Source organism: Enterobacter nematophilus (assembly GCF_026344075.1).
GTDB classification, from domain to species: domain Bacteria; phylum Pseudomonadota; class Gammaproteobacteria; order Enterobacterales; family Enterobacteriaceae; genus Enterobacter; species Enterobacter nematophilus.
Genome location: NZ_JAPKNE010000002.1, coordinates 518,696 through 575,838 on the forward strand (window position 1 = coordinate 518,696; position 57,143 = coordinate 575,838).

General features: G+C 55.8%; 58 protein-coding genes and 1 pseudogene (2 of these 59 running past the window's edge). 32 read left to right on the forward strand and 27 right to left on the reverse strand.

Features of this window, described 5'->3' with window-relative positions; translation table 11 throughout:
• Nucleotides 1-233, reverse strand: the beginning of a protein-coding gene (gene pyk, locus OSH03_RS09120) for a pyruvate kinase (RefSeq protein ID WP_028013616.1). It extends 1,210 nt beyond the left edge of the window; 233 of the gene's 1,443 nt are visible here — the first part of the coding sequence; its start codon is at nt 231-233; its stop codon lies beyond the left edge, outside the window.
• Between the two features lie 139 nt (nt 234-372).
• Complete coding sequence (locus OSH03_RS09125; RefSeq protein WP_028013615.1) at nt 373-1,242, reverse strand: MurR/RpiR family transcriptional regulator; 870 nt, start codon at nt 1,240-1,242, stop codon at nt 373-375.
• Between the two features lie 358 nt (nt 1,243-1,600).
• Between OSH03_RS09125 and zwf the strand changes: the two genes are divergently transcribed.
• From zwf to kdgA, 3 genes are all read left to right on the forward strand, one after another.
• Complete coding sequence (gene zwf, locus OSH03_RS09130) at nt 1,601-3,076, forward strand: glucose-6-phosphate dehydrogenase (RefSeq protein WP_193540542.1); 1,476 nt, start codon at nt 1,601-1,603, stop codon at nt 3,074-3,076.
• A 234-nt stretch (nt 3,077-3,310) separates the two neighbouring features.
• Entirely contained in the window at nt 3,311-5,122 is a 1,812-nt protein-coding gene (edd, locus tag OSH03_RS09135) for a phosphogluconate dehydratase (protein ID WP_041909456.1), read from the forward strand.
• Nucleotides 5,123-5,161: 39 nt separating this feature from the next.
• Nucleotides 5,162-5,803: a bifunctional 4-hydroxy-2-oxoglutarate aldolase/2-dehydro-3-deoxy-phosphogluconate aldolase gene (kdgA, locus tag OSH03_RS09140; RefSeq protein WP_014884307.1), complete on the forward strand. Its 642-nt coding sequence runs from the start codon at nt 5,162-5,164 to the stop codon at nt 5,801-5,803.
• A gap of 41 nt (nt 5,804-5,844) precedes the next feature.
• On the opposite strand, the gene purT is transcribed toward kdgA, so the two are convergent.
• Nucleotides 5,845-7,023, reverse strand: a complete 1,179-nt coding sequence (gene purT / locus OSH03_RS09145; RefSeq protein WP_266178859.1) for a formate-dependent phosphoribosylglycinamide formyltransferase — start codon at nt 7,021-7,023, stop codon at nt 5,845-5,847.
• A 170-nt stretch (nt 7,024-7,193) separates the two neighbouring features.
• On the opposite strand from purT, the gene OSH03_RS09150 reads away from it, so the two are divergent.
• Both OSH03_RS09150 and ptrB read left to right on the forward strand, forming a co-directional pair.
• On the forward strand, nt 7,194-7,844 hold the full coding sequence (locus OSH03_RS09150; protein WP_061097880.1) for a tellurite resistance TerB family protein: 651 nt from the start codon (nt 7,194-7,196) through the stop codon (nt 7,842-7,844).
• Nucleotides 7,845-7,927: 83 nt separating this feature from the next.
• Nucleotides 7,928-9,988, forward strand: coding sequence for an oligopeptidase B (ptrB, locus tag OSH03_RS09155; RefSeq protein ID WP_151412598.1), 2,061 nt, complete (start codon nt 7,928-7,930; stop codon nt 9,986-9,988).
• Here ptrB and exoX read toward each other — a convergent pair.
• From exoX to OSH03_RS09170, 3 genes are all read right to left on the reverse strand, one after another.
• Nucleotides 9,985-10,647 carry an exodeoxyribonuclease X gene (exoX, locus tag OSH03_RS09160; protein ID WP_025756911.1) on the reverse strand — a complete coding sequence of 221 codons (663 nt, stop codon included), beginning with the start codon at nt 10,645-10,647 and terminating at the stop codon, nt 9,985-9,987. The genes ptrB and exoX overlap by 4 nt on opposite strands.
• A gap of 24 nt (nt 10,648-10,671) precedes the next feature.
• Entirely contained in the window at nt 10,672-11,322 is a 651-nt protein-coding gene (locus OSH03_RS09165) for a nitrilase-related carbon-nitrogen hydrolase (RefSeq protein ID WP_266178860.1), read from the reverse strand.
• Between the two features lie 110 nt (nt 11,323-11,432).
• Entirely contained in the window at nt 11,433-11,663 is a 231-nt protein-coding gene (locus OSH03_RS09170; protein ID WP_013096102.1) for a DNA polymerase III subunit theta, read from the reverse strand.
• A 136-nt stretch (nt 11,664-11,799) separates the two neighbouring features.
• On the opposite strand from OSH03_RS09170, the gene yobA reads away from it, so the two are divergent.
• The 3 genes from yobA to OSH03_RS09185 are packed head-to-tail and all read left to right on the forward strand — an operon-like array spanning nt 11,800 to nt 13,397.
• Nucleotides 11,800-12,171: a CopC domain-containing protein YobA gene (gene yobA / locus OSH03_RS09175; RefSeq protein ID WP_266178933.1), complete on the forward strand. Its 372-nt coding sequence runs from the start codon at nt 11,800-11,802 to the stop codon at nt 12,169-12,171.
• A 1-nt stretch (nt 12,172) separates the two neighbouring features.
• On the forward strand, nt 12,173-13,042 hold the full coding sequence (gene copD / locus OSH03_RS09180; protein ID WP_151412600.1) for a copper homeostasis membrane protein CopD: 870 nt from the start codon (nt 12,173-12,175) through the stop codon (nt 13,040-13,042).
• A 16-nt stretch (nt 13,043-13,058) separates the two neighbouring features.
• Complete coding sequence (locus OSH03_RS09185) at nt 13,059-13,397, forward strand: YebY family protein (protein WP_266178861.1); 339 nt, start codon at nt 13,059-13,061, stop codon at nt 13,395-13,397.
• A 405-nt stretch (nt 13,398-13,802) separates the two neighbouring features.
• Here OSH03_RS09185 and OSH03_RS09190 read toward each other — a convergent pair whose 3' ends face one another.
• Nucleotides 13,803-14,744 (reverse strand): VirK/YbjX family protein, encoded by a 942-nt coding sequence (locus tag OSH03_RS09190; protein WP_266178862.1) that lies wholly within the window; start codon nt 14,742-14,744, stop codon nt 13,803-13,805.
• A 168-nt stretch (nt 14,745-14,912) separates the two neighbouring features.
• Here OSH03_RS09190 and pphA point away from each other — a divergent pair, with 168 nt between their 5' ends.
• Nucleotides 14,913-15,557, forward strand: a complete 645-nt coding sequence (gene pphA / locus OSH03_RS09195; protein WP_266178863.1) for a protein-serine/threonine phosphatase — start codon at nt 14,913-14,915, stop codon at nt 15,555-15,557.
• Between the two features lie 34 nt (nt 15,558-15,591).
• Here pphA and OSH03_RS09200 read toward each other — a convergent pair whose 3' ends face one another.
• The 4 genes from OSH03_RS09200 to yebS form a co-directional block, all read right to left on the reverse strand.
• Complete coding sequence (locus OSH03_RS09200) at nt 15,592-15,831, reverse strand: YebV family protein (protein WP_006176013.1); 240 nt, start codon at nt 15,829-15,831, stop codon at nt 15,592-15,594.
• Between the two features lie 105 nt (nt 15,832-15,936).
• Nucleotides 15,937-17,379, reverse strand: a complete 1,443-nt coding sequence (gene rsmF / locus OSH03_RS09205; RefSeq protein WP_151412604.1) for a 16S rRNA (cytosine(1407)-C(5))-methyltransferase RsmF — start codon at nt 17,377-17,379, stop codon at nt 15,937-15,939.
• A 77-nt stretch (nt 17,380-17,456) separates the two neighbouring features.
• Entirely contained in the window at nt 17,457-20,090 is a 2,634-nt protein-coding gene (locus OSH03_RS09210) for a PqiB family protein (RefSeq protein WP_266178866.1), read from the reverse strand.
• Complete coding sequence (gene yebS / locus OSH03_RS09215; protein WP_061097893.1) at nt 20,059-21,342, reverse strand: membrane integrity lipid transport subunit YebS; 1,284 nt, start codon at nt 21,340-21,342, stop codon at nt 20,059-20,061. The genes OSH03_RS09210 and yebS overlap by 32 nt, the downstream gene beginning before the upstream one ends.
• A 132-nt stretch (nt 21,343-21,474) precedes the next feature.
• Here yebS and OSH03_RS09220 point away from each other — a divergent pair, with 132 nt between their 5' ends.
• The 4 genes from OSH03_RS09220 to htpX all read left to right on the forward strand — a co-directional run bounded on the left by OSH03_RS09220 (nt 21,475) and on the right by htpX (nt 25,904).
• Nucleotides 21,475-21,972 (forward strand): GAF domain-containing protein, encoded by a 498-nt coding sequence (locus OSH03_RS09220; RefSeq protein ID WP_008500476.1) that lies wholly within the window; start codon nt 21,475-21,477, stop codon nt 21,970-21,972.
• A gap of 96 nt (nt 21,973-22,068) precedes the next feature.
• Entirely contained in the window at nt 22,069-22,755 is a 687-nt protein-coding gene (proQ, locus tag OSH03_RS09225; protein WP_014884292.1) for an RNA chaperone ProQ, read from the forward strand.
• A 19-nt stretch (nt 22,756-22,774) separates the two neighbouring features.
• Nucleotides 22,775-24,823 (forward strand): carboxy terminal-processing peptidase, encoded by a 2,049-nt coding sequence (prc, locus tag OSH03_RS09230; protein WP_266178867.1) that lies wholly within the window; start codon nt 22,775-22,777, stop codon nt 24,821-24,823.
• Between the two features lie 193 nt (nt 24,824-25,016).
• Nucleotides 25,017-25,904, forward strand: coding sequence for a protease HtpX (gene htpX, locus OSH03_RS09235; protein WP_266178868.1), 888 nt, complete (start codon nt 25,017-25,019; stop codon nt 25,902-25,904).
• 44 nt (nt 25,905-25,948) lie between these two features.
• On the opposite strand, the gene OSH03_RS09240 is transcribed toward htpX, so the two are convergent.
• Entirely contained in the window at nt 25,949-27,322 is a 1,374-nt protein-coding gene (locus OSH03_RS09240) for an MFS transporter (protein WP_266178869.1), read from the reverse strand.
• Between the two features lie 178 nt (nt 27,323-27,500).
• Between OSH03_RS09240 and kdgR the strand changes: the two genes are divergently transcribed.
• Entirely contained in the window at nt 27,501-28,292 is a 792-nt protein-coding gene (gene kdgR / locus OSH03_RS09245) for a DNA-binding transcriptional regulator KdgR (RefSeq protein ID WP_014884288.1), read from the forward strand.
• A 64-nt stretch (nt 28,293-28,356) separates the two neighbouring features.
• Here kdgR and OSH03_RS09250 read toward each other — a convergent pair whose 3' ends face one another.
• Complete coding sequence (locus OSH03_RS09250; protein WP_041909477.1) at nt 28,357-28,596, reverse strand: YobH family protein; 240 nt, start codon at nt 28,594-28,596, stop codon at nt 28,357-28,359.
• A 159-nt stretch (nt 28,597-28,755) separates the two neighbouring features.
• Here OSH03_RS09250 and mgrB point away from each other — a divergent pair, with 159 nt between their 5' ends.
• From mgrB to rlmA, 7 genes and pseudogenes are all read left to right on the forward strand, one after another.
• Complete coding sequence (gene mgrB, locus OSH03_RS09255; protein ID WP_006175995.1) at nt 28,756-28,899, forward strand: PhoP/PhoQ regulatory lipoprotein MgrB; 144 nt, start codon at nt 28,756-28,758, stop codon at nt 28,897-28,899.
• Nucleotides 28,900-28,973: 74 nt separating this feature from the next.
• On the forward strand, nt 28,974-29,264 hold the full coding sequence (locus tag OSH03_RS09260) for a YebO family protein (RefSeq protein ID WP_061097897.1): 291 nt from the start codon (nt 28,974-28,976) through the stop codon (nt 29,262-29,264).
• A 23-nt stretch (nt 29,265-29,287) separates the two neighbouring features.
• The gene (locus OSH03_RS09265) at nt 29,288-30,277 is read left to right on the forward strand and encodes an MBL fold metallo-hydrolase (RefSeq protein WP_266178870.1); all 990 of its coding nucleotides are present in this window, start codon (nt 29,288-29,290) and stop codon (nt 30,275-30,277) included.
• A gap of 524 nt (nt 30,278-30,801) precedes the next feature.
• Nucleotides 30,802-30,946: pseudogene (locus tag OSH03_RS09270) on the forward strand (DUF2627 domain-containing protein).
• Between the two features lie 13 nt (nt 30,947-30,959).
• A complete protein-coding gene (gene cspE / locus OSH03_RS09275) occupies nt 30,960-31,169 on the forward strand; it encodes a transcription antiterminator/RNA stability regulator CspE (protein ID WP_001062678.1) in 210 nt (69 codons plus the stop codon).
• A 217-nt stretch (nt 31,170-31,386) separates the two neighbouring features.
• Nucleotides 31,387-33,105 (forward strand): peptidoglycan glycosyltransferase FtsI, encoded by a 1,719-nt coding sequence (gene ftsI / locus OSH03_RS09280; RefSeq protein ID WP_266178871.1) that lies wholly within the window; start codon nt 31,387-31,389, stop codon nt 33,103-33,105.
• A 67-nt stretch (nt 33,106-33,172) separates the two neighbouring features.
• Nucleotides 33,173-33,988 (forward strand): 23S rRNA (guanine(745)-N(1))-methyltransferase, encoded by an 816-nt coding sequence (gene rlmA / locus OSH03_RS09285; RefSeq protein ID WP_266178872.1) that lies wholly within the window; start codon nt 33,173-33,175, stop codon nt 33,986-33,988.
• Here rlmA and mntP read toward each other — a convergent pair.
• From mntP to manX, 5 genes are all read right to left on the reverse strand, one after another.
• Nucleotides 33,985-34,551, reverse strand: a complete 567-nt coding sequence (mntP, locus tag OSH03_RS09290; protein ID WP_266178873.1) for a manganese efflux pump MntP — start codon at nt 34,549-34,551, stop codon at nt 33,985-33,987. The two genes, rlmA and mntP, sit on opposite strands and share 4 nt — an antisense overlap.
• 399 nt (nt 34,552-34,950) lie before the next feature.
• A complete protein-coding gene (locus OSH03_RS09295; protein WP_266178874.1) occupies nt 34,951-35,409 on the reverse strand; it encodes a DUF986 family protein in 459 nt (152 codons plus the stop codon).
• Between the two features lie 54 nt (nt 35,410-35,463).
• Complete coding sequence (locus tag OSH03_RS09300) at nt 35,464-36,315, reverse strand: PTS mannose transporter subunit IID (protein ID WP_006810994.1); 852 nt, start codon at nt 36,313-36,315, stop codon at nt 35,464-35,466.
• 12 nt (nt 36,316-36,327) lie between these two features.
• On the reverse strand, nt 36,328-37,128 hold the full coding sequence (manY, locus tag OSH03_RS09305; protein WP_003859914.1) for a PTS mannose transporter subunit IIC: 801 nt from the start codon (nt 37,126-37,128) through the stop codon (nt 36,328-36,330).
• A gap of 47 nt (nt 37,129-37,175) precedes the next feature.
• Complete coding sequence (gene manX / locus OSH03_RS09310) at nt 37,176-38,144, reverse strand: PTS mannose transporter subunit IIAB (RefSeq protein WP_061097902.1); 969 nt, start codon at nt 38,142-38,144, stop codon at nt 37,176-37,178.
• A 460-nt stretch (nt 38,145-38,604) separates the two neighbouring features.
• On the opposite strand from manX, the gene yoaE reads away from it, so the two are divergent.
• A complete protein-coding gene (gene yoaE / locus OSH03_RS09315) occupies nt 38,605-40,164 on the forward strand; it encodes a CNNM family cation transport protein YoaE (RefSeq protein WP_151412484.1) in 1,560 nt (519 codons plus the stop codon).
• Between the two features lie 239 nt (nt 40,165-40,403).
• Here the strand turns inward: yoaE and sdaA are convergent, their stop codons facing one another.
• From sdaA to pabB, 3 genes are all read right to left on the reverse strand, one after another.
• On the reverse strand, nt 40,404-41,768 hold the full coding sequence (sdaA, locus tag OSH03_RS09320; RefSeq protein WP_028013531.1) for an L-serine ammonia-lyase: 1,365 nt from the start codon (nt 41,766-41,768) through the stop codon (nt 40,404-40,406).
• Nucleotides 41,769-41,952: 184 nt separating this feature from the next.
• On the reverse strand, nt 41,953-42,531 hold the full coding sequence (locus OSH03_RS09325; protein ID WP_061097904.1) for a CoA pyrophosphatase: 579 nt from the start codon (nt 42,529-42,531) through the stop codon (nt 41,953-41,955).
• Between the two features lie 2 nt (nt 42,532-42,533).
• Nucleotides 42,534-43,862, reverse strand: a complete 1,329-nt coding sequence (gene pabB, locus OSH03_RS09330) for an aminodeoxychorismate synthase component 1 (protein WP_266178934.1) — start codon at nt 43,860-43,862, stop codon at nt 42,534-42,536.
• 61 nt (nt 43,863-43,923) lie between these two features.
• Here pabB and OSH03_RS09335 point away from each other — a divergent pair, with 61 nt between their 5' ends.
• Nucleotides 43,924-44,106 carry a YoaH family protein gene (locus OSH03_RS09335; protein WP_008500497.1) on the forward strand — a complete coding sequence of 61 codons (183 nt, stop codon included), beginning with the start codon at nt 43,924-43,926 and terminating at the stop codon, nt 44,104-44,106.
• A 6-nt stretch (nt 44,107-44,112) separates the two neighbouring features.
• On the opposite strand, the gene OSH03_RS09340 is transcribed toward OSH03_RS09335, so the two are convergent.
• Nucleotides 44,113-44,457 carry a RidA family protein gene (locus OSH03_RS09340; protein WP_151412486.1) on the reverse strand — a complete coding sequence of 115 codons (345 nt, stop codon included), beginning with the start codon at nt 44,455-44,457 and terminating at the stop codon, nt 44,113-44,115.
• 133 nt (nt 44,458-44,590) lie between these two features.
• Between OSH03_RS09340 and OSH03_RS09345 the strand changes: the two genes are divergently transcribed.
• From OSH03_RS09345 to rnd, 5 genes are all read left to right on the forward strand, one after another.
• Complete coding sequence (locus OSH03_RS09345) at nt 44,591-46,501, forward strand: DNA repair helicase YoaA (protein WP_266178875.1); 1,911 nt, start codon at nt 44,591-44,593, stop codon at nt 46,499-46,501.
• A gap of 66 nt (nt 46,502-46,567) precedes the next feature.
• Nucleotides 46,568-47,263, forward strand: a complete 696-nt coding sequence (tsaB, locus tag OSH03_RS09350; RefSeq protein ID WP_061097906.1) for a tRNA (adenosine(37)-N6)-threonylcarbamoyltransferase complex dimerization subunit type 1 TsaB — start codon at nt 46,568-46,570, stop codon at nt 47,261-47,263.
• Nucleotides 47,264-47,300: 37 nt separating this feature from the next.
• Nucleotides 47,301-47,882 (forward strand): Slp family lipoprotein, encoded by a 582-nt coding sequence (locus OSH03_RS09355; RefSeq protein ID WP_266178876.1) that lies wholly within the window; start codon nt 47,301-47,303, stop codon nt 47,880-47,882.
• A gap of 203 nt (nt 47,883-48,085) precedes the next feature.
• The gene (gene fadD, locus OSH03_RS09360) at nt 48,086-49,771 is read left to right on the forward strand and encodes a long-chain-fatty-acid--CoA ligase FadD (RefSeq protein ID WP_151412488.1); all 1,686 of its coding nucleotides are present in this window, start codon (nt 48,086-48,088) and stop codon (nt 49,769-49,771) included.
• 83 nt (nt 49,772-49,854) lie between these two features.
• On the forward strand, nt 49,855-50,970 hold the full coding sequence (rnd, locus tag OSH03_RS09365) for a ribonuclease D (RefSeq protein WP_151412515.1): 1,116 nt from the start codon (nt 49,855-49,857) through the stop codon (nt 50,968-50,970).
• A 75-nt stretch (nt 50,971-51,045) separates the two neighbouring features.
• Here the strand turns inward: rnd and minE are convergent, their stop codons facing one another.
• From minE to minC, 3 genes are read right to left on the reverse strand one after another with little or no spacing between them, the layout of a single operon-like run.
• Nucleotides 51,046-51,312 carry a cell division topological specificity factor MinE gene (minE, locus tag OSH03_RS09370; protein ID WP_024909868.1) on the reverse strand — a complete coding sequence of 89 codons (267 nt, stop codon included), beginning with the start codon at nt 51,310-51,312 and terminating at the stop codon, nt 51,046-51,048.
• Nucleotides 51,313-51,315: 3 nt separating this feature from the next.
• Nucleotides 51,316-52,128, reverse strand: a complete 813-nt coding sequence (minD, locus tag OSH03_RS09375) for a septum site-determining protein MinD (protein WP_008500505.1) — start codon at nt 52,126-52,128, stop codon at nt 51,316-51,318.
• Nucleotides 52,129-52,151: 23 nt separating this feature from the next.
• Complete coding sequence (minC, locus tag OSH03_RS09380; RefSeq protein WP_151412516.1) at nt 52,152-52,859, reverse strand: septum site-determining protein MinC; 708 nt, start codon at nt 52,857-52,859, stop codon at nt 52,152-52,154.
• 123 nt (nt 52,860-52,982) lie between these two features.
• Here minC and OSH03_RS09385 point away from each other — a divergent pair, with 123 nt between their 5' ends.
• From OSH03_RS09385 to OSH03_RS09395, 3 genes are all read left to right on the forward strand, one after another.
• On the forward strand, nt 52,983-53,258 hold the full coding sequence (locus tag OSH03_RS09385; RefSeq protein WP_023336061.1) for a YcgL domain-containing protein: 276 nt from the start codon (nt 52,983-52,985) through the stop codon (nt 53,256-53,258).
• A 47-nt stretch (nt 53,259-53,305) separates the two neighbouring features.
• The gene (locus OSH03_RS09390) at nt 53,306-53,965 is read left to right on the forward strand and encodes a fumarylacetoacetate hydrolase family protein (RefSeq protein WP_061097911.1); all 660 of its coding nucleotides are present in this window, start codon (nt 53,306-53,308) and stop codon (nt 53,963-53,965) included.
• Between the two features lie 93 nt (nt 53,966-54,058).
• A complete protein-coding gene (locus OSH03_RS09395) occupies nt 54,059-54,499 on the forward strand; it encodes a YcgN family cysteine cluster protein (protein WP_151412489.1) in 441 nt (146 codons plus the stop codon).
• A 122-nt stretch (nt 54,500-54,621) separates the two neighbouring features.
• On the opposite strand, the gene dsbB is transcribed toward OSH03_RS09395, so the two are convergent.
• A complete protein-coding gene (gene dsbB / locus OSH03_RS09400) occupies nt 54,622-55,152 on the reverse strand; it encodes a disulfide bond formation protein DsbB (protein WP_028013517.1) in 531 nt (176 codons plus the stop codon).
• Between the two features lie 46 nt (nt 55,153-55,198).
• Entirely contained in the window at nt 55,199-56,737 is a 1,539-nt protein-coding gene (gene nhaB / locus OSH03_RS09405) for a Na(+)/H(+) antiporter NhaB (protein WP_061097914.1), read from the reverse strand.
• 201 nt (nt 56,738-56,938) lie between these two features.
• Here nhaB and fadR point away from each other — a divergent pair, with 201 nt between their 5' ends.
• Nucleotides 56,939-57,143, forward strand: partial view of a fatty acid metabolism transcriptional regulator FadR gene (gene fadR / locus OSH03_RS09410; RefSeq protein WP_028013515.1) — the beginning only. 515 nt of this gene lie beyond the right edge of the window; only the first 205 of its 720 coding nucleotides appear in the window; it begins with the start codon at nt 56,939-56,941; its stop codon lies beyond the right edge, outside the window.

The following is a 57,143-nucleotide window of genomic DNA, read 5'->3' on the forward strand; positions in this document are numbered from 1 at the left end:
ACACGAATTTTTGGACCCTGCAGGTCGCCGAGGATAGCGACGTGGCGGCCCAGCTTAGCGGCGATCTCACGCACTTTATCGGCACGCAATTTATGGTCTTCTGGCGTACCGTGAGAGAAGTTCATACGCACCACGTTGGCGCCAGCGGCGATAATTTTTTCAAGGTTATTATCGCGATCGGTGGCCGGGCCTAAGGTGGTTACGATCTTGGTTCTGCGAAGCCTTCTGGACATGTAATACTCCGTTGACTGAAACAACTTTGGTGTTGCGTGAACATTGAATCGGCCTTCATCTGCCGCAAGGCAGCAAAGAGGGGACCGAATGCCGAAAATCATTACATCGTAATTATTGGTTACGTCTTCGTTATCTACTTCAGGGAACATCGCTCTTTATAAGCAATTCTTTATCAAAACGCGATTCCTTCAGCGCTTCCTTGACTCGCTTCAAGTTATCCCGGAATTTTGCGCCGCGGCGTAAGGTAAATCCGGTCGCCAGCACGTCGATTACCGTCAGCTGCGCCAGACGGGACACCATTGGCATATACATGTCGGTATCCTCAGGGACATCCAGCGTGATGGCGAGGGTCGCCTCCCGCGCCAGCGGCGTGCCGGCGGTGGTGAGGGCGATCACCATGGCATCGTTTTCACGAGCCAGCTGCGCCAGCTCAACCTGGCTTTTGGTGCGGCCAGTGTGCGAAATCAGTACCACGACGTCATCCTCACTGCAATTCATACAGCTCATGCGTTGCAGCACAATGTCATCGGAATAAATTACCGGCACGTTAAAGCGGAAGAATTTATTCATCGCGTCGTGCGCCACGGCGGCTGACGAGCCAAGACCGAAGAAGGCAATGCGTTTGGCCTGGGTAAGTAAATCTACCGCGCGGTTTACTGAACTCATATCCAGACTTTGACGAACGTGATCGAGCGTGGCCATGGCCGACTCAAATATTTTTGCCGTATAGGCATCTACGCTGTCGTCTTCATCCACATTACGATTAACATAGGGGGTACCGTTTGCCAGACTTTGTGCCAGATGCAGTTTAAAATCAGGAAAGCCGCGCGTTTCCAGGCTGCGGCAGAAGCGGTTGACCGTCGGTTCACTGACGCCCGCTTCCTGAGCCAGAGCGGCGATGCTTGAATGAATCGCCTGAGCGGGCGCGGCCAGAATGACTTCAGCCACTTTTCGCTCGGATTTGCTAAGGTGTTCCAGCTGATACTGGATTTTTTCAAGCATGTTCATTGTTAACAAGGCGCTCATGGGGGTGGAAACGATTTCACGCATTGATGAAATCTTGATTCGATTAGCCGATATTACCCCTGTGGCTTCCCTAAAGGGTAACAGTCGACAAGATAATGTTGTTGTTTTTTTTCATTACTTGATCGATGTCGGGTTTTGCTATGACCCTGTTGCGCAAATTATCGACGGCTGTTGCGTCATTACGTCGCCATAATCGGCTGAATGGCGAAAAATCGCCGTATCGCACGAGACGATAAGCGCTAATGGTTTCGGGAATGACGTAAAAGCAGTACAGTGCATTGTAATAAAATTACAACGATACCTGGCAGAAGCACCAGGTGATCCAACTGAGGAGAATGACATGGCGGTAACGCAAACAGCCCAGGCATGTGACCTGGTCATTTTCGGCGCGAAAGGCGATCTTGCACGCCGAAAATTGCTGCCTTCCCTGTATCAACTGGAGAAAGCGGGCCAAATTCATCCGGATACGCGTATCCTGGGTGTAGGGCGCGCCGACTGGGACAAGGACGCTTATACCAAAGTCGTCCGCGAGGCGCTCGAAACTTTCATGAAGGAAAAAATTGATGAAAGTTTGTGGGATACCCTCAGCGGTCGTCTCGATTTCTGCAACCTGGACGTCAATGACGTCAGCGCGTTTTCCCGTCTGGGTGCCATGCTGGATCAGAAAAACCGTGTCACCATTAACTATTTCGCCATGCCGCCAAGCACCTTTGGCGCCATCTGCAAAGGTTTGGGCGAAGCCAAACTGAACGCCAAGCCGGCGCGCGTGGTGATGGAGAAGCCGCTGGGTACGTCGCTGGCAACCTCGCGTGAAATCAACGACCAGGTGGGCGAGTTCTTTGAAGAGTGCCAGGTCTACCGTATCGACCACTATCTCGGTAAAGAGACGGTACTGAACCTGCTGGCGCTGCGTTTCGCTAACTCCCTGTTTGTGAATAACTGGGACAACCGTACCATCGACCACGTGGAGATTACCGTGGCGGAAGAGGTGGGGATTGAAGGTCGCTGGGGTTACTTTGACCAGGCCGGCCAGATGCGCGACATGATCCAGAACCACCTGCTGCAAATACTGTGCATGATTGCCATGTCTCCACCGTCTGACCTGACGGCTGACAGCATCCGCGACGCTAAAGTTAAAGTGCTGAAGTCGCTGCGCCGCATCGACCGCTCCAACGTGCGCGAGAAGACCGTGCGCGGCCAGTACACCGCCGGGTTTGCGCAAGGCAAAAAAGTGCCGGGCTATCTGGAAGAAGAGGGCGCGAACAAGACCAGCAACACCGAGACCTTTGTGGCGATCCGCGTGGATATCGACGACTGGCGCTGGGCGGGCGTACCGTTCTACCTGCGTACCGGTAAACGTCTGCCGGCGAAGTGTTCCGAAGTTGTCGTCTACTTCAAAAATCCGGAACTGAACCTGTTCAAAGAATCCTGGCAGGAACTGCCGCAGAACAAGCTGACCATCCGTCTGCAGCCGGACGAAGGGGTGGATATCCAGATCCTCAACAAAGTGCCGGGCCTGGATCATAAGCACAACCTGCAGACCACCAAGCTGGATCTGAGCTACTCCGAAACCTTTAACCAGACGCACCTTGCGGATGCTTACGAGCGTCTGCTGCTGGAAACCATGCGCGGTATCCAGGCGCTGTTCGTGCGTCGCGACGAAGTGGAAGAGGCGTGGAAATGGGTCGACTCCATCACCGAAGCCTGGGCTGCCGATCAGGATGCGCCAAAACCGTATCAGGCGGGTACCTGGGGGCCAGTTGCGTCGGTGGCGATGATCACCCGCGATGGCCGCTCCTGGAACGAGTTTGAGTAGGATAATCCGCTAGCCCGAAAGTGTTATTTTACCGGTAACATGATCTAACACAGCTAGTGGCACAATTTTTATACTTTTAAGCTCCGCGTGGATTCACCCGCGGAGCTTTTTTTATTACACTGCCGGAAGTGATTTTGCCCCTGAGCTCCGGACAGCAAGCGTTTCAGCGTTGTTAACAACCGCCAGCGACTTTGTAAACTCCCGAGCCCGGACAGATAAATTAAAGGAGCTTTTATGAATCCTGTATTGTTACGCGTAACACAACGCATTATCGAGCGCTCGAAAGAGACCCGTTCGGCCTACCTCGCCCGCATTGAACAGGCGAAAAGCAACACCGTTCACCGCTCCCAGCTGGCCTGCGGTAACCTGGCTCACGGCTTCGCCGCCTGCCAGCCCGATGACAAAGCCTCCCTGAAAAGCATGCTGCGTAACAATATCGCTATTATCACGTCCTATAACGATATGCTCTCCGCGCACCAGCCGTATGAGGTCTATCCCAACATCATTCGTAAAGCGCTGCACAGCGTGAACGCGGTGGGCCAGGTGGCGGGCGGCGTGCCGGCGATGTGCGACGGCGTGACGCAGGGGCAGGATGGTATGGAGCTGTCGCTGCTGAGCCGCGAAGTGATTGCGATGTCTGCCGCGGTGGGCCTGTCACACAACATGTTTGATGGCGCGCTGTATCTCGGCGTATGCGACAAAATCGTCCCGGGACTGGTGATGGCGGCGCTGTCGTTTGGTCATCTGCCTGCGATTTTCGTGCCGTCCGGCCCGATGGCCAGCGGTCTGCCGAATAAAGAAAAAGTGCGTATCCGCCAGCTGTATGCGGAAGGCAAAGCCGATCGTCAGGCGCTGCTCGAAGCCGAAGCCGCGTCCTACCATGCGCCGGGCACCTGTACGTTCTACGGTACGGCCAACACCAACCAGATGGTGGTGGAGTTTATGGGGATGCAGCTTCCGGGCTCGTCCTTCATCCAGCCGGACGCGCCGCTGCGCCAGGCGCTGACCGAGGCCGCGGCCCGTCAGGTGACGCGTCTGACCGGAAACGGCAATGAATGGATGCCGATGGGCAAAATGGTCGACGAAAAAGTGATCGTCAACGGTATCGTCGCCCTGCTGGCGACCGGCGGTTCAACCAACCACACCATGCACCTGGTGGCCATGGCGCGCGCGGCGGGCATTCTGATTAACTGGGATGACTTCTCTGACATCTCCTCCGTGGTACCGCTGATGGCGCGCCTGTACCCGAACGGTCCGGCTGACATCAACCACTTCCAGGCCGCGGGCGGCGTCCCGCTGCTGATGCGCGAGCTGCTGAAAGGCGGTCTGCTGCATGAAGATGTGAACACCGTAGCCGGATTTGGCCTGCAGCGCTACACCCAGGAGCCGTGGCTGAACAACGGCGAGCTGGACTGGCGCGACGGGGCAACCGCGTCTCTTGATCCGCAGGTGATTGCCACTATCGACAAACCGTTCTCCCACCACGGCGGTACCAAAGTGCTGAGCGGCAACCTTGGCCGCGCGGTAATGAAGACCTCTGCCGTGCCGGAAGAGAACCAGGTTATCGAAGCCCCGGCGGTCGTGTTTGAAAGCCAGCACGACGTGCTGCCTGCCTTCGACGCCGGTCTGCTTGATAAAGACTGCGTGGTGGTGGTGCGTCATCAGGGGCCAAAAGCGAATGGCATGCCAGAATTACATAAACTTATGCCACCACTTGGTGTATTATTGGACCGCCGTTTCAAAATTGCGTTAGTGACCGATGGTCGCCTCTCAGGCGCATCCGGCAAAGTGCCTTCCGCCATCCACGTCACGCCTGAAGCCTACGACGGCGGCTTGCTGGCGAAAGTGCGCGACGGCGACATGATCCGCGTGAACGGCCAGACAGGCGAGTTAACCCTGCTGGTGGATGACGCAGAGCTGGCGGCACGTCAGCCCCATATTCCTGACCTGAGCGCATCGCGCGTGGGGACCGGACGCGAAATGTTCAGCGCGCTGCGTGAAAAGCTCTCCGGTGCGGAGCAGGGCGCAACCTGTATTACGTTTTAAGACGACTTGATTTTAACGATCTGGCGAGAGAGAACTCTGATGAAAAACTGGAAAACAAGTGCAGAAGCAATCCTGACCACTGGCCCTGTCGTGCCGGTTATCGTGGTAAACAAGCTGGAGCACGCTGTGCCGATGGCGAAAGCGCTGGTTGCGGGCGGCGTTCGCGTTCTGGAAGTGACCCTGCGTACCGCCTGCGCGATGGATGCCATCCGCGCCATCGCTAAAGAAGTGCCGGACGCCATCATCGGTGCGGGTACCGTTCTCAACGCGCAGCAGCTGGCGGAAGTGACCGAAGCCGGCGCACAGTTTGCCATCAGCCCGGGCCTGACCGAGCCGCTGCTGAAGGCCGCGACCGAAGGCACCATTCCTTTGATCCCGGGCATCAGCACCGTTTCTGAACTGATGCTTGGCATGGACTACGGTCTGAAAGAGTTCAAATTCTTCCCGGCAGAAGCAAACGGCGGCACCAAAGCGCTGCAGGCAATTGCGGGTCCCTTCTCTCAGGTACGCTTCTGCCCGACGGGCGGTATCTCCCCGGCTAACTACCGCGACTACCTGGCGCTGAAAAGCGTGCTGTGCATCGGCGGCTCATGGCTGGTTCCGGCGGATGCGCTGGAAGCGGGCGACTGGGATCGCATCACGAAACTGGCTCGTGAAGCGGTTGAAGGCGCGAAGCAGTAAGCCATTCGCAGCATGAAAAACGGGCCTTTCGGCCCGTTTTTTTATCCTGCTACCTGAACGTTCGCTGCCGCTGCTTTTGCTCTTGCAACGGCCTCGTCAACGTTATCCCCGGTGGCTAACGCCACGCCCAGGCGACGCGTACCGTCGATCTCCGGCTTGCCGAACAGACGGACCTGCAGGCCCGCGCCAACCGCGCCTTCGACGTTATCAAACGTGACGTTCTGACTTGTCAACCGCGGCAGGATCACCGCCGACGCCGCCGGGCCGTACTGGCGGATGCCGCCAACCGGCAGGCCGAGGAAGGCGCGCACGTGCAGGGCGAACTCCGAGAGATCCTGCGAAATGAGCGTGACCATGCCGGTGTCGTGCGGGCGAGGGGAGACTTCGCTGAAGATCACTTCGTTACCGCAGACGAACAGCTCCACGCCGAACAGGCCGTAACCGCCCAGGGCCAGAACGGTCTTACGGGCAATCTCCCGGGCACGCTCCAGCGCCAGGGGGCTCATCTGCTGCGGCTGCCAGGATTCGCGGTAATCGCCATCTTCCTGTCGGTGACCGATCGGGTCGCAGAAATGGACGCCGTCCACGGCGCTGACGGTGAGCAGGGTGATTTCGAAATCAAACTTCACCACGCCTTCGACAATGACGCGACCGGCACCGGCACGGCCACCCTGTTGCGCATAATCCCACGCGCTGTCCAGCGTGCTGCTGTCGCGAATAAAGCTCTGACCTTTACCGGAAGAGCTCATCACCGGCTTAATGATGCACGGGTAGCCAATCTCTTCAACGGCCTGCAGGAATGCGGCTTTGTCACCCGCAAAACGGTAGCCTGAGGTAGGCAGCCCCAGCTCCTCCGCCGCCAGGCGGCGAATGCCTTCACGGTTCATGGTCAACTTTGCCGCTTTGGCGCAGGGCACCACGCGCTGGCCTTCCTGCTCAAGGGCGATCAGCGTATCGGTTGCGATAGCTTCAATTTCCGGCACAACAAAATCCGGTTTCTCTCGTGCAATGAGCGTACGCAGGGCATCACCGTCCAGCATGTTAATCACATAAGAACGATGGGCGACGTGCATGGCAGGCGCGTCGGCGTAGCGGTCTACGGCAATCACCTCCACCCCTAAACGCTGACATTCAATGGCGACTTCCTTACCCAGTTCGCCCGATCCCAACAGCATTACGCGCGTCGCCGCAGGTCGCAGCGCGGTTCCTAAACGAGTCATAACATTCCCCCTGAAAAAGATGCGCGCAGTATAAACGAAAACGTTTGCGTCTGTCTTGCGCAGGGCAAAAGGGCAGACGAGAAATTTGCGCTTCTTTAGCCTTAGCGGACATTTCCTGACGCCTGCTCGCTTACGCTGTGGAAAATGTTACCCGATAAGCGAGGGAATCCATGTCAGGCTGGTTAAATCAACTGCAATCCATGTTAGGGCAGAAAACGTCAGGTTCCGGCGAGCAGGGGCTGAGCAAGCTGCTGGTACCGGGGGCACTCGGTGGGCTGGCAGGGCTGCTGGTTGCCAATAAATCCTCACGTAAGCTGCTGGCAAAATACGGTACCGGCGCGCTGCTGGCCGGGGGCGGCGCAATCGCCGGCACCGTGCTGTGGAACAAATATAAGGACAGAGTGCGAGCGGCGCACCGCGATGAACCTCACTATGGGGAGCATACTTCTCCGCTGGATCTGCGCACGGAGCGGCTCATCCTTGCGCTGGTTTTCGCCGCCAAAAGCGACGGGCACATTGATGATAAAGAGAGAGCGGCTATCGAACAGCAGCTGCGCGAAGCCGGTGTTGAAGAGCAGGGCAGGACGCTGGTGGCGCAGGCCATTGAGCAGCCGCTCGATCCGCAGCGTCTGGCGCTAGGCGTAAAGAATGAAGAAGAGGCGCTGGAGCTCTATTTCCTCAGCTGTGCCGCCATTGATGTCGATCACTTTATGGAACGCAGCTATCTCAACGCCCTGGGCGATGCGCTGAAAATCCCTCAGGACGTACGCGAAGGAATAGAAAAAGATATCCGGGAGCAAAAACAGACGCTACAGGGCTAGCTATCGCCTGTGGTCATGTTTCGCTTGCATCATGCGCGGGTTTTGCCAACCTTATAGGGTGTAAAACTCAAAAGAATGATGACATGCCACCGAAAGCCCGACGTACTCCTTATGCGATCGTCACGCATGGCGATACGCGTATAGACAACTATTACTGGCTGCGGGACGATTCGCGTTCCCGGCCAGAGGTGCTCGACTACCTGCACGAAGAAAACGACTATGGCCGCAGGGTCATGGCCAGCCAGCAGGCGCTGCAGGACCAGCTGCTGAACGAAATGGTGCAGCGTATTCCTCAGCGCGATATCTCCGCGCCCTGGACCAAAAACGGCTATCGCTATCGCCATATCTACGAGCCGGGCAACGAGTATCCCATCTATCAGCGGCAGTCGGTATTAAGCGCCGAGTGGGATGAATGGGACATTCTGCTGGATGCGAACCAGCGCGCCGCCCACAGCGAGTTTTATACCCTGGGCGGTATGTCCATCTCCCCGGACAACACCATTATGGCGCTGGCGGAGGATTATCTCTCCCGGCGCCAGTACGGCCTGCGTTTTCGCAACCTGGAAACCGGCAACTGGTATCCGGAAATGCTGGAAAACGTCTCCCCGGATTTTGTCTGGGCGAACGATTCCGAGACGGTCTACTACGTTAAAAAGCACGCCTCCACGCTGCTGCCTTATCAGGTATGGCGCCATACCGTAGGCACGGACTCAGCCGATGACGAGCTGGTCTATGAAGAGAAAGACGAAACGTTTTATGTCAGCCTGCATAAAACCTCCTCGCGCCACTATGTGATTATCTTCCTCGCCAGCGCCACCACCTCGGAAGTGCTGCTCCTGGATGCCGAACTGCCTGACGCCCAGCCGCTCTGTTTCCTGCCGCGCCGCAAGGATCACGAGTACAGCCTGGATCACTTCCAGCACAGCTTTTATCTGCGTTCGAATCGTGAAGGCAAGAACTTTGGTCTGTACAAAACCAAGGTGCGCGACGAGCGCAAGTGGGAGGTGCTCATTCCCGCGCGGGATCAGGTGATGCTTGAAGGGTTCACGCTGTTTACCGACTGGCTGGTGGTGGAGGAGCGCCAGCGGGGGCTGACCAGCATCCGGCAGATCAACCGTAAAACGCGCGAGGTGATAGGGATCGCGTTCGACGATCCGGCCTACGTCACGTGGATCGGCTTTAACCCGGAACCTGAATCGTCCCGGCTGCGCTACGGCTATTCGTCCATGACCACGCCGGATACGCTCTTCGAGCTGGATATGGATACCGGACAGCGCCAGGTGCTTAAGCAAACCGAAGTAAAGGGCTTTGATTCCGACAATTACCGCAGCGAACACCTGTGGGTCACCGCGCGCGATGGCGTGGAGGTGCCGGTCTCGCTCGTTTATCACAAGGCGCATTTCCAGAAGGGTAAAAATCCGATCCTGGTCTACGGCTACGGCTCCTATGGCTCCAGCATGGATGCCGACTTCAGCAGCAGCAGATTAAGCCTGCTCGACCGCGGCTTTGTTTTCGCCATTGCCCATATTCGCGGCGGCGGCGAGCTGGGGCAGCACTGGTATGAAGACGGGAAATTCCTGAAAAAGAAAAACACCTTCAACGACTATCTCGACGTCTGCGATGCGCTGATTGAGCAAGGCTATGGCGATCCTCAGCTCTGCTTCGGCATGGGCGGCAGCGCGGGGGGAATGCTGATGGGGGCCGTCATCAATCAGCGGCCCGATCGCTTTAAGGGCATTGTTGCGCAGGTACCGTTTGTCGATGTGGTTACCACCATGCTCGATGAGTCCATCCCTTTGACGACCGGGGAGTTTGAGGAGTGGGGCAACCCGCAGGATGAAACCTACTATCGCTATATGAAAGAGTACAGCCCGTACGACAACGTGGAAGCGAAAGCGTACCCGCACATGCTGGTGACGACCGGCTTGCACGATTCACAGGTGCAATACTGGGAACCGGCAAAATGGGTAGCAAAGCTGCGGGAGCTGAAAACCGATGATAACCTGCTGCTGCTCTGTACCGATATGGACTCCGGGCACGGGGGGAAATCCGGGCGATTCAAATCCTACGAAGGGGTGGCCCTGGAGTATGCCTTTTTGATTGGCCTGGCGCAGGATACGTTGCCAGGCCGCGCGCAGCGTTAAGCTTCGCCCAGATAGTGCTTCAGGGTTAAGCGCAGTTCCGGGCTCATTTTGTCGAGGTTGTTATACAGCCAGCGCAGATAGCCCGGATCTTTATCCGCAATATCCGATACCGCTCTCCCGCGGTATTTGCCGAAGGTGAACGTCGTCAGCAGCGCAGGGCGCCCGGTGATCGTTGCCATATCATCCGGCGTCCAGCCCGATGTATTCATAATATCTATGAGCAGCGCGGCGGTGATATAGCAGTCATACAGGGCGCGGTGATGGTGCAGCCCTTCCGGGGTTCTGACGCTGAGCTTGCGGGATTTATACAGCGCCATATTGCTGTATTTGATCCCCGGCCAGAGGCGACGCGCCAGCTTCATGGTACAAATCCACTCCCCGGGCATTTCGGGGAGTACCCGACGGTCAAAGCTGGCGTTGTGGGCAACGTACCATGGGCTGCCGTAGTAGTGCGGGATAACGTCTTCTATCCAGGGTTTATCCGCCACCATTGATTCTGTAATGCGATGGATAGCCATTGCCTGTGGGCTAATAGGACGATCGGGACGCACCAGATGGCTCATCGGGTTGACGATTTTTCCGTCAACCACGTCGACCGAGGCCACTTCTACAATTCCGCCCTGAAGATCGCAAGTTTCGGTATCAATGACGCGCAGCATGAAAATCTCCTGAGCTTAAAACGCTTAGCCTAAAGGAATGATATCGCCTTGCCAACCCTGTCCGTTGCGCGTGCCGGTCAACAGGAGCTCACCCTTATCGGCCCGAACGATCAGCTGGCCTTTTTCATCCCATAACGCGCTGCCCGCGCTGGCATTCGCCATTAATACCGCGATGGCATACCTGTGCGCAAAGCGCTGCAGAGTATTGATGAACTGTCGCCAGCGGTAGTCCCTCACCGACTGGCAGCTGGTGAAGAGCGTTGCCTGCGGATCAAGATTCGGGGAATCACTTTGCCCATCGATAATCGTGAGCTGTTTATCACCCGGCACCAGGCTGGCGCCGCTCCCCTGAGGGTAGCGCAGAATACGATCGCGAGAGGGGGTGAACAGCGCAAGGCCTTTCTGGCGCTGGCCGTTTCGTTCAACGGGAAGCCCTGCAATGAGGGTAATGCGGTAAAAATGGGCGGCGTCAAGCAATGGCTGTAGCCGATCGTCTTCGGGCGGGAGCGGCAATGCCGTCGCGCCCGGGCCGGTTAACGAGAGTTCCGGGAAAACCAGCAAATCGCACTGATGCTGTGCCGCTTCGGCAATAAAGTGGAGATGGTGCGCAACATGGTCATCTACGCTGTGGTGCTGCCCGCCATACTGGGCTGCCGCAATATTCCAATGTGACATCGTGACTTCCTTATACACAGAGTCGCAGGGATTAGAGAATACACCTAATTTAATCAGGGTTTTCTTATCCTGCCAGATTCCGCGTAAGGAAGTGTAACGAGTCGTTAAGCTTATTTAACTTTCGGCTCGTACGGCAAGCGGGAGAGGTTGACCGAGGCGAGACGGTGAGCAATTAACCTTTCGCGAAACCAGTCACGCAGATGTGCGGGCTGTTCTCGCTCTACCACTTCTGCCACGATAGGCATGTTGTAACGCTCTTTAAAGGCGACGCCAGCGGCAGCGAGATCGACATTTACTTTATCCATCTCGTCCTGAGGAAGGGCGGCCAGATTGATCTTCATTACCTTCTCCTTATTTTGCGGCGGCAACGTTACCGCGATTGCGCGACGATGACAAGCAGAGCGGGATGATCCTCGACTCGTTTATTATACAGCGTTATTCTTTAGCATACAGGCATAACAAAAAGGAATGATTGTGATGGGTTTATCCGCTTCCCGCGCGGTATGCGCACTGGTTTTTCTGGCCTCAACGGTAATCTCACCCTCCGTGCTGGCGCATGCGCATCTTAAGCAGCAGAGCCCGGCTGCTGACAGCCAGGTGGCACCACCGCAGGTGCTGACGCTGAATTTCTCCGAAGGCATTGAGCCCGGATTTAGCGGCGTCGTGGTGACGGATGCGCAAAAGCAGGTGATTAAAACCGGTACTGCTTCGCGAGACGAAAAGAACAAGGCGCAGCTGACCGTTCCGCTGGAACAGACGCTGGCGCCGGGGGCTTACCGGGTGGACTGGCACGTGGTTTCCGTCGACGGCCATAAAACCAAAGGAAGCTATCACTTCAGCGTGAAATAGCATGCTGGGACTGTTATACGTAGGATTGCGCTTTATCCATTTTGCGGCGCTGATGCTCGTGTTTGGCAACGCGCTTTACAGCGTCTGGTTTGCACCTTCCGGGCTGCACCGCCTGATGGCCAGGCGTTTCCAGCTCCAGCAGAGAGTGGCGTCCATCATCAGCCTGGCCGCTGCGATCCTGATGTTTATGCTTCAGGGCGGCTTAATGGGCAACGGCTGGGGCGATGTGTTTAACCCGCAAATCTGGCACAGCGTTCTGGGAACGCGGTTTGGCGGCGTCTGGCTGTGGCAAATTATCCTCGCTGCCATCACCGTTGCCGCCGCGTGGCTCGCGCCGCTGAAAGGCTCGCGGCTGCTGCTGCTCGCCATGGGTCAGCTTATCCTGCTGGCAGGGGTAGGGCATGCGGCGATGAACGACGGCCCGATGGGGGCGATACAGCGTCTGAATCATGCTGTTCACCTGCTGTGTGCCGCAACCTGGGTGGGGGGATTGCTGCCGCTGCTGTTCTGCATGCACCTGGCGAAAGGACGCTGGCAGAACGCGGCCATCTACACCATGATGCGTTTCTCGCGCGTGGGGCATTATGCCGTCGCGGGCGTGCTGCTCACCGGCGTAGTGAATGCGCTGCTGATTCTGGGCATCCATATTCCCTGGCAGGCTGGCTACGTGCAGTTTTTGTTGTTCAAATGTGCTCTCGTGGCGTTGATGGTGGCAATTGCGCTGGCAAATCGGTATTTTCTGGTGCCACGGTTCCGTCCGGATTCCGGGCGCGCACAACGGCTTTTTATCAGGATGACACAGGCAGAGGTGGTGCTGGGCGCGCTGGTTCTGGCAACGGTCAGTCTGTTTGCTACCTGGGAACCCTTCTGACAAGGTTAACTATTCAATGAAAAAGACAGTACTTTCACTCTTATTGCTGGCCTGCGCGGGAAGCGCCCTGGCGGCACCGCAGATAATCACCGTCAGCCGTTTTGAAGTGGGCAAAGATAAATGGGCCTTTAATCGCGAAGAGGTGATGCTGACCTGCCGTCCGGGCCATGCGCTGTATGCGATCAACCCGAGCACGCTGGTCCAGTACCCGCTAAACGATACCGCTGAGCAGCAGGTCACCAGCGGCAAGAGCAGCGGTCAGCCAATCAGCGTGATTCAGATTGATGACCCGGCCCACCCGGGGCAGAAGATGAGCCTGGCACCGTTTATCGAGCGTGCCGAAAAGCTCTGCTGACGTTCAGGTTTCCCATAAAAAACCGCAGATGCTCGCGAAAGCACTGCGGTTTTTTACTTTTAATGATGCTCTGACGCTTTTTTTCAGGCCACTTTTGCTGTGGACTGGAAAACCTGGCGTCGTCATCTATTCTTAAAAGGCAAGGCGACTTAGCCTGCATTAATGCCAACTTTTAGCGCACGGCTCTCTCCCAAGAGCCATTTCCCTGGACCGAATACAGGAATCGTATTCGGTCTCTTTTTATCTGTATAAAAGTGAATAACTTAACCCCATTATCTTCTTTATACAGCGCATACGTCCTTTGCGACTTCGTAAAACATAACACAACACAGCATGCGGAAGTCCAGCCCTTTTTGCCTGTTTTGTTAAATTTTTGTGAGTAGTCAGCGAAAGTCAGTGCTGTGCTTAAAAGCGGGACTTAACGGACGCCTCGATTTCATCAAGCAGTTCAAAGCGACGGCGGTATTCAGCGCGTTTTTTACTGGCTATCTCGTCAAGGGATTTGCGCTCCATCTGCAGCGGCAGCTGCCAGCAGAAGGCGGAGAGTTTTTTTCCGCCCAGAGAATCCCAGAATTCGTCATAGCTGGCGTGGAAATGACGGCCTTTGCTGAGGCGATAGCGTAGCGCGCGGAAAACGTGCCCCTCATCGCTGACGGCAAAAATGGCCCTGACAGATGACTGCGCTGCCAGTTGGAAAAGCACTTCCATCAGCACGCGCTTGGGAAACAGGCCATGGCAGGCGCGAGTTGCCTGTTTAATGGCATCTCGTGTTACGCAGCGACGAGGTCCCTGAAGTCCGCCAATAACCATAACGGGCTGACCATTGCTGCGGGCGACGCTAAAGGTCAGGCTGGCCAGAAGCGTATCCTCGTTGTCGCGCAGCCAGAGCGTGCTCTCACCTTCACGCTCGGCTTTGCCGGCTGAGGACGCATTAACCGTGTAGATCACGCCGTCTTTTGCATGGAACTGCACAACAGGTTGTTCCTGCGGGCCGGTCATAGCCTGGGCGAGACCGCTCTCCTTCAGGCTATCAATCCAGTGGTAATGGTTAACGATAGCGTCGGCGCGATCGGTTGCCGTCAGACCGCGCATCAGGTACTGCCGATGGGTCTTGCTGGGCAACGTAATTTGCGATGTCAGCAGTTTGTCGAAATCGTCACGGCCAGAGAGGGCTTCCAGCATACGGTGGGTGGAAGACCAAAATAGCAGGGAACGTAAAAGGAACTTCAGCCGGTATTCGCGTTTCCGCCAGATTGGCCCCGGGACGCGTTTGCCGTTCACCAGCTCGGAAATAATATTCGTGCGATGCGGGTAGAACACATCGTTATGTAGCTGTGTATTAGACACGTGAAGACCTCTCGTTTTTATTTCCCCTTATTCTAAGGAGCCAGTAAAAAGGGATTAATAGCGCGCGGATCTTTATTTCTCTTTGGTTTACCGTTTGTTTTACTTTGTAAGAACTGCGCCGGCCTTACTGCGCTTTTTACGGCGGCTATACTGTTAAAGGGAGGCCTTATGTATCAGCGAATCGAAGGTGGAGAGTGGCGTCACGTCTGGGTTGTCAGCGATATACACGGCTGTTACCAAAGGCTCATGGAGGAACTGAAACGTCGTCATTTCAATCCGTATGAGGATTTACTTATTTCCGTTGGCGATATGATCGATCGCGGTCCGGACAGCGTGAAATCGTTGCAGCTCATCAATGAGAAATGGTTTCGAGCCGTGCGGGGTAACCATGAGCAAATGGCAATAGATAGCCTGGATAATAATGATTTTGCGCTCTGGACAATGAATGGTGGAATGTGGTTTTCGCGGCTTGAGCATGAGGAGCAGCAGCGGGCGCGCTCGTTACTTAACGCCTGCCGGGAGTTACCGCATATTATCGAAATTACCTGCGCGAACGGGCTGAACGTTATTGCTCATGCTGATTACCCGACGGAGGAATACCGCTGGCAGAAACCGGTAAGCGCCCAGCGCGTGTTATGGGATCGCGACCGCCTGATGGGGTTTATGGTGGGCAAAGGGCAGGGAATTAGCGGGGCGGATCACTTCTGGTTCGGGCATACGCCCGTCGAAAGACGGTATGATTTCTCTAACCTGCACTATATTGATACGGGGGCGGTTTTTGACGGGTACTTTACGCTGGCACAGCTGCAGTAATAAATAACCCGCCTTCGGGCGGGTTCTCTTTAGGTCAGGCAAGGCGCAAGACCCAGGCATCGGTTTTACTATCGTAATGCTCACGGTAAAGAACAGAGTGTTCGCCATCAAGTATTGCCGGGACGCTGGTGTCCGCATCCCATGCATCAAGCTGCATGCACAAATCCGGGTCGGATTTGCAGGGAATACTTAACGTTCGATCGCCTTGTGCTTCGCCGCGCAGTTCTGCGTCGTCGATCTCAAAAGCGCCAATACGCACGCTGGTTTTCGTCATAGTGCTCTCCGGGTCGGTTGTCAAAATCTGGTATGACCAGTATGGGCATCCATTTTTGATCGTAGACAAGGAGAGCGAAATCGCCAGTAAAAAAATGCGCTTTTTTCAGGCGGTGCGATCGTTACCGGTAAACAGACGGCCATCGCGGACCAGCTCGCGTGGATAGCTGTTTTTAAGCCTTGAGCCTACCTTTTTGGCCAGCCCCAGCGGGTATCCCTGATAGGTCACCACCACTTCATCTGCGCAAGGCGAGGTGTCAGGATAAACATCGCGACCACGATACCACTCTTCAGCTTCCTGATGCGTCAGGGCGAAAGTATTCTCATGCCCGGCAAGCGCGATGACCGCCTCGTGCTGCCAGCGATACCCTTTGTTATGCACTTCCGCCAGGCGGATCCCGATGCGTGAAAAACGCACTTTGCCAATCAGCGGCTCAATATTCGCCGGGAAAAGCCAAATCTCTTTGTCACGCGTCCAGGGGCGCAGGCTTTCATCCCACTCCAGCCCAACCTTGCTGGCTGCGGCTTCAAGCTGCGCGACATCGCGGCCTTTAAGCGGTGCAAACGGGAAGGTGCCGACCTTGAATTTAGGTGCAGGCAGGGGAGCAACCGCCTGCGTTTTCCGCAGGCGCGCTACAAAGAACCCTTCGCAGTCGTAAATCTGCGGGAACACGTGGAGGAAACCTTCCGGCGTGACCGCCTCCTGTGCCGAGGAAAACAGATCGTTGAGCGGAAGGAACTCGACGGCATCCGGGTATTGCGCTTTCAGCCACAGGCAGACGTCTTCGTTTTCATCCCGGTTTAATGTACACGTAGAATACACCAGCGTGCCGCCGGGGCGCAGGGCGTGGAACGCGCTGTCGATCAGCTCGCGCTGCGTGGCGGCGATCTCAAGATTGCTCTCCATGGACCAGTTCTTTAACGCGTCGGGATCTTTACGCACTACCCCTTCACCGGAGCAGGGGGCGTCCAGCAGGATGGCATCAAACATTTCCGGCAGGGCGGCGCCAAAGACGCGACCGTCGAAGTGCGTAAGTGCGACATTGTGAATACCGCAGCGGCTGATATTGGCATGCAGCACCTTCACGCGGCTGGCGGAAAACTCGTTGGCGAGGATCGCGCCGCGGTTGCCCATGCGCGCGGCAATCTGCGTGGTTTTCGAGCCTGGCGCAGCGGCGACATCCATCACCCGTTCAGGCACGTTGCCGTCGGCGAACAGGGCGGCAACCGGCAGCATCGAACTCGCTTCCTGAATATAAAACAGTCCGCTCAGATGTTCTGCGGTACTTCCCAGCGGCACGGCGTCTTCATCATCGCGCTCGATCCAGAATCCCTCTTCACACCACGGAACCGGCGTAAGCTGCCAGCCGTACGGAGAGACCAGCGTCAGAAAATCCTCTACGCTGATTTTCAGCGTGTTAACGCGGATGCTCCGGCGTAACGGACGCTGGCAGGCGGCGATAAAATCGTCCAGCGACAGATGAGAGGGAAGCGCCTCGCGCATGAGCGCCAGGAATTGTTCAGGAAGAAATACGGAGTTTTGAGCCACGGGCACACCACAGGGAAAAGTTCAGGTGCGCAGTGTAACATAAAGGCTCCGGTGCGTTGACACCGGAGCCTGTCAGATTAACGCGGCAGGGCTGTTCCCCATTCGCGCCACTCTTTCGGTTCGCTTTCCAGCAGCAGGAAGTGTTTACCCGACTGCGCTTTCGGCGCCAGCGGCGTTCCCGGCGGGGTGGCAAACGCAATACCGCCGCGGATGAACTGGTTGAAGGTACCGGTTTTCACCACGCCACCCGTCAGGCCAAAGTCCAGCGAATAGCCGGACGCCAGCCAGAACACCGAGTTATTACGCACCAGGTGCTGGTAACGCTCGCTGATGCGTAACGCCACCATCACGCGGTCGGAGAGCGTGCCGAGCGTGAGGCCCGTTACCGTACCCACCTCAATGCCGCGGAACAGCACCGGCGTACCGATGCCAAGCGAGCCCGCTTCCGGCACTTCCACCACAATGCTCAGGCCGTCAAGATAGCGCGAGTCGGTGATGGTGGCTTCCTGCAGCTCGAAATCACGACGGGCTTTGCCCTGGCCGGGCTCGACGTTAATGTACGGCTGCAGAATGGTGTCAAGATGCTCAACGCCTGCGGCCGAAATCTGCGGCGTCACCACCGAGAAGCGGGAACCCGAGCGGGCGAAGGTCTGCACATATTCCGGATAAAGCACCGCGGTGGCCTGCACCTCGTTACGCGAGGTGATCAGCGTCAGCTTCTGGATCTGCCCGATATCAATGCCCAGGTAGCGGATTGGCATGCCTTCTGCCAGCTTGCCGGCATCGAACGCATGCAGGGTAATCTGCCCACCCACGGCACGCGCGGCGGTTTCGGACGGGAAGAGGATCCGTTTATCGCCTTTGCGCAAGTTCGCGCCCGCGCCGCTGAGGTTATCGAAGCTGATCGCCCCGCGCAGCGCGCGTGAGAGCGGGGAGGCCTGCACGGTCAGGCCGTTGCCGTTAAGCTGCACCTTCGCGCCGCCCTCGGCCCAGAAGACGCTGTTTGGCGTCAGCAGCTTGCGATACTCCGGTTTGATATGCAGTTCGATATCAAACGCGTCGGCACGCGGGCGAACGGCGATCACCTCCCCGACCTCAAACTTGCGGTAGAGCACCACGGAGCCCGCCTGAACGTCCGGCAGCGTCTCGGCGCTTAAGGTCAGGGTGGTGGTTGGCAGATCGCTCAGGCTGTTTTCAATCGCTTTGTCCAGGTTGGCGTAGAGCGGGTAGCTGTCGCGAACGGGGCCTTTATTGCCCGGCAAAATGCGAATGCCGCCGTTAACCCATTCGCTGGCGCTGGCGCCGAGGAACTCCACGCCGTCCAGGCCCACCTTCACGTCAACGCGGCTGTTCACCACGAACTTGCTGTCGCCATGGACGAGGTTGCTGTATTGCGGATCGATAGCCACCGAGAAGCTCACCCCATTTTCGGAGAGCGTTCGCTCCAGCACCTGACCCACCTGTACGCCGTGCAGAATTAGCGGCTGACCGGCCTCAATGCCGTAACTTTCAGGCGCATTCAGCGTAACCGTCACGACGCCCGGTTTTTGCAGCAGCGCTTTGTCCGCCGGGGCAATCACGAAGCTGTTGCTTGGCTTTCCTTCACCGGGGATCAGTTCAAAGGTATTTCCGGTCAGCAGCGCGCTGAGGCTGGCATCGTTCAGAGAGAGCTTCGGACTGCGCATCTCGATGCGCGTTTTCTCGCGCAGGAGATCGACCACGCTCGGATCGACCGTCATTTCGCCGGTCACCGAGCCGCCCGGGTTGAGCGTCATTTTGGTGAGCTGTCCGACCTGTAACCCCTGGTACATCAGCGGCGTTGAACCCGCTTTCAGCCCTTTGGCATCAGGCAGAACAAGCTTAACGATCACGCCACGCTGGCTGTGAGCCAGATCCGGGTATAAACCGAACGTGTCATCGGCCGTGGCAGGGCTTGAATTTTCCGGAGAGTCAAAGGCAATGGCTCCGTTCACCAGCGCGGCCAGGCTCTCAAGCTTCACTTTTGCGCCGCTCAGGCTGAGGTCGGCATCCACGCCGGAGACATTCCAGAAGCGGCTGCCTTTTTTCACAAGATTGGTGAAACGACGTTCGATCAGCACATCAATGGTTACGCCCTGTTTGTTTGGGTTGATGGTGTAATCGTACACGCGGCCAACCGGAATCTTGCGGAAGTAGACCAGAGAACCGCTGTTCAGCGAGCCCAAATCCGGTGCCTGAAGATGGATCATCAGATCGCCGTTATTGAGGCGGTATTTCGGCTGCGTATCCAGTGCGACAAAGTGATCCTGCGGTTCACCCTTGCCCGGCATCATGCCGATGTAGTTACCGCCAACCAGCGCATCCAGCCCGGACACGCCGGCCAGAGAGGCTTTCGGCGTTACCAGCCAGAACTGCGTTTCGCTGCGGAGGGCATCCTGCATGTCAGATTTAATACTGACCCGCACCTGAATCTTGTTGAGCCCTTTTCCAAGGGAGATGTCCTGAACCGTACCGACTTCTACCCCCTGAAAACGAACGGGGGTTCGCCCGGCGACGATGCCGTCGGCGGTCTGAAAATCAATGGTGACGGTACTGCCGCGATCTTCATAGCTCGTCCAGATAAGCCAGCCTGCAATCATCAGGGCGATGACGGGCAGCAACCAGAATGGCGAAATGCGGCGTTTAGTTTTAATTCTCGCTTCAGTCGGCGAAGCGGGGGTTTCCTGACTCATGTGCATCCCAAAGTAAGCGGCTATCCAGCCATTCCACAGCAAGAATAGTCAATATCACCGCAGAGCCGAAATAAAAAGCCGCGGGTCCCATAGTAAAAGCAAGAAGCTGGTCGCGATTGATCAGCGACATCATCAGCGAAATCACAAACAGATCCAGCATTGACCAGCGGCCAATCCAGGTGACGAATCGCAGAAGCAGAATACGGGTACGTAAACCTTGTTCACACTTAAAGTGAATGCTGACGAGCAGGGTAAACATCACTATCACTTTGGTAAAGGGAACCAGGATACTGGCAATAAAGACGATGGCCGCCACCCCAACGTTACTGTGCGCAAGGGAGATAATACCGGAAAGAATAGTATCTTCCTGACGGCCACCGTTCACGTAAATAATGGATATCGGCAGCATATTGGCCGGGATCAGAAACACCAGGGAGGCAATCAGCGCCGCCCAGCATTTTTGCAGGCTGTTGTTGCGTCGTAGCCTCAGCGGTATGTGGCAGCGCGGGCAGCGTCCACGCTTGTCGGGCAACCCGGTGTAATGGCATCCCAGACAGACGCGGAGGTTTTCATCCGGGCGGGTGGCAGGGCGCTGAGGGTAAAAACGCTCCCAAAGCTGCTCAACGTTCAGATGGATCAGCGTCAGGATGCTGAGCAATACCAGGCAGATAAAGGCAAAAAGGCCGACGCCCGGCTGCAGAAAGGCATAGTCCTGCACCTTGATTGACGCCACGCCTACGCCCACCAGATAGATATCCAGCATGATCCACTCTTTAAGCTTTTCCAGCATCAGCAATACCGGACGCAGGTTCATCCCCAGGATGTTACCAAACCAGAGGTAGGCAATGGCGGCAACCAGCACCAGCGGCGCGCCGACAACGCAGAACAGTACCATGGCGGCGGTGAGAGGATCGCCCTGGCTCGTCATCTGCCAGATACCCTGCAGCACGTTGGCGTCAATGCGCACACCAAGCAGGTAAAGCTTCAGCAGCGGTTCGGTCCAGGCGAAGGGCATCAGCAGCAGCATGGTAACGGCCATGGCGGCAAGGCGGGTTAATGACCAGTCGCGGCCGTCACGAATTTTAGCGTCGCAGCGGGGACAAAAGGCGCTTTGGTGCGATTTCATCTTCGGCAACATAAAAAGCGTATCGCACTGGGGGCAACGCTGATAATGTGCACGGGGCAAAGCTTCGCTTACCGTATGGACAGTTATCTTTTTTGTCGGCGTAATTTTGGTTGTTTTTAAGGCCATCAGCTGCGCGCAAATAAGTATTGTTGAACGTTATATTAACTCATGAACGGATTCATCTTGAGCATGAGCGCATTTATTGCTTATTTTAATAGGCTATGCGGTAATTTTGTAAGACAACTAAGTGATTGAATAATGAACAAAACAGAATTCTACGCGGATCTGAACCGCGATTTTAAGGCATTGATGGCGGGTGAAACCAGCTTCTTAGCCACTCTGGCAAATACTAGCGCATTGCTGTTCGAACGGCTATCCGATGTGAACTGGGCTGGCTTTTATCTTCTGGAAGGTGAAACGCTGGTGCTGGGGCCGTTTCAGGGCAAACTGGCCTGCGTGCGCATTCCGGTAGGGCGCGGCGTATGCGGTACCGCGGTGGCCGAGAATCAGGTTCAGCGCGTGGAAGATGTTCATGCGTTTGACGGGCATATCGCCTGTGATGCTGCCAGCAATTCAGAAATCGTTCTGCCGCTGGTGGTAAAAAATCAGATTATTGGCGTTCTGGATATCGACAGTACGGTCTTCAGTCGCTTTACAACCGAGGACGAACAGGGGCTACGCGAGCTGGTGGCGAATCTGGAAAACGTCCTCGCTGCAACCGATTATCAAAAATTCTTTGCGAGCGTCGCAGGATAATCAACGGATAACGTAGCATTTACTGATAGCGTCATTATAATGACGCCTGTTCATGCCTGCGCTTGTTGGCAACGTCCGTTGTAATCAGGAAATTTCATGGAAAATCAACCTAAGTTGAATAGCAGTAAAGAAGTTATCGCATTTCTGGCCGAGCGTTTCCCGCAGTGCTTCAGTGCGGAAGGCGAAGCTCGTCCCCTGAAAGTCGGTATTTTTCAGGATTTGGTGGCACGTGTTGAAGGGGAAATGAACCTCAGCAAAACTCAGCTGCGTTCTGCCTTACGTCTTTATACTTCGAGCTGGCGTTACCTGTACGGTATCAAACCGGGCGCGACCCGCGTGGATCTCGACGGCAACCCTTGCGGCGAGCTGGACGAGCAGCACGTTGAACACGCGCGTAAGCAGCTGGAAGAAGCCAAAGCGCGCGTTCAGGCACAACGTGCAGAACAGCAAGCGAAAAAACGCGAAGCCGCAGCGGCAAACGGCCAGGAAGAAGCGCCTCGTCGTGAGCGTAAACCACGCCCTGCGCCGCGTCGTCACGACAATAACGATCGCAAACCGCGTGCAGACAAACCAGCAGCGAAAGCCCCACGTGCGCCTCGTGAAGAGCCGCGTCATACTCCGGTTTCTGACATTAACGCCCTGAGCGTGGGTCAGGCTCTGAAAGTAAAAGCGGGCAACAACGCAATGGACGCCACCGTACTGGAAATCACCAAAGATGGCGTTCGTGTACAGCTGACTTCTGGTATGTCAATGATTGTACGCGCAGAACACTTGTTGTTCTGAAACGGAGGCCAAGCCTGGCATGAACACTTTTTTTAAGCTCACCGCGCTGGCGGGCCTGTTTGCCATAACAGGTCACGCTTTCGCAGTGGACGATATCACGCGTGTTGATCAAATTCCGGTACTCAAGGAAGAGACGCAGCACGCGACGGTAAGCGAGCGTGTAACCTCTCGCTTTACCCGCTCGCACTATCGTCAGTTCGATCTCGATCAGGCCTTTTCGGCCAAAATCTTTGACCGCTATTTGAACTTGCTGGATTACAGCCATAACGTTTTGCTCGCCAGCGATGTCGAGCAGTTCGCTAAGCGCAAATCCGAGGTGGGTGATGAGCTGCGGTCAGGCAAGCTGGATCTGTTCTACGATCTCTACAACCTGTCGCAAAAGCGCCGCTTTGAACGCTATCAGTACGCGCTGAAAGTGCTGGAACGTCCGATGGACTTCACCGGCACCGACACCTTTAATCTCGATCGCAGCAAAGCGCCCTGGCCGAAAGACGAAGCCGAGCTGAACGCGCTGTGGGATGGAAAGGTCAAATACGACGAGCTGAGCCTCAAGCTGACCGGCAAAGATGAAAAAGAGATCCGCGACACGCTGACGCGTCGTTACAAATTTGCCATTCGTCGTCTGGCGCAGACCAACAGTGAGGATGTCTTCTCACTGGCGATGACCGCCTTTGCGCACGAAATCGATCCGCACACCAACTATCTTTCTCCACGCAATACCGAACAGTTCAATACCGAGATGAGCCTGTCTCTGGAAGGTATTGGCGCGGTGCTGCAGATGGACGATGACTACACGGTGATCAACTCCATGGTCGCGGGCGGCCCGGCGTCCAAAAGCAAAGCGATAAGCGTAGGCGATCGCATTGTGGGTGTAGGACAAACCGGTCAGGGCATGGTTGACGTCATTGGCTGGCGTCTGGACGATGTGGTTGCGCTGATCAAAGGTCCGAAAGGCAGCAAAGTTCGTCTGGAAATTCTGCCTGCCGGTAAAGGCACCAAAACCCGTATCGTGACCCTGACCCGCGAGCGTATCCGTCTGGAAGACCGCGCGGTGAAAATGTCGGTGAAAACCGTGGGTAAAGAGAAGGTGGGTGTCCTGGATATCCCTGGCTTCTACGTGGGGCTGACAGACGATGTAAAAGTTCAGCTGCAGAAACTTGAGAAGCAGAACGTGAGCAGCGTCATCATCGACCTGCGCACGAACGGTGGCGGTGCGCTGACCGAAGCGGTGTCGCTCTCAGGCCTGTTTATCCCGTCTGGCCCGGTTGTACAGGTGCGTGATAACAACGGTAAAGTTCGTGAAGATGCTGATAACGACGGCGTGGTCTATTACAAAGGCCCGCTGGTGGTCCTGGTTGACCGCTTCAGCGCGTCCGCATCTGAAATCTTTGCCGCTGCAATGCAGGACTATGGCCGCGCGCTGATCGTGGGTGAACCCACCTTTGGTAAAGGTACCGTTCAGCAGTATCGCTCGCTGAACCGTATTTACGATCAGATGCTGCGTCCGGAATGGCCTGCGCTGGGCTCTGTTCAGTACACCATTCAGAAGTTCTACCGCGTTAACGGCGGCAGTACGCAGCGTAAAGGCGTAACGCCGGATATCATGATGCCGACCGGCACGGAAGAGACCGAAACCGGCGAGAAGTTTGAAGATAACGCGTTGCCGTGGGACAGCATCAATGCTGCGACCTTCGTGAAGGCGGGTGATATGACGCAGTTTGGCCCTGAGCTGCTGAAGGCGCATAATGAACGCATCGCGAAAGATCCGGAATTCCAGTACATCATGAAGGACATTGCGCGTTTCAACGCCCTGAAGGATAAGCGGAATATTGTTTCTCTGAACTACGCTCAGCGTGAAAAAGAGAACAACGAGGATGATGCAACGCGTCTGGCGCGTATCAACGATCGCTTCAAGCGAGAAGGTAAGCCTCTGCTCAAGAAACTGGACGATCTGCCAAAAGATTACCAGGAGCCGGATCCGTACCTGGACGAGACGGTGCATATCGCGCTCGACCTGGCGAATCTGGAAAAAGAGAAGCCTGCCGTGCAGCCCGCTTCGGCAAAATAATCTCCCAACAGGCACAAGAAATTGTGCCTGTTTCTTTTTGTTCTGCATCCTTCCGTCAGGCTGATTTCCAATTGTGTAAAGTTGTGTCTTTCTGGTGACTTACGCCTACCGGATGCTTGAAAATAGCCGTAATACCCATACGATGTGGGTAATCGCATAGTGCGTTTTGTTAAACTGAGGTTAAAAGAAAATTATGATGCGAATCGCGCTCTTCCTGCTCACCAACCTGGCGGTGATGGTGGTTTTCGGGCTCGTGCTAAGCCTGACGGGAATTCAGTCGAGCAGCGTTCAGGGTCTGTTGATTATGGCGCTGCTGTTTGGTTTTGGTGGCTCTTTTATTTCCCTGCTGATGTCAAAGTGGATGGCGTTGAAATCCGTAGGCGGTGAGGTAATTGAACAGCCGCGTAACGATATGGAACAGTGGCTGATGAATACGGTGGCGCAGCAGTCTAAGCAGGCAGGCATCGCCATGCCGCAGGTTGCTATTTATCATGCCCCGGATATTAACGCGTTTGCTACGGGTGCCCGTCGTGATGCGTCGCTGGTTGCCGTGAGCACCGGATTATTGCAGAACATGAGCCGCGACGAAGCCGAAGCGGTTATCGCGCACGAAATCAGCCATATTGCCAACGGTGACATGGTGACCATGACCCTGATCCAGGGCGTGGTGAACACCTTCGTTATCTTTATCTCCCGTATTCTGGCGCAGATTGCGGCTGGCTTCATGGGCGGCAACCGTGATGAAGGTGAAGAGAGCAACGGTAACCCGCTGATCTACTTCGCCGTATCGATGGTGCTGGAACTGGTGTTCGGTATCCTGGCGAGCATTATCACCATGTGGTTCTCTCGTCACCGTGAGTTCCACGCGGATGCCGGCTCTGCGAAGCTGGTGGGTCGTGAGAAGATGATTGCAGCCCTGCAGCGTCTGAAAACCAGCTACGAGCCGCAGGAAGCGAACAGCATGATGGCCTTCTGCATCAACGGCAAATCAAAGTCGCTGAGCGAGCTGTTTATGTCTCACCCGCCGCTGGATAAACGTATTGAAGCGCTGCGCAGTGGGGAATATCTGAAGTTACGCTAAGTGCTTAAACAAGCCGGGCTGGAGAAGACTCCGCCCGGCTTTTTTTATGCCTGAACGTCGGGTTGGGTTACGCGCAATCCGCTGACGATGGCCGCCAGGGTGGCAAGAACGCCTGCGGTGAGAAGCGCAACGTGGTTGCCGTTTTGCCCGGCAAGGTTAAACATCAGGGCAACCAGCGCCGCCCCGGTGCTTTGCCCCAGCAGACGCGCGGTCCCCAGCATGCCGCTGGCACCTCCACTGCGGCGGCGCGGTGCCGCGGTAATAATGGTGTGGTTGTTGGGGGACTGAAAAAGGCCAAACCCGGCACCGCACAGGATCATGCGCCAGATGATATCCAGATCGGTTGGAGATGACGGAAGCAGCGCCAGCGCGAAAAGACCTGTAGCCATCACTGCCAGCCCCACCGCACCTAACAAACCGGCATGTACACGTTCTATTAAATAACCGGCAAGCGGTGCCATCACCATCGTCGCCAGCGGCCAGGGGGTTAACAACAGCCCGGTCTCCACTTCGGAACGTCCTATCACGCTTTGCAGAAAGAAGGGCAGTGAAACCAGAGCCAGCATCTGGGCGCAGAATGAGCAGACGGAGGTGCAGATGGAGAGCGAAAAGAGGGGAATTCGCAGCAGATCGACCGGCAGTAAGGGCACCGGCAGGGCAAGCTGGCGGCGAACAAAGAAGAAGCCGATCGCCAGCAGGGCGACAAGCTCCACGGCGGTAAGCATCAGGGATTGACCCTGCGCAAAACCGCTCAGGGCGGTAATCAGCAGACCAAAGGTGAGCGCATTCATCACCGCGCTTGCCACGTCAAAGCGCGGCATGCTGCTTTTCGGGCCGTTAGCGGGCAGAAAACGCAGGGCAAAGAAGATAGCCACGATACCCAGCGGCACGTTTATGGCGAACAGCCACTGCCAGGAGGCGACAGAAAGTATGGCTGCTGCAATGGTTGGCCCGGCGGCAGATGAGACCGCGACAATAAACGAGTTTATCCCCATGCCTCGCCCCAGATGACGCTGCGGATAGATCAGGCGGATTAGCGCCGTATTGACGCTCATCAGCGCCGCGCCGCCAAAACCTTGCGCGATGCGCGCCAGCGTCAGCGTATGCAGAGAGTCCGAAAGGGCGCACAGCAGCGATGTGAAGGTAAATACCACCAGCCCGCACTGATATACCCGACGGTAGCCGAACATATCGCCCAGAAAAGAGAAGGAGAGCAGGGAAACCACAATCGCAATCTGATAGGCGTTAACAATCCATATCGAACTGGCCGGGGAAGCATGCAGATCGGTGGCAATGGTGGGAAGGGCAACGTTCGCAATCGCGCCGTCAAGGACGGCCATTGAGATACCAATAATAATCGTAGCGATAGCGCCATACCGCTGGGGCAAAGGCAGTCCATCGGAAAGGTTCTTTTCCATCGGGGATAAATAGCTCAGAGTGAAATTATTCTCAGGGTAACTATTTTAGCATCGTTAACACCGTTTTATGTCGCAGATTTGTAACGAAGTAAACGCGGATTGATTGCAGGTAACATGACGGGAATTTATAATAAAAACCGGTTCTGATTTTTATAAAACACTCTCTATGAGGTGGTAAATGGCAATTGCGGATTTGGATAAACAGCCAGATTCTGTTTCTTCCGTGCTGAAGGTGTTTGGCATCTTACAGGCGCTCGGGGAAGAGCGTGAAATTGGTATCACAGAGTTGTCACAGCGCGTGATGATGTCAAAAAGCACCGTTTACCGCTTTTTGCAAACCATGAAATCACTGGGTTACGTTGCACAGGAAGGCGAATCTGAAAAATATTCTCTGACGCTGAAACTGTTTGAACTGGGTGCCCGGGCATTGCAAAACGTGGATCTGATCCGTAGCGCGGATATTCAGATGCGTGAGATCTCCCGCCTGACCAAAGAGACTATCCACCTGGGTGCGCTGGATGAAGACAGCATTGTTTACATCCATAAAATTGACTCCATGTATAACCTGCGTATGTATTCTCGCATTGGTCGTCGCAACCCGCTTTACAGCACGGCCATTGGTAAGGTTCTGCTGGCGTGGCGAGATCGTGAAGAAGTTAAACAGATCCTCGATGGCGTAGAGTACAAACGCAGCACTGAACGGACCATTACTAACACCGATGAGTTATTAACGGTGCTCGACAAGGTGCGTGAACAAGGGTACGGCGAAGATAACGAAGAGCAGGAAGAAGGGCTGCGCTGTATTGGCGTTCCGGTGTTTGACCGCTTTGGCGTCGTAATCGCGGGGTTGAGCATCTCTTTCCCCACGCTTCGCTTCTCGGAAGAGCGCCTGCACGAGTACGTGGCTATTCTGCATACCGCCGCGCGTAAGATTTCTGAACAGATGGGTTACCACGACTATCCGTTTTAACCCAGGCTAACATAAAAAACGCCGCATCTTTGCGGCGTTTTTTATTCGTCGTTAACGCTGTGGCTTAGCCATTATCAATCACGACGGAGGTCTTACGCAGTACCGGGCAGTTGGTTAACCCAATGATCCCGCTATCCGAATGGAGATACTGCGCCGTGCTGACTCCCTGTGCTGTTAAATACTTACATTGAATGCCTAACCCTGCGGCGTTTTCGGTGCTTCCCACCAGCACGCCATAACCCGTTAAAAGCAGGCCAATCCAGAGTATCGCCAGTGCAACAATTGTACGAATAATTAAGCGCATTATTACCTCTTTATCGTTGTTATCATGACGATAGCCTAAACGGTTTACGTAATGAAACAAGTGCAGGATTCTGAAAAGAGCCTGATGGCGCTACAGTTAGTCCTTGTTTAAGATAACCGTGATAACCTGGTCATATCAGGTCTTTAAACGGAGTGTGGAGTGAAAAAAATACGCTGGGTGATTCTGATTATCGTGCTGATAGCGTGCGTGGTGTTGTGGACGCAGACTATCAACGTGATGTGCGATCAGGATGTACAGTTTTTTAGCGGCGTTTGCGCAATCAATAAGTTTATTCCGTGGTAGCACGCATTTTTTCTTCAGGTGATTTCCTTCCTTCGCGCCAGTGGTAAAATAGACGTTTTTATTGAGGTGGTGAAATGGGTGAGTTACTGAATTCAGGGCTGCTAAATATGGCATCCCTGACGATCTCTTTGGTTGTTCTGCTGGTGGGGCTGGTCATTTGGTTTTTCGTAAACCGTGCCAGTTCACGTACCAACGAGCAGATCGAACTGCTGGAAGCGCTGCTTGAGCAGCAAAAGCGACAGAATGCGCTGTTGCGTCGTCTGTGCGAGGCTAACGAGCCGGAAGAGAAAGAAGTATCAAAAGAAGCGGTCGCTGAAGAGAACAACGATCAAGACGATTTTATTCGCCTGGTGGCTGAACGCTAATCGTATGATTCCGGGAGGTGGCTGTGGTCTGGAAAAATCCCTGGTATGACCCCTCCCTGCAGCATCACACCCCAAACGGTTTTCGTAATACCACTTCTGCAGGACACCAGCCTGGCGATCTTGACCGCTGGCGCAAAGAGCGTAAAGAAGCCGGCTTACCGAAGCCGCCTGCCCTCGGCTACGATGACTTTATACGGCAGTGGTGGCAACCGGCCGATCTTCAGCAACCGCAGGAGGATGGGGCGTGGTGGCTCGGACATGCGAGCATACTGCTGCAGCTGGACGGCAATATCCTTCTTACCGATCCCGTTTTTTCACGGCGCGCTTCTCCGCTCCCTTTCTTAGGGCCGCAGCGTAGAACGCCTCCGGCACTCTCTGTCGATCAACTGCACCAGCTTGACGCGGTCGTTATCTCGCATAACCATTACGATCATCTTGATGAATTCACCGTTCGCCATATTCTCAAACGCTTTCCCGACGTCAGCGTGTTTGTTCCTTTAGGCCTGGGCGGCTGGTTTCGTCGCCGGGGCGCAAAACAGGTGGTTGAGCTCGACTGGTGGCAGAGTTTTACCTGGCAGGGGATGACATTAACCGCCGTACCGGCGCAGCACTGGAGTATGCGCACGCTCTGGAACCGCAATCGTTCATTATGGTGCGGCTGGGTCTTTGAAAGGCGGCATCACCGGTTCTGGTTTAGTGGCGATACCGGCTATTCGCCCGAGCTGCTGTTGATACCGGAACGTCTGGGGAAAATTGATGCTGCAGCATTGCCCGTTGGCGCCTATGCTCCGCGATGGTTTATGGCCGTACACCATATGGATCCTCAGTCTGCCGTTGCGCTGTGGCAGCAGTTAGGTTGCCCTCTGGCATTCCCTGTTCACTGGGGCGTGTTTGAGCTGGCGGATGAAGCGCTGGATGACCCCATAAAAGAATTAACTGACGCGCTGGACAGTGTAGCACCAGTTAATAATTCTTTCAGGATACTGAAAATTGGCGAATATTTACCCTTATAAACGAAGCGACAAATTGTTGCATATATTGTGTATGTATTCGGTGCCTGGAAAGTTTTATTTTTATCGAAACGTTTTGCTTGCCTTGTTTTGATGCAGAGTCATAAAAATTTCATTATTTTGGTGCATAACACTGTTTATTACCTGATGCATTTTAATACAAAAGGGTGCGGATTATTAACATCGCTTTTGGCTGAAACAATACGGTCACGTTACAATGATTTAAGCATAAGTTTTCACAATTTGTTCTAACTCAATCAACGCCGAAGATTTCTTTTCCCGTCTGCTGGACGCATTGTAATGATTGAGCTATGTTAAAAAAGTCTTAGATTACAGCGGCTGCGCAAGCAGCGTTGAGTCTGTGTAAGGGAGTATAGCCGTCTGTTTGTGAAGCGCATAATTGTGCAAATCCTTACAGACAGTGTTCGAATTTGTGCGGCGGATCGAGACATGTTTAAAAATGGCTTGCCATATTAAACATAGTGTGTGATAACACGTTTTGGGTCAAACGAGGTACAGTTCTGTTTATGTGTGGCATTTTCAGTAAAGAAGTCCTGAGTAAACACGTTGTCGTTGAATACCGCTTCTCTGCCGAACCTTATATTAGTGCCTCATGCAGTAATGTCTCAGTTTTATCTCAGTTAATGCCTGCGGGCTAAGAAAACACTCTAAGGAATTTTGCAAAATGGCAAAGATTAAAGGTCAAGTTAAGTGGTTCAACGAGTCTAAAGGTTTTGGTTTCATTACTCCTGCTGACGGCAGCAAAGACGTGTTCGTACACTTCTCTGCAATCCAGGGTAACGGCTTCAAAACTCTGGCTGAAGGCCAGAACGTTGAGTTCGAAATTCAGGACGGCCAGAAAGGCCCAGCTGCAGTTAACGTAACTGCTATCTGATCGAACCGCTGCTGACTGGGGCGCACAGCGCTTCACTCTCAGACATAAAGCCTCGCATCATGCGGGGCTTTTTTATTCCCTATCTTTCAAAATATTACTATCTCCCGTCTTGTTAGCAACTTGTTGCAAAGCTGCGAGGTTAGTATCACAGTTTCGCCTCCCAAAACGCATCTTTTCTCGTTAAATCAGAGCGTTGTTTAACAGTCCTGGGGTTCAGGTGAAGAAGAAATTGATATTAACCGCTGGCAATTTCACGCCGGCGCGTTTTGCGCTGCTCTGTTTCGCTATTTTCTGCAGTCTGGCTTTTTTACTTGGCCGCGTTGCCTGGCTACAAATCATCAAACCTGACAATCTGGTAAAGCAGGAAGATATGCGATCCCTCCGTCAGCTGGCGATTGATGCGCCGCGTGGGATGATTATGGATCGTGAAGGGAGACCTCTGGCGGTCAGCGTGCCCGTCCGGGCCGTATGGGCCGATCCTAAAACGGTGCTGGCAAAAGGGGGCGTTGGTTTTGATGAACGCTGGCAGGCCCTGGCGAGCGCGCTGCATCTTTCGTTGAGCGCCCTTTCATCACGGATTAACGCCAACCCCCAGGGCCGCTTCATCTACCTGGCGCGTCAGGTCGATCCTGCTCAGGCGAAGTGGATTGATAAGCTTAATCTGCCGGGGATTAATTTACGCGATGAATCCCGCCGTTTTTACCCGGCAGGCCACGTGGCGGCGAACCTGATTGGCTTTACCAATATTGACGGGCAGGGCATTGAAGGGGTGGAGAAAAGCTTCAATGCGCAGCTAACGGGTAAAGCGGGTATTCGACAGGTCAGAGAGGATCGCTATGGTCGCGTGGTTGAAAACCTGACGGAAGTGGCGCCCACGCCGGCGCATAACATCCAGTTGAGTATTGACGAGCGTCTGCAAACCATTACCGAGGATGCGCTCGATAATGCCGTGGCCTGGAACAAGGCCGAGTCAGGAGCATCGGTGTTAATTAATATCCCCACCGGGGAAATACTCGCTATGGCGAGCTATCCGGACTTCAACCCCAATAACCGGGAAGGTGCGACGATAAATGATTTTCGCAACCGGGCAATCAGCGATACGTTCGAGCCCGGTTCGACCGTCAAGCCGCTGGTGCTGATGACGGCCCTGCAGCAGGGTCTGGTCCAGCCGGACAGCGTCATTGATACCCACCCGTATACCCTTGACGGGCATCGTATCCGCGACGTGGGTTATTATCCTGAACTGACCATGACCGGGATCCTGCAAAAATCGAGCGACACCGGCGTATCCCGGCTCTCGCTGGCGATGCCTGTCCAGCATCTTATTGATACTTATCGAAACTTTGGGTTTGGCACCAACACGGGGCTGGGCTTGACGGGCGAAAGCGCCGGGCTGTTGCCACAGCGTAAATACTGGAGCCAGCTTGACCGTGCGACCTTTGCCTTTGGCTACGGCCTTATGGTCACGCCGCTTCAGCTGGCTCACGTCTACGCGACGATTGGCGGCTTCGGGCTTGAGCGCCCACTCTCCATCACCCGCATCGATCCCCCCGTTATCGGCCGCCGCGTCATGCCGGAGGAGATCGCCCATGAAGTGGAGCATATGATGGAGAGCGTCGCGCTGCCCGGCGGCGGTGGCGTTAAGGCCGCCGTTCGCGATTATCGCGTGGCGGTGAAGACCGGGACGGCGAAGAAAATTGATGATAGCGGCAAATATGTCGATAAATACGTCGCCTATACCGCGGGCGTTGCGCCTGCCAGCGACCCGCGTTTCGCCCTGGTGGTGGTGATTAACGATCCTCAAAACGGGGCCTACTATGGCGGGGCGGTTTCCGCGCCGGTCTTCAGCGAAATCATGGGCAACGTGCTGCGCCTGGAGAATATTAAACCCGATGGCCTGCCTGCCGGTTCTGACCACCTTATCGTCATGCGGTGATCCAGCCGTTTTATAGCGGGGCAAATAGCGGTACACTTCGCCCTTTGGTTTATGTTCCGGAGTTGTCATGTCCTTCAGCTGTCCCCTTTGCCACGCGCCCCTGATGCGCTCAGATAAAAGTTATGCCTGTCCGAAGGGACATCAGTTTGATATGGCGAAAGAAGGGTATGTGAATCTTCTTCCGGTGCAGCACAAGCGCTCCCGCGATCCGGGCGATAGCGCAGAGATGATGCAGGCGCGCAGGGCGTTTCTCGATGCCGGGCACTATCTGCCGCTGCGGGAGACGGTGGCGCAGATGCTGGGTGACATGCTGCCTGACTCCGCGTCCGCCATGCTTGATATCGGCTGCGGGGAAGGGTACTACACCGCACGGTTTGCGGATGTGGTGCGTGAGAAGGGGGGAGTGACATTCGGTCTCGACGTGTCGAAAGTGGCGATCCGCGCGGCGGCTAAACGTTACGCTGGCGTGACGTTCTGCGTGGCATCCAGCCACCGGCTGCCGTTTGAGGATGCCAGTATGGACGCCGTTATCCGCATCTACGCGCCGTGTAAAGCAGACGAGCTGGCGCGCGTGGTGAAGCCCGGAGGCTGGGTGATAACCGTCACGCCGGGCCCACGTCACCTGATGGAGCTGAAAGGGCTCATTTACGACGAGGTGCGCCTGCATGCCCCACACTCCGAACAGCTGACAGGCTTTACTCTGAAGCAGGAGCGCTCGGTGGCGTATGAAATGAATTTGAACGGGGAAGAAGCGGTAGCCCTGCTGCAGATGACGCCGTTCGCGTGGCGGGCAAAGCCGGAAGTCTGGGATGCGCTAGCGGCGCGAACGACGTTTGGCTGCCAGACGGATTTCAGTATTCACGTCTGGCAGCGCGACGCTTAAGGCGCGAAGTGTGCCCAGAGGATCTGGGCACCAATGCCGATCAGCACAATACCGCCTAAGATCTCGGCGCGTTTACCCAGCAGCGGGCCGATAAACCGCCCGACCATCATGCCCAGCGTGGACATAATCAGCGTTGCACAGCCAATAGCCAGCGCGGTAGCGATAATGTTGACCTGCAGAAACGCCAGGCCCACCCCGACGGCCATGGCGTCCAGGCTGGTGGCGATTGCCGTAGTGACCAGCAGCCAGAAGCCGTGGCGTTGCAGCGGCGCTTCATCTTCATCATCATTCCCGCGAAAACCTTCAATCACCATTCGGCCACCGAGAAACACCAGCAGGACGAAGGCAATCCAGTGGTTCCACTCCAGCACGAACTGGCTGGCGAGCATGCCTAAACCCCAGCCGATGAGCGGCGTCAGCGTTTCGATGGCACCAAAGATCAGACCGGTGCGCAGAGCTTCTGAGAATTTAGGTTTGTGGAGCGTGGCGCCTTTGCCGATGGAAGCCGCAAATGCGTCCATGGACATGCCAAAAGCGAGAAGGATCGTAGCGGAGATGTTCATAAGAGCGTCCAGACCGGGGATATCCATATGACACATCACTGCCCCCAGTAAACAGCAGTTGATGTATCTATGGTCTCGCCTGATCCCTTTTGCACAATATGCGTGCTGAAAGCGATCCGTACGCGCCACGTTTTTCAACGAGTATGTTGACACGTACATTTCCTGCGTGCAGGAAATCGGCTACTCCCCAACGACGGGCGCAACCTTAACATATTTTGAGAATATAAAACAACAACGAGAAAGGCTTAATTTATTCGCTTTTTTGATAACGATTTTCATTTAGGTTTATGCGTGAAAATATCGTTAATAAATATAAGTGAAAGAGGAGGGGAGATATAGCAATGGCTATATTCTTTGTGAAAGAATATCACAATATATAGCCGAGGTTATAATAATAACTCATTGAGTTTTAACGAGTAATTTGTAAATTTTCTCAAGGTCATCAATATTTTTGACCCGGATGAGCAGGCGGCGTTGTTCTAATTGCATCACTAACACGCCGTCTTCGGATAAATTCATCTCTTTAATGCGGTTATATTCTATCCATACGTTGGCGAAGAAGAATCCGTGTTTTTTAAAAATGAGTTTTGGCGAGCGGATCCAGAACAGGTAAACCGCCATTAATGCCAGCGCACATAATAACCATGTGGTTAATATTGCACCGTGGCTGGTCACGTTATTGTAAATCAGAATGACCACCAGGCCGGCGAAGATAAACGCATCAATGCGTCCTCGGCGCAAGAGGGGAAGGGTCAGCAGCGTCTCGCCGTGGCGGCGAGGCATAATGAACTCGTCGTAGATGGCATAAGCCAGAAGGGCAACAATAAACAAAACCAGTACGATGTCCGTAACAGTCATTCATCCTCCAGATAAAAAGACCGGGGGCAAGCCCCCGGTCGATAACGCAAAGTCTTACAGGCCCAGCAGGCCGACAGCGTAACCCGCGATACCGATGACGAAGAAGCCAACGATGATCCACAGCGGGTTCACTTTCTTACGCAGCAGCCACATACAGGCGAAGGTCAACAGCAGCGGCACCAGGCCAGGCATCAGCTGGTCCAGAATCGTCTGCACGGTGGTGACGCGGGTCTGACCATCCTGACCGGTGATGGTCGAAACCACCAGCGGGATGTTCACGTGCGTCCACTTGTTAACCAGCGCCCCCATCACAAACAGGCCGAGAATTGACGCCCCCTCGGTCAGTTTCTGCAGGAAGCCGCCGCCCATATCCTTAACGATGTCCACGCCCTTACGGTAGCCGTAGGCCACGCCGTAGTAACGGGTCAGCAGACGCACCGCGTTGAACAGGATAAAGAACAGCAGAGGCCCGAGCAGGCTGCCGCTCATCGCGATCCCGGCACCCAGGGCCGCGAAGACCGGACGAACGGTACCCCAGAAGATAGGGTCGCCCACGCCGGCCAGCGGACCCATCAGACCGACTTTGATACCGTTGATAGCACCATCGTCAATCTCCGCGCCGTTCGCACGCTGCTCTTCCATCGCCAGCGTCACGCCCAGAACTGGAGCCGCAACGTAAGGATGGGTGTTGAAGAATTCCAGGTGACGCTTAATCGCCTGACGGCGCGCTTCGTTGTTTTCCGGATACAGGCGTTTGATCGCCGGTACCATGGAGAAGCAGAAGCCCAGCGCCTGCATACGTTCGAAGTTCCATGAACCCTGAAACAGGTTAGAACGGATGAACACGCCACGAATATCACCCGGAGTGAGTTTTTTCTCGGTGGTAGTTTTTGTCATATCAACCATTTCGCTCACCTGTTAGTCCAGTTCGTTATCGAGATCGTTGTTACCAGCAGCCTGCGCTGGGGCACCCGCAACGCGGTTGTATTTCGGGCTGAGCTGGATGTAGAGAATCGCCATCACGGCACCAATCACGCCCAGAGCAACCAGGTTGAAGTTGGTGAATGCAGCGGTGACGAAGCCGAGGTAGAAGAACGGCATCAGGTAGCCTGCGCGCATCATGTTGATGACCATCGCGTAACCCACCACGACGATCATACCGCCCGCGATGTTCAGACCGCTGGTGACCACTTCAGGGATCGCGTTCAGCATGCCCTGAACTTCACTGGTGCCGACAGAGATCGCAACGATAACCGCCGGGATTGCGATACGCATCGCCTGCAGGAACAGGGACGACACGTGGATCCAGGAGAGCGCCGTGAGGTTGCCGTTTTCGGCCGCCTTATCCGCCGCGTGCTGGAAGGCCACGGTGATAGTACGAACGATGATGGTCAGCACCTGGCCTGCTGCGGCCAGAGGAATGGCCAGGGCGATACCTGCACCGATACTCTGATGACCGGCAATAACCAGAACGGTTGAGATGATAGAGGCCAGTGCGGCATCTGGCGCAACGGCTGCACCGATGTTCATCCAGCCCAGGGCGATCATTTCCAGCGTACCCCCGATGATGATACCGGTTTTCATATCACCCAGAACGGCACCAATCAACGTACAGGCCACCAGAGGGCGGTGGAACTGAAATTCATCAAGTACGGATTCCATACCCGCAATACACGCGACGATGAACACCAGCACAATCTGAAGAGTGGTAATCTCCATTGTACTTCTCCTATAACATAAGCTTTATGTGAAAAACCGGCGCGGGCTTATTTCCCAACTTTACCGATCAAATCCATCATTTTCAGTTTCTGGTCAGTGGAAACCTTACGGGCTTCCAGCTCAATACCGCGGGCATTCAGCTTGTTGAACGCCTCGATATCTTTTGCATCGACTGAAATCGCGTTGTTGACCTGCGTTTTGCCCTGACGGAAAGCCATACCGCCGATGTTCACGGAGGTGATTTTCACGCCGCCTTCAACAATGCGCTCGACGTCTGTCGGGTTCGTAAACAGGAGCATCACGCGTTCACCCGCATATTTCGGGTTGTTGTAAACGCGGATCATCTTGGCGACATCCACCACGTGCGCGGTAACGCCCGGTGGTGCAACCTGAGTCAGAAGGGTTTTACGGACGGTATCAGCGGCAACTTCGTCGCTGACCACGATGATGCGTTGTACGTTGGTCTCTTTGGTCCAGCGTGTCGCAACCTGTCCGTGAATCAGACGGTCATCAATACGCGCCAGACCGATGACCATGTAATCGTTCGGTCCCATCGGTTTTGCCGGTGCCGCTGCTTTCGGTGCCGCCGCAGCCGGGGCAGGGGCGGGTTTTTCAACCGGCTGAGCCTTCAGGGCTTTCACCCCTTCGCGACCGGTTTCAACGGCCAGCGCGACCAGCTCATCGAAGCTCGGGTTGTCGTCGCGCGCCATAAAGGTTTCCACCAGCATAGGAATGTTAACCCCGGCGACGACTTCATAATGCTCTTTATCGACGACAATACGGCTGGCAGCATTAAACGGACTGCCGCCCCATGTATCGACGAGAAACAGCACGCCTTTGCTGGTATCCAGCTTCGCGAGTTGAGCGTTGTACTTCTCAATCAGCGTCTCGGCATTTTCACCGGGAACGAAATCGATCCAGCCGACGTTTTCCTGCTCGCCCAACAGCATCTCTGCCGTTTTGAGTAGCTGCTCAGCAGCCCAACCATGTGTGCCTATGACAATAGCAATGGTCACTTGCTACCTCCTTTTATTATCATTAATACGCCTGCCGGACAGACGTACTGAGAATCGTATTGGCGAACCGAATCGATTCAGATAAGGGTTAGAGTTAAAAAACTAAGACTTCCGCGAATTATTTTAGACAGTGAAAAAATAATTTATGTGATGAAGATCCGTAATTTAGCTTTCCCGATCGAGAAAATTCTCAACACAAATTTAGTCTTATTACGTTTTTGCAAATGAACGTAAATCTTTGCTTAAAACCTATTGTCTCTGATATGTTTAGCCTCCGTTTAATTGTTCAGGAGTATAGGGCTACAGCCCACTATATGGACCGTCACCGACGTCAGTCATCTACCAGGCCATTCCGCGCCTTTTTCACCGGCGAACCACGCCACGTATCGACTCTGTCTGCCTCTTATTTGCCCACGTTGAGCGGGGCACCGTTTTGTCATTCCTTTAGCAGGAGCTTGTCATGGAATTCTTAATGGACCCGTCAATCTGGGTGGGACTGCTCACGCTGGTCGTACTGGAGATCGTTCTCGGTATTGATAACCTGGTGTTTATCGCCATCCTTGCGGACAAGCTCCCGCCAAAACAGCGTGATAAAGCACGTTTGATTGGCCTGTCGCTGGCGTTGATCATGCGACTGGGCTTGCTGTCCGTGATCTCGTGGATGGTCACGCTGACCAAACCGCTCTTCTCCGTGATGGACTACACCTTCTCCGGGCGTGATTTGATCATGCTGATCGGGGGGATATTCCTGCTGTTCAAAGCGACAACAGAGCTGCATGAACGGCTGGAGAACCGTCAGCACGATGATGGGCACGGTAAGGGCTACGCCAGCTTCTGGGTCGTGGTACTGCAAATCGTGGTGCTGGATGCGGTCTTCTCGCTGGATGCGGTCATTACCGCGGTCGGTATGGTGAACCACCTGCCGGTGATGATGGCGGCTGTCGTGATTGCGATGGCGGTGATGCTGCTGGCCTCGAAACCGCTGACGCGCTTCGTCAACCAGCATCCAACGGTGGTTGTGCTGTGTCTGAGCTTCCTGCTGATGATTGGTCTGAGCCTGGTGGCGGAAGGTTTCGGCTTCCATATTCCGAAAGGCTACCTGTACGCCGCGATTGGTTTCTCGATTCTGATCGAACTGTTCAACCAGATTGCGCGCCGTAACTTTATTAAGCAGCAGTCTAATCAGCCGCTGCGCGCCCGCACGGCGGACGCCATTCTGCGCCTGATGGGCGGGCGTCGCCAGGTGAACGTCCAGTCTGATTCCGAAAACCGTAACCCGGTGCCGGTCCCGGAAGGGGCGTTTGTGGAAGAGGAGCGCTACATGATTAACGGCGTGCTCTCCCTGGCCTCCCGCTCGCTGCGCGGCATTATGACGCCGCGCGGGGAAATTAGCTGGGTCGATGCGAACCTGAGCGTTGATGAAATTCGTCAGCAATTGCTCTCATCTCCGCACAGTCTGTTCCCGGTATGCCGCGGTGAGCTGGATGAAATCATCGGCGTCGTGCGGGCGAAAGAGATGCTGGTGGCGCTGGAAGAGGGCGTCAACGTGGAGGCCATCGCAGCTTCGTCGCCGGCGATTGTCGTGCCGGAAACGCTGGATCCGATCAACCTGCTGGGCGTATTGCGTCGCGCGCGCGGTAGCTTTGTTATCGTCACCAACGAGTTTGGTGTGGTACAGGGGCTGGTGACGCCGCTGGACGTGCTTGAAGCGATTGCCGGTGAATTCCCGGATGAAGACGAAACGCCTGAGATTGTGGCCGACGGCGAAGGCTGGCTGGTCAAAGGTGCGACCGACCTGCACGCGCTCTCGCATACGCTGGGGCTGGAAAACGTGGTTAACGATGAAGAAGACATCGCAACCGTGGCGGGGCTGGTTATCGCCGTAAACGGTCAGATCCCGCGCGTCGGGGATGTGATCGAGCTTCCTCCATTGCACATCACTATCGTTGAAGCTAACGACTACCGCGTCGATCTGGTCCGCATTGTTAAAGAACAGTCTGCACACGACGAAGATGAATAAGTCTGCTTAACGGGTACGATGTGCCCGTTACGATCTTCTGGCGGGGAAGATTTTCCCGCCAGCCATTGAGGCGTTACTACCGCGCCTGCTTCTCTCAACCCGTTCGCTATTTAGCCGCTGCCTGATGCCAGGCCGAGCGCGAGCAGCCGCGACCGTAAAAAGTGTAGTGGGGAAAGAAGAAGGAGACGAGAATGAAGGGAGAAATTCGCCCATCCGTTGCGGATGGGCGAAAGAGAGGATTAGTCGCACTGCACCTTAATGGCCAGACCGCCGCGCGAGGTCTCACGGTACTTCGCGTTCATGTCTTTGCCGGTTTCGTACATGGTTTCGATAACCTTATCCAGCGACACGCGTGGTTCGCTGGTACGGCGCATCGCCATGCGCGAGGCGTTAATCGCTTTGACGGAGGCAATCGCGTTACGCTCGATGCACGGCACCTGCACCTGGCCGGCGACCGGGTCACAGGTCAGACCGAGGTTATGTTCCATGCCAATTTCCGCCGCCACGCAAACCTGCTCAGGGCTTGCGCCCAGCAGCTCGGCCAGACCGGCCGCCGCCATGGAGCAGGCTACGCCCACTTCGCCCTGACAGCCCACTTCAGCGCCTGAAATAGACGCGTTCATCTTGTACAGCGCGCCGATAGCGCCTGCCGCGAGGAAATAGCGGATATAGATATCCGGCGTCACGGGCTCGATAAAGTGATCGTAGTAGGCCAGCACCGCCGGAACGATCCCGCACGCACCGTTGGTTGGCGCCGTCACGACACGCCCCCCCGCGGCGTTCTCTTCGTTAACCGCCAGGGCAAACATGTTGACCCAGTCGACCACGTTCATCGGGTCGTTAGAGAATTTGTCCGTGGTCACCAGCATACGGCGCAGGGCAGAGGCACGACGCGGCACGCGCAGTGGCCCAGGCAGCACGCCTTCGGTATTCATCCCGCGATCGATACAGGCGCGCATGGTTTGCCACACGTTGGCAAAATAGTCTTCGATCTCTTTTTTGCTGTGCAGCGCCAGCTCGTTCTGCATCACCATGCCGGACAGCGACAGGCCGGTCTCTTTGCAGTAGCCCAGCATCTCGGTGGCCGATTTGAACGGATAGGGCACGTTCACGTCGCCCGCGCTCTCTTTACCGAAATGCTCTTCGTCAACGATGAAGCCACCGCCGATGGAGTAGTAGGTTTTGCTGTAGATCTCTTTTTCGCCGCTCCAGGCATGGATAGTCATGCCGTTTTCATGCAGCGGCAGGTTGTCGCTGCGAAAACGCATGCCGTCATCCTGCGGGAAATCCACTTCGTGCTGACCGTTAGCCAGCAGCAGGCGACCGCGCGCTTCCACGTCGCGGATGAATGCCGGGATGGCATCAATATCAACAGTGTCCGGCATATTGCCCGCCAGACCCATAATAATGGCGATATCGGTGTGGTGGCCTTTACCCGTTAATGACAGTGAACCGTAAACGTCTACGGCGACACGGGTAACGCTTTCCAGTAATCCTTTTTCGACCAGATCATCGACGAACTGTTTACCGGCCTTCATCGGCCCTACAGTGTGGGAAGAAGAAGGACCAATCCCCACTTTGAACATGTCGAATATACTAATCACTTTCACACTCCTGACAGGGTTACCGGGGTTCCAGTAACGATGTTATAACTGCGCATAGTGTAAGAGGGAACACCAACCTCGGCTTAACTATTCACATGAATTAAACTAATGGTTAACGATGGGTTTTGCTAATAGCGCGACGCGGATCGCAAACCTGCAAAAAAGGCTGGAATGTAAAGTATAGTCAAGGCTTCAGGCCGATTTGTAGCGCCAGTTCACGAATGATGCCCGCGGTCATGCCCCAGACAAAATAATGCTGATACCAGGACAACCACACCCGATGGTCATGCCCCCGGCGATGGATATCCAGCGGATGATAGCGGCTTAGCCGGAGCGCCTCTTCGAGCGGCATCTCAAACACCGCTGAGACTTCATCGACGCTGGCGTGATACTGAAGATTGGGGGGAATAATGCCGACCACCGGCGTGACCTGAAAGCCGGTCACGCTGTCGACCGGCGGCAGCACGCCGATGACCTCGACCCTTTCAGGCGGGATTGCCACCTCCTCCTGCGCCTCCCGCAGCGCGGCGGCAATCAGCGACGCGTCGGTGCTGTCCACCGCGCCTCCCGGGAAGGCCACCTGACCGGCGTGTTTGCGCATATGCGGCGAACGCTGCGTAAGCAGCAGGCCCGGCTGTTCCCGGCGCACCACCGGGATCAGCACCGCCGCCTGACGTTGATTCAGCGAGGCGCGGTTGACCTGCGGCCGCAGCAGCTGAAAGCGCGACAGAAAATCATCCAGCGTCAGGTTCTCTTTCTCCACCGTTAGTTCTCCAGTTGTTTCAGGATGCGGTTCACCTTATCAAAGGTTTCCTGATATTCCGCCTCGACCTGGCTGTCCGCCACAATGCCGCCCCCTGCAGAACAGTACAGATTGCCGCCGCAGGCCGTCAGCGTGCGAATGGTAATGCTGGTATCCATGGTGCCGCACAGGCTGATATAGCCGATGCTGCCGCACCAGGCGTTGCGGCGGTGCGGTTCCAGTTCGTCGATGATTTCCATGGCGCGAATTTTTGGCGCGCCGGTGATGGAGCCGCCCGGGAACGCGGCGCGGAGCAGATCGCAGGCGGTGCGAGAGGCGGGCAGGCGCGCGGTAATGGTGCTGACCAGATGATGTACCGCCGGGAAAGGCTCGACGACGAACAGCTCCGGCACGCGCACGCTGCCTGGTTCTGCGACCCGGCCAATATCGTTACGCATCAGGTCGACAATCATCAGGTTTTCGGCACGATCTTTCGGTGATGCGGCGAGTTTTTCCGCCTGCTGGCGATCGGCGTCGGGGTCCGCAATACGCGGTAACGTGCCTTTAATCGGGCGGGTCTGAATCGTACCTTCCGCCAGATGGATAAAGCGCTCCGGCGACAGGCTCAGTATTGCTCCCTGTTCCAGGCGTACGAACGCGCTGAACGGGGCCCTGTTGCTGGCATTCAGACGGGTAAACGCCTGCCACTCGTCCCCCTGGTATGCTGCCTGGAAGCGCTGGGCAAGGTTGACCTGATAGCAGTCGCCGCTTTGCAGATACGCCTGAACGCGCGCGAATTTTTCCGCGTATTCCGGCGCGGTCATGTTCGAGCGCCAGCCGGAGGTCAGGTTAAACGTCTCAGCTGGGGCAGGATGCTGCGCCTCAAGCCAGGCCAGACGCGCCTGCACGTCACCATGGCTCAGCAGGGAGACCGTTTTTTTCTGGTGGTCCACAATCAACGCCCAGTCGTACAGCCCCACGGCCATGTCCGGCAGGGAAATATCAGCCTGCGCATGCTCGGGCAGCGTCTCGAACCGGCGGCCCAAATCGTAGCCAAACAGCCCCAGCGCGCCCCCCTGGAAAGGCAGGTCCGGGTTCGGCGTAGCGGTTAAGCCCAGCGCGTTGATTTCCTGCTGAAGCTGCATCAGCGGATCGTCCATTGGCAGCAGATCGTCGGTCGTCAGCGTCTTCAGCGGATCGGCCACCAGAATATCGAAGCGGCTGTAGGGGTGATCCGCATGGCCGGAGTGCAGCAGCATGGCAAAGGGAAGGTGGCTCAGTCGGGCAAACCAGAACTCAGCGGCGTCGGCGCGCCAGGGTAAGGTAACAACAGTGGGGAAGCGCATGTTCATGTATGGCATACTACCGGGCAGCGTGAAATAATTAGCGCGAATAATTTAGCAGGAGTTGACGATGTTTGCAGGTTTACCTTCTCTGAGCCATGAACAGCAGCAGAAAGCGGTTGAGCGAATTCAGGAACTGATGTCCCAGGGGATGAGCAGCGGACAGGCGATTTCCCAGGTGGCGGAGGAGCTGCGCGCCACCCATACCGGCGAGCGGATCGTGGCGCGTTTTGAGGATGAAGATGAAGAGTAATCGGGCTTAAACCGCCGCGATAATCTTGATCTCAACCTTGTATTCCGGTTTCATCAGCGTGGCCTGTACGGTGCAGCGTACAGGCGCGTGACCCGCCACCACCCACGCATCCCAGGCTTTGTTCATCGCCGCGAAATCGTCTTTGTTTGCCAGGAAAATGGTCGCATCCAGAATGCGGGATTTGTCGCTGCCCTGTTTTTCCAGCACGGCATCAATCTGCGCCAGGGTATTCGCCGTCTGCTCGAACGCATCCGCGTCCAGATTTGACGGTACACCGGTGTAGTACAGCGTGTGGTTATGGATCACCACATCAGACCAGCGGGCTTCGGCATCAATGCGCACAATTGTCATAAACGTTTCCTCGTTATTTTTCGTCGTCAGGCGGCAAGACTGCCATATTGTTCTGCCGTCGTCACTATTTGGGGTGGCACAGGAGAGGATGGGCTGACATAATCCCTGTGCAAAAATACAGTGAGAGAGCAACGTGGCAGACGATTTTTCCCCTGAAGGTCAATTAGCGCAGGCGATCCCCGGCTTCAAGCCTCGTGAGCCTCAGCGACAGATGGCGCACGCCGTTGCCCGCGCCATTGATAAGGCCCAGCCGCTGGTGGTTGAAGCCGGAACCGGCACGGGTAAGACCTATGCTTACCTTGTGCCGGCGCTGCGGGCGAAAAAGAAGGTGATCATTTCCACCGGATCGAAAGCGCTGCAGGATCAGCTCTACAGCCGCGATCTGCCTACCGTCGCAAAAGCGCTGAAATACAAAGGACGCCTGGCGCTGCTGAAAGGGCGATCGAACTACCTTTGCCTGGAGCGACTCGAACAGCAGGCGCTGGCGGGCGGCGATCTGCCGGTTCAAACCCTGAGCGACGTCATTATCCTGCGCGCCTGGGCGAACCAGACCGAAGAGGGCGATATCAGCACCTGCGCGAGCGTGCCGGAAGACTCCCCGGCCTGGCCGCTGGTGACCAGCACTAACGACAACTGCCTCGGCAGCGACTGCCCGCTGTATAAAGACTGTTTTGTGGTGAAAGCGCGTAAAACCGCGATGGACGCAGACGTGGTAGTGGTGAACCACCACCTGTTCCTCGCGGACATGGTGGTTAAGGACAGCGGTTTCGGCGAGCTGATCCCGGAGGCGGATGTGATGATCTTCGATGAAGCGCACCAGCTGCCGGATATCGCCAGCCAGTATTTCGGCCAGTCGCTCTCCAGCCGCCAGCTTCAGGATCTGGCGAAAGATTTCACCATTGCCTACCGGACCGAACTCAAAGATACCCAGCAGCTGCAGAAGTGCGCCGACCGCCTGGCGCAAAGCGCGCAGGATTTCCGCTTGCAGCTTGGCGAGCCGGGCTATCGCGGCAATCTGCGCGAGCTGCTGGCGGACAAAAATATCCAGCGCGCGCTGCTGCTGCTCGATGATGCCCTGGAACTCTGCTACGACGTGGCGAAGCTCTCCCTCGGACGTTCCGCCCTGCTTGATGCCGCCTTCGAGCGCGCCACGCTCTATCGCGGGCGGCTGAAACGGCTAAAAGAGATCAATCAGCCGGGGTACAGCTACTGGTATGAATGCACCTCCCGACACTTTACCCTGGCGCTCACGCCGCTGACGGTGGCCGATAAATTCAAAGAGGTGATGGCGCAGAAGCCGGGAAGCTGGATCTTTACCTCCGCAACCCTGTCGGTAAATGACGATCTGCACCACTTCACCGAGCGCCTCGGCATTGAGCAGGCGGAATCACTGCTGCTGCCCAGCCCGTTTGACTACGAAAAGCAGGCGCTGCTGTGCGTGCCGCGCAATCTCCCGCTGCCGAACCAGCCGGGGGCGGCGCGGCATCTCGCGGCGATGCTCAAGCCGATGATTGAGGCCAACAACGGGCGCTGCTTTATGCTCTGCACCTCGCACGCCATGATGCGCGACCTCGCCGAGCAGTTTCGCGCCACCATGACCCTGCCGGTGCTGCTGCAGGGGGAAACCAGCAAAGGCCAGCTGCTCCAGCAGTTTGTCAGCGCCGGTAACGCCCTGCTGGTGGCGACCAGCAGCTTCTGGGAAGGGGTGGACGTGCGCGGCGACACGCTCTCGCTGGTGATCATCGATAAGCTGCCGTTCACGTCGCCGGACGATCCGCTGCTCAAGGCGCGGATGGAAGACTGCCGCCTGCGCGGGGGCGATCCGTTTGACGAGGTTCAGCTGCCGGATGCGGTCATTACCCTGAAGCAGGGGGTAGGGCGCCTGATCCGCGACGTGACCGATCGCGGCGTGCTGGTCATTTGTGATAACCGGCTGGTCATGCGTCCTTACGGCGCAACCTTCCTCGCCAGCCTGCCGCCCGCCCCGCGTACGCGGGACATTAAACGCGCGGTGCGTTTCCTGGCAAACCCAACGGCGGAGTAATTCGCCCCGGAGTGTGCTAAGATGCGCGCCATTTTGTGACTGACCCTTGCGAGAGCGCGAAGACTGATGCGAATTCTGGCTATTGATACCGCGACAGAGGCTTGCTCTGTTGCTCTGTTAAACGACGGTGCTGTTTCTGCTCATTTCGAAGAGTGCCCACGGGAACACACCCAGCGTATTCTGCCCCTGGTAAAAGCCATTTTAACCCAGGGCAACACCACCTTAACCGACCTCGACGCGCTGGCCTTTGGCCGCGGTCCCGGCAGCTTTACGGGCGTGCGCATTGGGATTGGCATCGCGCAGGGGCTGGCGCTGGGCGCTGACCTGCCAATGATCGGCGTCTCTACGCTTGCCACGATGGCCGAGGGAGCCTGGCGCATGACGGGCGCGACCCGCGTGCTGGCCGCTATTGACGCTCGCATGGGTGAAGTTTACTGGGCGGAATATACCCGCGATGAAAACGGCATCTGGCACGGCGAAGAGACGGAAGCGGTGCTTAAGCCTGAAGCCGTTACTGAACGCCTGAAGCAGCTGTCCGGCGAGTGGGCTACGGTCGGCACGGGCTGGCCGGCGTGGCCAGAGATGGCGAACGGCACCGGCGTGACGCTGGTGGACGGCAACATGCTTCTGCCTGCGGCAGAAGATATGCTCCCGATTGCCCGTCAGCTGCTTGCAGCAGGAAAAACCGTTGCCGTTGAACATGCGGAGCCGGTTTATTTGCGAAACACCGTCGCGTGGAAGAAACTTCCGGGCCGCGAGTGAATCTCAGTAACAGGAACTGAGAAAAAGGAGTCGCATCATGGCGGTTCAGACTAAAGTAGTACGCCTTTTTATGGCAGGCGCGGTTGCCATAGCACTGAGCGGTTGCGTAACCGTACCTGATGCGATCAAGGGCAGCAGCCCGACGCCACAGCAGGATCTGGTTCGGGTAATGAACGCGCCCGAGCTTTACGTCGGCCAGGAAGCGCGCTACGGTGGGAAAGTGATAGAAGTGCAGAACCAGCAGGGGAAAACCCGTCTGGAAATTGCCACGGTACCGCTCGACAGCGGCGCGCGTCCCGTACTCGGTGAAGCCTCTCGCGGGCGCATCTATGCCGACGTTAGTGGCTTCCTCGACCCGGTCGATTTTCGCGGACAGCTGGTAACCGTTGTCGGGCCGATCACCGGTTCGGTGCAGGGCAAAATCGGCAACACGCCGTACAAGTTTATGACCATGCAGGTGAACGGCTATAAGCGCTGGCGTATCGCCCAGCAGGTGGTGATGCCGCCTCAGCCAATCGATCCGTGGATGTGGGGTCCACATCCTTATCGTTACGGTTATCCGGGATGGGGCTGGTATAATCCGGGCCCTGCGCAGGTTCAAACGATCGTAACTGAGTAACTTACTGTTATTATTAGGAAAGAGACAGCGGCTCAGCCGCTGTCTCTGTTTTTTTACGGATAAAACGAAAAAAAAGAGTGACGCGCTTCGCAACCTGCAATCTGAACAATTAATAAACTGGTACGCTGAGTTAATATAATGTTAACAAACTGTTTATTATCGGGGCTGTGATGACGACGAACACTCATTTCAGAGGTGATGCATTGCAAAAGGTTTGGCTTAACCGTTATCCCGCAGATGTGCCTGCGGAGATCAATCCTGACCGTTATCAATCCCTGGTGGAATTATTTGAGCACTCGGTAAGACGTTACGCAGATCAGCCCGCGTTTGTGAATATGGGCGAGGTGATGACGTTCCGTAAGCTTGAGGAACGTAGCCGGGCGTTTGCGGCTTATCTGCAGGAAGGGCTGGGGCTGCAAAAAGGGGATCGCGTCGCGCTGATGATGCCGAACCTGCTGCAATACCCGGTGGCATTGTTCGGCATCCTGCGTGCCGGGATGATTGTCGTCAACGTCAACCCGCTTTACACGCCGCGCGAGCTGGAACATCAGCTGAACGACAGCGGCGCGGTGGCGATTGTCATTGTTTCTAACTTTGCCCACACGCTGGAAAAGGTGGTCGACAAAACCCAGGTGAAGCACGTCATCCTGACGCGCATGGGGGATCAGCTTTCCACCGCCAAAGGGACGCTGGTTAACTTTGTCGTTAAATACGTCAAACGTCTGGTGCCAAAATACCACCTGCCGGATGCTATCTCCTTCCGCCGCGCGCTGCATGCGGGCTATCGCATGCAGTACGTCAAGCCGGAAGTGGTCTCAGAGGATCTGGCCTTCCTGCAATACACGGGCGGCACCACCGGCGTGGCCAAAGGGGCGATGCTGACCCACCGCAACATGCTGGCGAACCTTGAGCAGGTCAATGCCACCTACGGGCCGCTGCTCCATCCGGGTAAAGAGCTTGTGATCACCGCGCTGCCGCTGTATCACATCTTCGCGCTGACCATGAACTGCCTGCTGTTTATTGAGCTGGGCGGGCAAAACGTATTGATCACCAACCCGCGCGATATCCCGGGGCTGGTGAAAGAGCTGGCAAAATACCCGTTTACCGCCATGACCGGGGTGAACACCCTGTTTAACGCGCTGCTCAACAACAAAGAGTTCCAGCAGCTCGATTTCTCCACGCTGCATCTCTCCGCGGGCGGCGGCATGCCGGTCCAGCAGGCGGTGGCCGAGCGCTGGGTGAAGCTTACCGGGCAATATCTGCTGGAAGGCTATGGCTTGACGGAATGTGCCCCGCTGGTCAGCGTCAACCCGCATGACATCGACTACCACAGCGGCAGCATCGGCCTGCCGGTGCCGTCCACGGAAGCAAAGCTGGTGGATGATGAGGGTAACGAAGTGCCGCACGGTGAGCCGGGCGAACTGTGCGTCAGAGGACCGCAGGTGATGCTGGGTTACTGGCAGCGCCCTGATGCGACCGACGAAATCCTCAAAGACGGCTGGCTGTACACCGGCGATATTGCGGTGATGGATGACGAAGGCTTCCTGCGCATCGTCGATCGCAAAAAAGATATGATTCTGGTCTCCGGCTTCAACGTCTATCCGAACGAAATCGAAGACGTGGTGATGCAGCACAGCGGGGTGCTGGAAGTGGCGGCGGTGGGCGTTCCTTCCGGCAGCAGCGGTGAAGCGGTGAAGATATTTGTGGTCAAGAAAGATCCTTCTCTTACCGAGGAAGCGCTGATAACGTTTTGTCGCCGTCAGCTGACGGGCTATAAAGTGCCGAAGCTGGTGGAATTCCGCGATGAGCTGCCGAAATCCAACGTCGGGAAGATATTACGACGAGAATTACGTGACGAAGCCCGTGCCAAAGTAGACAATAAGGCCTGAGCTTCACGTTAATCGCCCAGACGCCGGTTAAGCCGGCGTTTTTTATGGGCGCAAACAAAAGAGAATCCGATTTGAATTACCAGATGATCACGACCAACGACGAGCTGGCTTCGCTGTGCGAAGTGACGCGCGACTTTCCTGCCATCGCTCTGGATACCGAGTTTGTCCGTACTCGCACCTATTATCCACAGCTGGGTTTGATACAGATGTACGACGGTAAGCACGTCTCGCTGATCGACCCGCTCGGCATTACCGACTGGGCGCCGATGCGTGACCTGCTGCTGGATACTGCGGTAACGAAATACCTGCACGCGGGCAGTGAAGATCTGGAAGTCTTTCTGAACACCTTTGGCATCATGCCTCAGCCGCTGATTGATACGCAGATCCTCGCGGCGTTCAGCGGTCGTCCGCTGTCGTGGGGCTTTGCCGCCATGGTGGAGGAGTATACGGGCCTGACGCTGGATAAAAGTGAATCCCGTACCGACTGGCTGGCGCGCCCGCTTACCGAGCGTCAGCTGGAATATGCGGCGGCAGACGTGTTTTACCTGCTGCCGATTGCCGGACAGCTGATGAAAGAGGCGGAGGCCTCCGGCTGGCTGTCTGCCGCGCTGGACGAGTGCCGTATGACGCAGCAGCGTCGCCAGGAAGTGGTCGATCCGAAAGAGGCCTGGCGCGACATCAGCAACGCATGGCAGCTGCGTACGCGTCAGCTGGCCTGCCTGCAGCTGTTAGCCGACTGGCGCTTACGCAAAGCGCGCGAACGCGATTTGGCCGTTAACTTTGTGGTTCGCGAAGAGCATCTCTGGGCGGTCGCGCGCTATATGCCGGGCAGCCTGGGCGAACTGGACAGCATCGGGCTTTCGGGGAGCGAGATCCGCTTCCACGGTAAAACCCTGCTGGCGCTGGTCGCCAAAGCGCAGGCGCTGCCGGAAGAGGCGCTGCCTGAGCCGCTGCTGAATCTGATGGATATGCCGGGCTATCGCAAGGCTTTCAAGGACATCAAAGCGCTGGTGCAGGACGCCGCAACGGAAAGCAAGCTGAGTGCAGAACTGCTGGCGTCACGCAGGCAGATTAACCAGCTGCTGAACTGGCACTGGAAGCTGAAACCGCAGAATGGCGTGCCGGAACTGATGGCGGGCTGGCGCGGGGAATTGATGGCCGATCGCCTGAATACCTTGCTGGAAGGTTATCCGCGATAAAAATATGCCGGGCGATATACCCGGCATATTCCCCCGGTGGCGCTACGTCTGCCGGGGCGACGAACCACAACCGAATTAACGCGACTCTTCCGCTTCCGGAAGCGTCACGTTCAGCTCCAGAATCGAAATATCCCCGTCTTTTTGCTCCAGCTGCACCGTCACCATCTCCGGGTCAATCTGCACGTACTTACAGATCACTTCCAGGATGTCCTTGCGCAGCTGCGGCAGGTAGTGAGGCTCGGCGTCGCTACGACGACGCTCCGCAACGATAATTTGCAGACGTTCTTTTGCGATGTTGGCGGTGTTCTTTTTCCGCGAGAGAAAAAAGTCCAGTAATGCCATAACTTATCCTCCGAACAGGCGTTTGAGGAAACCTTTCTTCTCTTCTTCAATGAAGCGGAAAGGACGTTCTTCTCCCAGCAGACGGTCAACGGTATCGGCGTAAGCTTTACCTGCATCTGCCATTGTATCCAGGATCACGGGCTCGCCCTGGTTTGAAGCGCGCAGCACGGACTGATCTTCCGGGATGACGCCAACCAGTTTAATGCGCAGGATCTCCAGCACGTCTTCCATGCTCAGCATGTCACCTTTGTTTACGCGACCAGGGTTGTAACGGGTCAGCAGCAGGTGCTCTTTAATCGGGTCTTCGCCATTTTCCGCACGACGGGATTTGGAGGCGAGGATGCCGAGAATACGGTCTGAGTCACGCACGGAGGAGACTTCAGGGTTGGTGGTGATGATCGCTTCGTCAGCGAAGTAGAGCGCCATCAGGGCACCGGTTTCGATACCGGCAGGGGAGTCGCAGACAATGAAGTCGAACTCCATTTTTTTCAGCTCGTCGAGCACCTTTTCTACCCCTTCACGGGTCAGAGCGTCTTTGTCACGCGTCTGAGAGGCCGGGAGGATATAGAGGTTCTCGGTGCGCTTGTCTTTAATCAGCGCCTGGTTCAGCGTGGCATCGCCCTGAATGACGTTCACGAAGTCATACACGACGCGACGCTCACATCCCATGATGAGGTCGAGGTTACGCAGACCGATATCGAAGTCGATAACGACGGTTTTCTTTCCCTTCTGGGCCAAACCAGTAGCGATGGCCGCGCTGGAGGTGGTCTTGCCAACGCCTCCTTTACCCGAAGTAACAACAATAATGCGTGCCATAGAAATTCCTTGTTAAAAAGGGATTAATTCAACGGTTGAACGGTCAACGCGTCGTCTGCCAGAAGCAGGCGAGCCGCTTTGCCATAAAATTCGGCTGGGATCTTGTCGCTCAGCCAATATTCACCTGCGATGGACACCAGTTCCGCCGTCAGGTGAGTACAAAATATTTGCGCGTCCCGATCGCCACTTGCGCCTGCGAGCGCACGTCCACGCATCATACCGTAAACGTGAATATTGCCATCTGCAATCAGCTCTGCGCCAGCGCTGACGTGGCTTGTAACAATTAGATCACAGTTTGGTGCATAAATGCGCTGACCGGAACGAACCGGAACATCAATCATTCGCGTTTTTGTGACGGTAGTAACGTTTTGCGCCGCAGGAGGGGGCGTTTGCACGGCAACGGGTGCTGCACGTGGGGCTTTTTCTTTGCCCTCATTAAGAAGAGGCAGCCCCGCACGGTCGATTTCCGCTTTCAGCTCGGGATCTTTGCAGCCGCTGATGCCGACAATACGCAGCCCGGTCGAGGAGACGGCCTGCTGGAGACGTGTCCAGTTAACCGGCGCCTCAAGACCGCTGACGTTGATGACGACAGGGGCGTGCTTCAGAAAGGCGGGAGCCTGGGCGATTTTGTCTTCTAACGCCTGACGAATAACCTCGGGTTTTGCATCATGCAAATGTACCACTGATAAGGTGAAGCTACTGCCTTTAAGCTCGATGGGCGTGTTTGACATCCTGGCCTTACTCAATTTGCTATTAACCGCAACCATTCGCTGCGATATTCCGAAGAGTATCAGGCATGTTATAGTCAGGAGTATATTGAGGCAAGCAACCACCCATTAATTCAGAGTAAAAACATGTTTTGTGTGATCTACAGAAGTACAAGCCGTGACCAGACCTATCTTTATGTCGAAAAGAAAGACGATTTTTCACGCGTGCCGGAAGAATTAATGAAGAACTTTGGCCGACCACAGCTGGCGATGCTGCTGCCGCTGGACGGTCGTAAAAAGCTGGTGAATGCCGATCTGGAAAAAGTGAAAACGGCATTAGCCGAGCAGGGCTATTATTTACAGCTGCCACCGCCGCCTGAGAATTTATTAAAACAGCACCTCGAGGCGACCGGGAAAAAATAGTCTCAGCTGTTTTCGGGCATAACACATCAACCGATTAGGGGTCGAGCATGTATCAACATCATAACTGGCAAGGTGCATTACTGGATTATCCCGTCAGCAAAGTGGTCTGCGTGGGCAGCAACTATGCGAAGCATATTCAGGAGATGGGCAGCGCAACCCCAGAAGAGCCGGTCCTGTTTATTAAGCCCGAGACGGCGCTGTGCGATATCCGCCAGCCGCTGGCGCTGCCGCAGGGACTGGGGTCGGTGCATCACGAAGTGGAGCTTGCGGTGCTGATCGGCGCCACGCTGCGCCAGGCCTCCGAAGAGCATGTTGAGAAAGCGATTGCCGGCTACGGCGTGGCGCTGGATCTGACCCTGCGCGACGTGCAGGGCAAAATGAAGAAGGCGGGGCAGCCGTGGGAAAAAGCCAAAGGCTTTGATAATTCCTGCCCAATTTCGGGTTTTGTTCCGGTAAGCGAGTTTACTAATGACCCGCAGAACACCCCGCTCAGCCTGAAGGTTAACGGCGAGATCCGCCAGCAGGGCACCACGGCAGATATGATCCATAAGATCGTCCCGCTAATTGCCTACATGAGCCGTTTCTTCACCCTGAAGCCGGGCGATGTGATCCTCACCGGCACGCCGGAAGGCGTGGGCCCGCTCGCCAGCGGGGATGAGCTTGAGGTCGGTTTTAACGGCCTGTCGCTAAAAACCCGCGTGCTGTAACCGCATCTTGCCGCCTGAAGAGGGCGGCAAAACTTGCAACAACGTGCCAGACTCGTTATAAGGTGCGCTTTCTTTTGACGTGTGGACATCCTGATGAACGACATCCCTTTCTGGCAAAGCAAAACTCTCGACGACATGACCGACGCGGAATGGGAATCCCTGTGCGACGGCTGCGGACAGTGCTGCCTGCATAAGCTGATGGATGAGGACTCCGACGAGATCTATTTCACCAACGTCGCCTGCAGGCAGCTGAACATCAAAACCTGCCAGTGCCGCAACTATGAGCGTCGGTTTGAATTTGAGCCGGACTGCATCAAATTAACCCGTGAAAATCTGCCGACTTTTGAGTGGTTACCGCATACCTGCGCGTATCGTCTGCTGGCGGAAGGAAAAGATCTGCCGAACTGGCATCCGCTGCTGACGGGGTCGAAAGCGGCAATGCACGGCGAGCGCATTTCGGTGCGCCACATTGCGGTGAAAGAGTCCGAGGTGCGGGACTGGGAAGACCACATCATGAATCACCCTAATCGGTGATAATAAAAAACCCGCCGAGGCGGGTTTTTATTGGGGTGCGGCCTGATGCCCTCACCCCAACCCTCTCCCACGGGAGAGGGCGCAAAAACTAAAAACGGCAACTATCGTTGCCGTTTTGCTATTTACCTTCCGAACAGATCGCGCTTCTTCGGCTTGAACGGCTGGGCAATCAGCACCAGCAGCGCCACGACGAAGTAGGCCACAAAAATGCCCACCAGCCACTGCGGCATCTCCAGCGTCAGGAATTCCCATTGACGTACGGAGCAGTCACCGGAGGCGACAAACACCTGCGGCAGCCACTTATCCAGCGGCAGCCAGCTCGGGAAGCGGGCGGCGAAATCACAGGTCATAAACGGTGACGGATGCAGCTGCATCATGGTGTGCTGCCAGGAAAGCTCAATCCCTTTCCAGGCGCTGTACAGCCAGATTGCGATACCCACATAGCGCAACGGCGTTTTCGGGGCAATAGCGCCCACCAGGCCTGCACCCATAATGCCGAACAGCGCGCAGCGCTCGTAGATGCACAGCACGCAGGGTTTGAGTCCCATCACGTGCTGGAACCACAGCGCAACCATTTCCAGCGCAAAGGCGGTCAGGGCCATCAACAACCACGCTCCGCGACCGCGGGAGCACTGGTTTAAAAATCTCAACATAATCATTTCCCTGGAACATGCTTAGAAAGCGCAGTGTAAACGAATTTTAATGCGCCGCAAGTATACCCGCTTGTAACAGCCATTGCGTACAGGGAACGAGAGTAATTTTGATGCACAGCAAACCAACAACGGTGAGTACCAGCGTGTACGGCAGCGCCATCCAGACCATTCTTCCATAAGAAAGTCGTATGAGCGGCGCCAGCGCGGAAGTCAGCAGGAAGAGAAATGCCGCCTGGCCGTTCGGTGTTGCAACGGAGGGCAGGTTGGTTCCGGTGTTGATGGCCACCGCCAGCAGTTCGAACTGTCCGGTGCTGACGATCCCTTGCTCCATCGCCGCTTTGGCCTCATTGATGTACACCGTCCCGACAAAGACGTTATCGGAAATAGAGGACAACAGACCGTTAAATAAATAGAACAGCGTAAGCTGCGAGTCCGGCGAGGCCTGGAGCACAAACGCGATAATCGGTGCGAAAAGGTGTTGATCGATAATCACCGCCACGACCGCAAAGAAGACCGCCAGCAGCGCGGTAAACGGCAGGGCTTCGGTAAAGGCTTTACCGATAGCATGCTCGTCCGTTACCCCGCTAAAGGTGGTCGCAAGAATAATGACCGAGAGGCCAATCAACCCGACTTCGGCAAGATGCAACGCCAGCGCGGCGATAAGCCAGATGCCGATGATCCCCTGCGCAATCAGACGCAGCGTCTCCTGGCGCGTACGCTGTTTGCGGCTCTGCTCGTCAAATTTATGCAGTTCATTGCGGACGGGCTCAGGCAGCTGTGCGCCGTAGCCGAACAGCCTGAATTTTTCGACCAGAATGCAGGTCGCTAACCCGCAGACCAGCACAGGCACGCTGACGGGGGCCATGCGCAGGAAAAATTCGCCAAAATGCCATTCAGCCGCTTTGGCGATGATCAGGTTTTGCGGCTCGCCCACCATGGTCATCACGCCGCCCAGCGCCGTACCGACCCCCGCGTGCATCATCAGGCTGCGCAGAAACGCGCGGAACTGTTCCAGCACGTCGCGGTTATGCGCCTCGACGTGGCTATCGTCCTGCAAATCTTCACTCGGGCGAGAGGAGGCCACGCGGTGATAAATGCCGTAAAATCCTACGGCGACGCTGATCACCACCGCGACAACGGTGAGCGCATCCAGGAAGGCCGACAGAAAGGCGGCGGCGAGGCAAAACGCCAGCGAGAGGATCGTTTTAGACGGAATGCTCAGCAGCAGACGGGTAAAGATAAACAGCAGAAGCTGTTTCATAAAGTAGATACCGGCCACCATAAAAATGAGCAGCAGGAGCACTTCAAGATTTGAGGCCAGCTCCGCTTTGACATGCTCTGCGGACGTCATGCCGATGACCACGGCCTCAAACGCCAGCAAACCGCCAGGCAGCAGGGGATAGCACTTCAGCGCCATGGCCAGGGTGAAGATAAACTCCGCTACCAGCAGCCACCCGGCGATAAACGGATTCACGCTAAAAATGATGGGATTAACGACCAGGAAAACCAGCAGTATCAGTTTGTACCAGTCAGGAGAATGACCTAAAAAATTGCGCCACAGCGCGCGCCCAAAAGAAATTTCCACAACAGACGTCCTTCCCGTCAAGTAATACAAAACATCAGTATACGCAAAAATCGCGGCCCGGAGGCGGATAAGACCGCATTGTAAATTTCACGAAAATGAAACGGCGATCCCTCTTTTCTCACTTTGCCGCGCTACCTGCCGCTGCACGCCTCTGGTATGATGAGTCCAATTTGCAAAAAGCTGTGTAATGGAAATCTCACTATGGTCATTAAGGCGCAGAGCCCGGCGGGTTTCGCGGAAGAGTACATCATTGAAAGCATCTGGAATAATCGTTTCCCTGCGGGGTCCATTCTTCCGGCTGAACGCGAACTCTCTGAACTGATTGGCGTCACTCGCACCACGCTGCGTGAAGTGCTTCAGCGACTGGCGCGCGATGGCTGGTTGACGATCCAGCACGGCAAGCCAA

Coding starts and splice junctions, on each gene's coding strand:
- OSH03_RS09355 (WP_266178876.1), top strand. CDS start 47,301: ATGGCGGTTCAGACTAAAGTAGTACGCCTTTTTATGGCAGGCGCGGTT.
- OSH03_RS09185 (WP_266178861.1), top strand. CDS start 13,059: ATGAAAAAGACAGTACTTTCACTCTTATTGCTGGCCTGCGCGGGAAGC.
- tsaB (WP_061097906.1), top strand. CDS start 46,568: ATGCGAATTCTGGCTATTGATACCGCGACAGAGGCTTGCTCTGTTGCT.
- minD (WP_008500505.1), bottom strand. CDS start 52,128: ATGGCACGCATTATTGTTGTTACTTCGGGTAAAGGAGGCGTTGGCAAG.
- exoX (WP_025756911.1), bottom strand. CDS start 10,647: ATGCTGCGCGTCATTGATACCGAAACTTGCGATCTTCAGGGCGGAATT.
- htpX (WP_266178868.1), top strand. CDS start 25,017: ATGATGCGAATCGCGCTCTTCCTGCTCACCAACCTGGCGGTGATGGTG.
- OSH03_RS09165 (WP_266178860.1), bottom strand. CDS start 11,322: ATGTCACATTGGAATATTGCGGCAGCCCAGTATGGCGGGCAGCACCAC.
- ptrB (WP_151412598.1), top strand. CDS start 7,928: ATGCCACCGAAAGCCCGACGTACTCCTTATGCGATCGTCACGCATGGC.
- OSH03_RS09125 (WP_028013615.1), bottom strand. CDS start 1,242: ATGAACATGCTTGAAAAAATCCAGTATCAGCTGGAACACCTTAGCAAA.
- pphA (WP_266178863.1), top strand. CDS start 14,913: ATGTATCAGCGAATCGAAGGTGGAGAGTGGCGTCACGTCTGGGTTGTC.
- edd (WP_041909456.1), top strand. CDS start 3,311: ATGAATCCTGTATTGTTACGCGTAACACAACGCATTATCGAGCGCTCG.
- OSH03_RS09210 (WP_266178866.1), bottom strand. CDS start 20,090: ATGAGTCAGGAAACCCCCGCTTCGCCGACTGAAGCGAGAATTAAAACT.
- kdgA (WP_014884307.1), top strand. CDS start 5,162: ATGAAAAACTGGAAAACAAGTGCAGAAGCAATCCTGACCACTGGCCCT.
- rlmA (WP_266178872.1), top strand. CDS start 33,173: ATGTCCTTCAGCTGTCCCCTTTGCCACGCGCCCCTGATGCGCTCAGAT.
- OSH03_RS09385 (WP_023336061.1), top strand. CDS start 52,983: ATGTTTTGTGTGATCTACAGAAGTACAAGCCGTGACCAGACCTATCTT.
- OSH03_RS09335 (WP_008500497.1), top strand. CDS start 43,924: ATGTTTGCAGGTTTACCTTCTCTGAGCCATGAACAGCAGCAGAAAGCG.
- prc (WP_266178867.1), top strand. CDS start 22,775: ATGAACACTTTTTTTAAGCTCACCGCGCTGGCGGGCCTGTTTGCCATA.
- OSH03_RS09240 (WP_266178869.1), bottom strand. CDS start 27,322: ATGGAAAAGAACCTTTCCGATGGACTGCCTTTGCCCCAGCGGTATGGC.
- pabB (WP_266178934.1), bottom strand. CDS start 43,862: ATGAACATGCGCTTCCCCACTGTTGTTACCTTACCCTGGCGCGCCGAC.
- copD (WP_151412600.1), top strand. CDS start 12,173: ATGCTGGGACTGTTATACGTAGGATTGCGCTTTATCCATTTTGCGGCG.
- dsbB (WP_028013517.1), bottom strand. CDS start 55,152: ATGTTGAGATTTTTAAACCAGTGCTCCCGCGGTCGCGGAGCGTGGTTG.
- OSH03_RS09260 (WP_061097897.1), top strand. CDS start 28,974: ATGGGTGAGTTACTGAATTCAGGGCTGCTAAATATGGCATCCCTGACG.
- minE (WP_024909868.1), bottom strand. CDS start 51,312: ATGGCATTACTGGACTTTTTTCTCTCGCGGAAAAAGAACACCGCCAAC.
- zwf (WP_193540542.1), top strand. CDS start 1,601: ATGGCGGTAACGCAAACAGCCCAGGCATGTGACCTGGTCATTTTCGGC.
- mntP (WP_266178873.1), bottom strand. CDS start 34,551: ATGAACATCTCCGCTACGATCCTTCTCGCTTTTGGCATGTCCATGGAC.
- OSH03_RS09170 (WP_013096102.1), bottom strand. CDS start 11,663: ATGAAGATCAATCTGGCCGCCCTTCCTCAGGACGAGATGGATAAAGTA.
- OSH03_RS09395 (WP_151412489.1), top strand. CDS start 54,059: ATGAACGACATCCCTTTCTGGCAAAGCAAAACTCTCGACGACATGACC.
- OSH03_RS09295 (WP_266178874.1), bottom strand. CDS start 35,409: ATGACTGTTACGGACATCGTACTGGTTTTGTTTATTGTTGCCCTTCTG.
- OSH03_RS09200 (WP_006176013.1), bottom strand. CDS start 15,831: ATGACGAAAACCAGCGTGCGTATTGGCGCTTTTGAGATCGACGACGCA.
- OSH03_RS09340 (WP_151412486.1), bottom strand. CDS start 44,457: ATGACAATTGTGCGCATTGATGCCGAAGCCCGCTGGTCTGATGTGGTG.
- kdgR (WP_014884288.1), top strand. CDS start 27,501: ATGGCAATTGCGGATTTGGATAAACAGCCAGATTCTGTTTCTTCCGTG.
- OSH03_RS09150 (WP_061097880.1), top strand. CDS start 7,194: ATGTCAGGCTGGTTAAATCAACTGCAATCCATGTTAGGGCAGAAAACG.
- manY (WP_003859914.1), bottom strand. CDS start 37,128: ATGGAGATTACCACTCTTCAGATTGTGCTGGTGTTCATCGTCGCGTGT.
- OSH03_RS09250 (WP_041909477.1), bottom strand. CDS start 28,596: ATGCGCTTAATTATTCGTACAATTGTTGCACTGGCGATACTCTGGATT.
- rnd (WP_151412515.1), top strand. CDS start 49,855: ATGATCACGACCAACGACGAGCTGGCTTCGCTGTGCGAAGTGACGCGC.
- OSH03_RS09390 (WP_061097911.1), top strand. CDS start 53,306: ATGTATCAACATCATAACTGGCAAGGTGCATTACTGGATTATCCCGTC.
- purT (WP_266178859.1), bottom strand. CDS start 7,023: ATGACTCGTTTAGGAACCGCGCTGCGACCTGCGGCGACGCGCGTAATG.
- yobA (WP_266178933.1), top strand. CDS start 11,800: ATGGGTTTATCCGCTTCCCGCGCGGTATGCGCACTGGTTTTTCTGGCC.
- proQ (WP_014884292.1), top strand. CDS start 22,069: ATGGAAAATCAACCTAAGTTGAATAGCAGTAAAGAAGTTATCGCATTT.
- OSH03_RS09220 (WP_008500476.1), top strand. CDS start 21,475: ATGAACAAAACAGAATTCTACGCGGATCTGAACCGCGATTTTAAGGCA.
- yoaE (WP_151412484.1), top strand. CDS start 38,605: ATGGAATTCTTAATGGACCCGTCAATCTGGGTGGGACTGCTCACGCTG.
- minC (WP_151412516.1), bottom strand. CDS start 52,859: ATGTCAAACACGCCCATCGAGCTTAAAGGCAGTAGCTTCACCTTATCA.
- cspE (WP_001062678.1), top strand. CDS start 30,960: ATGGCAAAGATTAAAGGTCAAGTTAAGTGGTTCAACGAGTCTAAAGGT.
- yebS (WP_061097893.1), bottom strand. CDS start 21,342: ATGGCCTTAAAAACAACCAAAATTACGCCGACAAAAAAGATAACTGTC.
- OSH03_RS09300 (WP_006810994.1), bottom strand. CDS start 36,315: ATGGTTGATATGACAAAAACTACCACCGAGAAAAAACTCACTCCGGGT.